Origin of the sequence: Mesorhizobium captivum (assembly GCF_033977165.1) — a bacterium.
In the GTDB taxonomy this organism is placed as follows: Bacteria; Pseudomonadota; Alphaproteobacteria; order Rhizobiales; family Rhizobiaceae; genus Mesorhizobium; species Mesorhizobium captivum.
This window is the reverse complement of record NZ_JAVIJB010000032.1, coordinates 1-56,389: the sequence shown is the minus strand read 5'-3', so window position 1 is coordinate 56,389 and position 56,389 is coordinate 1. Positions and strand designations below refer to the sequence as shown.

Genomic DNA, 56,389 nt, shown 5'->3' with positions numbered 1-56,389 from the left:
AGAGGTCGAGGTTATAGAGGATCACCGGCATCGAGACCGCAAAGCCAAGGCCGTGCATGCTTGCTCCAAAGCGGCCGATTCGTGTCACGGCCGGTGAGAAACTTTGTCCCCAACCGGCTTCGTTGCGCTGGTAATCATCCAGGCTTTGCGCAAGCTTTCTGTCGGCGAATACACGAAGACAGTTCGGGCTGATGAACAGGACGTCCGGCAGTTCCCCAACCATTGCCGAACGGAGCACGGTGGTGACGGCGGTCTCATCCTCTCGAATCGAGGTGTCTATGTTCAACGCAACGTCATGTCCCGCCTGATAGGCAGCTCCCAGCGCGGAATACATGTCGGCGAATATGGAGGGGAGCGCGACTACGCGCAGCGCATCCGAGGGCGCCGCGCGCGCGACAGACCCCGTGGTAAGGAAGATGGATGATGAACCGGCGAGAAAATGGCGCCGCGTGATTTCGAACATTGGTTGATCCTCATTGTATTTGTGAGCTGCGTTCATTTCACCGACCCACCAGTCATTCCCTCCACGAACCACTTCTGCGCGGCCAGGAATGCGATGAGCAAAGGGGCGACGACCAGTGTCGATGCGGCCATCAATGGGCCGTAGTCATTCCCGGCCTCCTCGTTCTTGAAGGCCATGATCCCGAGCGGCGCAGGCATCAGGTTGCCGTCGCGCACCGCAATCAGCGGCCAGAAAAGATCGTTCCAGTGAGCGACAACCGAGAAGATGGAAAACGCGATGACGGCAGGCAGCGCCATCGGCACCATGATTTTCCAGACGATGGCAAGTTCGCACAGGCCATCAAGCCGAGCCGCGTGGACAATGTCGTTCGGGATCTTCTTGAAGAATTGGCGCAAGAGAAAAATACCGAACGGTGAGACGACGTATGGAATAACCAGGGCCAGGTACGTGTTCAGGATGTCGAGCTTGTAGCAGAGGATGAACAAGGGAAGGGACAGCACCTGGTGCGGCAGAAGCAGCCCGACGAGAACCATGGCGAAAATGAAATCGCGACCCCAGAACTTGAGCTTGGCCAGAGCGTAAGCCGCCGGCGCGCACACGAGAATTTGTGCTGCCAGGATCAGAGCGCAGACAAGGAGGCCGTTGCCCATGTATCGCGGCAGAGGCACCGAAGTGATCGCCTTGGCGTAATTGTCGACACCATAAAATTGTGCCGGAAGGACCGAGAAGGTCGCCCGAAAAATCTCACCAGGCGATTTGAGCGACAGGCTGACCATCCAAACGAAGGGTACGAGAATGAATGCGGACGTGAGGACCAGCACGCCGTGGCGCAGGATGGCTGCCGCAGGAGAAAGGCGGATCGCGCTCATTGATAGTGTACCCGTTTGTCCATGCTACGCGCCTGGAGCAACGTCAGCGCCACGACGATTGCGAGAAAGACGATGGCGACCGCGGCGCCATAGCCCGCGCGCAAATATTCAAAACTTTCCCTGTAGATCGTGAAAAGCAGCATTTCCGAGGAGTGGCCCGGGCCGCCTTGGGTCAGGATCTGGATCGTGTCGAAGGTTTCGAAAGCTCTGAGCGCCACAACGATGACGACGAACATGGACACCGGTCCAAGCATTGGGATGGTGACGGTTCGCAGGCGATCGAGCCAGTGATCGGCCCCGTCAACATCGGCGGCGTCGTATAAATCGAGCGGGATGGACTTCAGCCCCGCCATGAAGAGCACCATGGCGTAACCGAGATTCTGCCAGATGCCGATAACGGCGAGGACAGGCAGGGCCGTCGTTTCGTCGCGCAGCCAGTTGGCGACAGGTAAACCAAGGGCCGCGAGGCTGTGGTTGACCAGGCCGATGGTGGGATGGAGCAAGGCCTCCCACGAGATCGCCATTGCAGTTGCCGTGGCCATGAAGGGCAAGAAATGAACTGCTCGATAAAGAGCGCGGCACGAATGGCTGCTCTCTATGAGCAGCGCGATCAAAAGTCCCGCAAGGACGGTTCCCGGAACAACCATCGCTACATAGACGACAGTGTTGATCAGCGACGCTCGAAAACCCTCGTCAAAGATGACTTCGCGGAAGTTTGCGAGGCCGACGAAGGAAAGCGAGCTGGCGCCGAACTGCCAGTCGCTAAACGCTATGACAAAGACGCCGACAACCGGCAGGAAGAACAGAACGACGAGAAAGATGAGAGCAGGCGCAATAAGTGTCCAACCCCACATTGCCTCATGCAACGAGTGTCTTCGTGGCAGCGAGACGCGCGACGATAGCTTCCCCGCGACCCCTTCCGCAGGCTGGGCAAGCCGACCGACAGCATTTAGGCTTGCGCTCATCAGGCCCATTCCCTGACTGGCGTGGACGAGTGAGCGCGCGAGACGTCTCGCGCACGAACCCGACGACCGTCGCTGTCGAAGACGAGCAGCTGGTCCGATCTGACCGAGACATGCAGCGTCTGTCCGGTGACAATATGGGGTGCGCGCTCGGCGGAAAGCCTGGCTATCAACGGTTGCTGGAGGCCGCACGGGTCGAAATAAACGAACAAATCGGAGCCCATATGCTCGACCATGCGTACCGAGCCGGTGATCACGCCCGGGCCGGAATGTTCAGCAAACTGGAAAGCCTCTGGGCGGATGCCGACAGTGACTTGGGAGCCCGGCGCTATCTCGCAAGCAACCGAAAGGGCCGAGCCTGCAAAATCGACCAAGCCAGGTTCGCGCATTGTTGCGTCCACCATGTTGATCTTTGGCGATCCGAGGAACTCAGCCACGCGTATGTCGTTCGGGTCGGCATAGATCTCCTGGGGCGGGGCAGCTTGCAACATCTCGCCGTCGCGCATCACAACGACACGATCGGACAGCGTCATCGCTTCCGCCTGGTCGTGCGTCACATAGACAAATGTCACCCCAAGGCGCCTGTGCAGGTCCTTGATCTCGGCACGCATTTGGACCCTCAGCTTGGCGTCGAGATTGCTGAGCGGCTCGTCCATCAAAAACACGGCAGGATGGCGCACCATGGCGCGACCGACCGCCACCCGCTGACGTTGTCCGCCGGACAGTTGTCCCGGTTTGCGATTGAGCAGATGCGCAATTCCCAGCGCTTCGGCGGTGCGAGAAACCTCCACCTCGATCCCGCTCATCACCGGCCCGGAGCCTGGTAGCCATCGGCCGATGAGCGGCAGGCGCTGCGCGCGGCTCAGTCGTCGCATTCGCAACGGCAGGGCGATGTTCGCGGCGACAGTCATATGCGGGTAAAGCGCATAGGATTGGAACACCATCGCCACGTCGCGACGCTTCGGGCGTACTCCATCCACCACACGACCGCCAATCTCGATGCTGCCTGTGTCCTGGACCTCGAGCCCGGCCAGTATGCGCAACAATGTCGATTTTCCGCATCCCGACGGGCCGAGAAGGGTCAGGAACTCGCCATCCGCAATCGAGAGCGAAACGTCATGCAGCACCCTTGTGGCCCCGAACGACTTGCGGATATTTGTTATGGTAATCCCACTCACGCGGCGGCCTCCTCATTCCTCACGCAAGCGACGACACGGCCAACTGACCTCGTCGCCGCGCACCGCGGATGGCAAAGGACACAGCGCTCAAGCGGTCTGATAGACCAGCTGTCAAACGTGCCCAACGCAAGACGATTGGGTAACCTGCGCCAGATTTGACGGCGACATGCAATGCGAGCTGTCGGCTCACGTTGCGCAAAGCAAAAAGTAAGAAAGCCGAGGCTATTGAGTGGAAATGTCATGCACCCATCCTGGGGCCGGAACTGATGGCTACGCGGTACCGCCGGGACACGACAGTCCGGTGACAAATATCGAATAATGTGATGGATGGTCCCAGTTTGGAGATGAATGGCCGTAAGGGATCAGCCCTCCAACTATTTTTCCGGAGCTACCGATGACGAGCGAAGAAGAAGCAGTGCCTTTGAACGCAATCCGCGCTTTCGTAACGATCGTGCGCGAAGGAAGCCTGACGCGGGCAGCTAACGCATTAGGCACGACGCAGAGCTCAGTCAGCCGCTACCTAGCCGTTCTGGAAGGATATCTCGGGACTGACTTGATGGAACGGCGGGGCAGGCGAAGCGAACTGACCGAGTTTGGAAGATTATTCGCCAACACTGTCTCGGAGCCGCTCGATACAGTGTGCTTCACCGCTCAAAGAATGCGGCGGCGGACTCGGCCGAATGCCAACCGGATTGTCGTGCGCACATCACTTTCGACTTTTGCCTATTCATTCTTGATCCCAAATCTTCAGGCATTCTCCACCGAAATGGGCGGCGTGATGGTTGACGTGATCAGTTCGCTTTCGCTGCCGGCATCCACCGACGATTTCGACATCTTGATTACACGCGACCTTTCGGTCGTCGAACCTGCCGATCATTGGGAAATCTACAACGAGCAACTCGTGTGTGTGGGCTCTCCAAATCACATAGCGGGCAAAAGTCTTTCGGTCGTTCGCTCGATGCCGATAATCAACGTCACATCTCGTCCCGACATACTCCCCACCTGGCTGAGAGGGATGAATCTGACATCAAGGGATATCAAGTCGGGCGCGCGATACGATCACAATTACCTTGCGCTGCCTGCCGTCATGACAGGAAAAAGCCTTCTTGTAGCGCCCGAGATCATCGTCAGTGACCTGGTGCGCACTGGCGCTTTGAATGTGGTGCCGGGATCGCTTACGCCAAGCGGGATGCAATACCGGGCCTATGCGGTCGATCGCTCTGACAATCCCGAACTCGCTCGCGCCTTTTGCCGGTGGTTGGCTCGACTGTGTAAGAAGGCGGCGATTTCGGAGGCTCGTTAACATCGCATTCGGCTATGGAAAGGTCTCAAAAATCGATCAATCCGTTTGATTGCCAACGACGTCGCTGAATACAGGTGGCAGTAATTCGATCATTCGTCGATTGCAGAGGCGCGCAAGATGCTGCAAAGTCCAAGCCCCAAGCACATCTCCGGAGCCTCCACGCTGACGAGCAGGGCATCTCTGCGAGCCCATATCTGCGCCGGCCATCTGGCCCACGTCATGGCGGCGCACAGTCCCTTGTCGGCAATCCTGGCCGAGGAGGCAGGCTTCGATGGCATCTGGGCCTCCGGTTTCGAACTTTCCGCTCTTTATGGACTGCCCGATGTAAGCCTTGTCTCCATGACGCGGCACCTCGACATGGTCCGTTCGATGGCCGAGCAATCATCGCTGCCGATCATAGCTGATATCGACACCGGCTTCGGCAACGCCATCAACGTGATCTACGCCATCGAGCAATACGAGCGTGCGGGCGCCGCCGCGGTGGTCATTGAAGACAAGGCTTTTCCAAAGGTGACGAGCCTCCTGGCAGATGGTCGCCAGGAACTCATCCGGACCGAGGAATTCGCGGGAAAAATTCGGGCGGCCGTTGCCACGCGCGCAGACGTGGACTTCCTCGTCATTGCGCGCACCGAAGCGCTGATCGCCGGACTGGGTGAAGCCGAGGCCCTGAAGCGGGCCAGGGCGTATGAAGAAGCTGGCGCGGACATGATCTTGATCCACTCCAAGCGCAAGACGCCCGACGAGGTGGAAAGTTTTGTACGAGCATGGCGCGGCGAAGTTCCGATAGTCATCGTGCCGACGGCCTACCCGGAAATGAACGAGTCGCGCATCCGCGCGCTCGGCAAGATTGCGATGGTGATCTATGGCAATCATGCCATTCGGGCAGCGGTCACCGCCATGAAGGACGTCTTTGCCCGCATCCGCGCCGACGGCGGTATTCACCGCATCGACCCCGAAATCGTGCCCGTGGAGGAAATCTTCCGACTGCAGAAAATGGACGCCGTCAAAGCGAACGAGGATAGGTTTCTGTGGTGACGTCACCAGGGCTACTTTCAAAACCCGGACCATCGAAAATAGGTCTGAGGATGACCTCCTGATGCAGCCAAGTTCTTACCGTTTCTGCATCTTCGGTGTCGGGTTCGAGGTGCCGAGCTCATTTCGGTTTTCAGTTCGCAATGCGGGCTCTGGGCTTCAGGCGCCCGCGTGTCTCTCGCGGCAACGGATTTTTCGATGCTATCGCGTGCGGCCGAGTTTTGTTGTCTTTCCATCCATGGAGCTCAGGCTGCTGCATGGTTCGGCGCCACCATCGTGCCAGCAGGCGCCGCTTGGCCAGCTACTTTTCGCGCGAGGTATGCCTCGCAAGGTGCCTTATGGCAAATGATGCAATGGAGGTTTCGCCGAATTGGAAATTTTCGAAAGGCTTGAAGCGTTGATCGATGCGCCGGGCGCCGAAACGGTCAATGAGGCACGCTCAATGCTGCGTCAGTTCGAGTCGGTCGTGACTGCCGACGCGATCCACCAATTCTTGCTGGATCTGATGACCTTGGTGTTTGTGGTGGACGCTGCTCCTCAAAATTATCACGCGCCGGTGCGCAAGCTCGTCAAGGTCCGGCTGGCAATGCTCAAGATGCTTGGCGAAGCCTCGGCGTGAGCGTCGGCCAAGCAAGCCTGTCGCGTGGCGCAAGCACTATCAGCCGGATGGCGAAACGGCTGAAAATCTGTCGCGGCTGCACGTTGAATGGCGCGTGCCGCGGATCCGGTGTCACCGCCTGTCGGTTCGAATTGGATGCTGAAGAGACTCGAATCGCTGTTCTCCCATCGTTGGAATGCCAGCCGGAAGGTGACGGACTGGCGATCGCGTAACGCTCCGTGCCGGCGAACTTGGCCATGTCACCTTGGCAAGCTGCCCGCCGGCTTCCGCGACTCCGAATGCCGCGCGGCGGAAGGGTCTGGGGACGACTAGGCATGCAATTTGTCTTCGAGACCTTCCTGGAGCAGCTTTCGGAAAGCGTCGATGAGACGGATTTCCGCGACGCGATGGCGCGTGCTGCCGCGGCATTCGATCTCGTCAAATTCGCCTATCTGTGCCTGCCGCCACGGGCGCCGGGAAAGCCAAGGCTGATCTCGAACTATCCGCCACGCTGGACCGCTCATTACCTGAGCAACCATTATCACGCCATCGATCCGGTGATCGCGCGGGCGCAGGGCGGCCAATGCCCGTTTCTGTGGGGGCTTCACTACAGCCGAACCGGGCTGTCGGATTTCGAGCAGAAGCTCTTCGACGAGGCGGCCGCATTCGGCATCCGCTGCGGTTTGACCATCCCGATCCTCGACAAGCGGGGCAACGTCGCCGCCATGAGCTTTGCCGCCGACGGGCTCAATCCAGCAGCCCTCCTGCGGGTGAGCGAGCGCTACCAAGAGGCATTTCGCTTCATGGCGACCTGCTTTCATATCTGCGTCCGCCGCAAGCTCTCGGCCGATCGGGTGGTCAACGGCGTGCAGCTGACGCCGCGCGAATATGAATGCCTGGAATGGGCCGCGCAGGGCAAATCCGCACGCGACATCGCCTCGATTGTTGGCATCAGGCGCCGCACCGCCTCCTTTCACCTGGAGAACGCCAGAAAGAAGCTTGGGCTGCGCACCCGCATGCAGGCCGTGGCGCAATTCTCAGCCGCCAGAACGGGTCTCGGCTGACAGGCACCTGTACCGCTGTACAGGCTGCTTCGGCCTGACGCCTGGCCTCCAATGGCAGGGTCAATCCCGCCAGGAGGCCGATAATCATGCTGCAGCTCATTGCTCCCCAATGGTACGGCGACTTCGCCGACGAGCTCCACGAAATGCACCGTCTGCGCCACCGTGTCTTCAAGCAGCGGCTGGACTGGGACGTCGACACCAGCGGCGGCTACGAGATCGATCGCTTCGACGCGCTGAAACCGCACTACCTGGTGCTGCGTGGTGCGGGCGGTGAAGTCTGCGGCTGCGTCCGCCTGCTTGCCTCGACAGGGCCGACCATGCTTGGCGACACCTTCCCGGCCCTGCTGGACGGACAGCCGACGCCGCAGGATCCAAGAATCTGGGAAAGCAGTCGTTTCGCGCTCGACCTGCCGCCGTCGGCCGCCAAGGGGGCAGGCGGCATCGCTGTCGGCACCTACGCGCTCTTCGCAGGCATGATCGAGTTCGGCCTGTGGCGAGGACTGAGTCGTATCGTCACCGTCACCGACCTGCGCATGGAGCGCATCCTGCGCCGGGCCGATTGGCCGCTCGAGCGGCTCGGCGAGCCGCGCGCGATCGGCCCCACCAAAGCCCTGGCCGGCTACCTCGAGGTCTCAAGCGAGCGCCTCGATGCCGTTCGCCGCAATGGCGGTCTTGCCGGTCCGGTGCTGTGGGCGCCGGTCAATCCACGGGGCCGCATGACGGCTTCGCTTCATGCTTCGGGCGGAGAGACCTGATGAGCCTGCCAGAACCTGAAGCCGACCGGCCGGACTGGCGCGATGAGCGGTCCTATGACTACACCCTCGAGCTGACGCGGCGCGGCTGGGCCTGGGAATTCCTGCGGCGCAATCCAGCCTTCCGGCATGATCTGTCCCACGCATTGGAACGGGCGAGGTCTGTCGATCAGCGGCCGTCGCTCGACGTCATTTTCTCCTCCGCCGACCTGTCGCGCTGGGGGCTTTTGTTTCGCGTCCTCGAGCCACCGTGACGCAGCCACGTTCTGGTGTCCGAACCGATGCGCTCAGGTGTTGCCGGTCGTCGCCGAACAGGTGTCCTCCTCGCCGGCGATGCCGGCGTTCGAACCGGCGCGTCTGCCCTGCCGTGCGAGTGTGCTCAGGCTGGTTGACGGCACCCAGCATCTCCTGCTGCACAGCGCCGGCCGGCAGCTTCAGCTCGCCGTTTCGGGGCCCAGTATCCTCGGCCCCGTTCGGCTGCGCGCCGATGCGGTCTGGCCGACCGGTGAGTGGCGGCAACGCCTCTGGGCGCTCAAATGCCTCAATAGTCTCGTTGCAGGGGGACGCCTGCCGAAAAGACTGTTTGCGCCGGAAGCGCGCGGTCGTCGCCTGCGCTTTGTTCTGCGGGCTCTTGACGGCTCAGTTGCGGGCGCCTCTTACCGAGACATCGCCGAAGCGCTGATTGGTCAGACGCGTGTGCGGGCCGACTGGACGGATCCTCGCGACCATCTGCGCGATCGCATCCGACGTGCCGTGGCACGGGCTCGCATGCTTATGAATGGCGGCTATCTCGACTTTCTTGCCTGACGTGTCTCGCGCCGTATAAATGCGTCAACTGGTGAACAGCTCCCTGTAGCCCGTCGTCACCATCCAGTTCGCCCGGTCGAGATGGCTGCGGGCCGCATTGCGGGCGCGTTCTGGTTCGCGCTCCGGATCGATCCCGAGGATCAGATCGGCCATCTCCTCGTAGCTGGCGTCATCGGCGGCGGCATCCAGCAAGCGCATATAGATGGTGAAGTGCGCCTTGTCGTAAGCCGTGAGGCTGTCCGACCATGGCGCTTCATCCGCTACCGGCACGGTCGATTGAGGCTGCAACATCGCTGATTCTATCTCCAAGAGCGGTCTCGCAAACCCGTCCGCGAGTGGATTGAGACGCTTGGTGTGGAATACATATTATAGTTGATAAACTCAAGGAGCCTGATCCGTTGACTTCTCACGCATGGACATGCGTCAGTTGGTCGGCCGGAATGTGATAAGGATCAGGCTGAAGAAAGGCCTGACGCAGGAACAGCTCGCCGACGTTTCCGGCTTCAGCCAGCAGTATATCAGCGGTCTGGAGAAGGGCCGCCGAAATCCGACGATCGTCACCATCTATGAACTGGCATTGGCGCTTGGCGTCAGCCACATGGATCTGGTTCGTCCCGACAAATAATCGGTCTGTGCGCGCACATTGCTGGGCGCCTGCGCGCCTGAAGGCGCGCATCGGGTGCTCGTGAACCGAGCCCGCTTGTCTTCGCGTCGCTCAGGCGGTCTCGGCCATTCGGCTTCGCCCCCTGGCGCGGGCAGCCCTTGCGGGCTGTGCCGGTCGCCGCCCCAGGGGCGGCGTTGTTTTTTGATTTGGCCTTCCCGGCGACGCGGTGTGGGCGGCTCTCCCTTCTAGGCCCGCCGCGGCGGCCCGCAACCCTTCGCTCGCGCTCCGGGTCCTCCACTTGCGTTCCGGTCCTTCGGATGCAGGCCACCTCTGACGGCGGGCCTTTCCGGTCGTTTTTCGCCGCCCACCCCGCTTTGCGGGGAAGAGCGCGGCGAGATTGGCGAGCGGAGATTTAGTTATGCGCAGGACCGGCAAACATAGCGCTAGCGGAGAAGTTGGCGGCAAGAAGGGCGAGCCGCTTAAGCGCAGCCTTTATTGCGAGATCACAGACCGCATCATCGCCGATCTGGAGCGGGGTTGCGTGCCTTGGGTGAAGCCTTGGGGCAGCGCCAAGGCCAGCCTTGGCCTGCCGAAGAATGCCGCCACGGGGCGCGGCTATTCCGGCATCAACATCCTGATCTTGTGGGGCGCGGTCATCGAGCACGGCTATGCAGGCCAGAACTGGCTCACCTTCCGGCAGGCGCTTTCCCTTGGCGGCAATGTCCGCAAAGGCGAGCACGGCACGACCATCGTGCATGCCGATCGCTTCATCCCGAAAAACGAGAAGGAACGCGCCAAGGCGGAAGATACCGAGCCGCAGGCGGTGCCGTTTCTCAAGCGCTTCACCGTCTTCAATGTCGCGCAGTGCGAGGGCCTGCCCGACGAGCTTTACAGCCAGCCCGAGCCGCTGCCCGAACGCCAGATCATCCCGCATGCAGAGGCGCTTGTCCGCCAAACCGGCGCCGATATCCGCATCGGCGGCGACCGCGCCTTTTACATGCCGTCTGCCGATTTTGTTCAACTGCCGCCGCAACCGGCGTTCTTCGAGCAGATCAACTATTACCGAACCTGCTTCCACGAGCTTGGCCACTGGACCGGGCACCCAACGCGGCTTGCCCGTGACCTCTCCGGCTCGTTCGGCACCAAGGCCTATGCCCGCGAGGAACTGGTGGCCGAGATCACGGCTGCCTTTACCTGCTCGAGCCTCGGCATCGAGCCGACCGTGCGTCACGCCGACTATATCGCCTCATGGCTCGAGGTGCTGCGCGAGGACAACCGCGCCATTTTCCGCGCTGCCAGCCTTGCCTCGAAAGCCGCCGATTTCCTGCTGGCCTTCCAGACGGATGCCGAAACCAAGATGCGGGAAGGGATCGCGGCATGAGCGCTCCCGATCCCGTTCCGCTGCAGAGCGAGCCGACACCAGAAGGCGAGCAGACGCTCGTTCCCGGTGTCCGGCCGGTCACCACGCGCGACCGGCTTGGGCTTTTGATGAGCGCACCGATGCGCCCGCGCGCGGCGCAAAAGCCGCTCGATATCGGCCTCTTCGATGACGTAGCGCGCAATCAACTCGACCTGTTTTGACGAGGAATTTTGCCATGATCCTGATCACCGACGAATTGCGCGCCCGCCTGCTCGCCAATGGTGCCGCCGAAATCGAAACCGACCATGTCCCGGTCGTCAAACTGTTCAATCCGGTCGGCGCCGCGACTTGGCTTCTGAGCGAACTCGACGCCGACGGCGACACGCTGTTCGGGCTTTGCGATCTCGGCTTCGGCTTCCCGGAGCTCGGCAGCGTCAGCCTCGCTGAACTGCAAGCCGTCAAGGGACCGCTTGGCCTCGGCATCGAGCGCGACCTGTATTTCAAGGCGCGATTTCCGCTGTCCGTCTATGCGGAAGCCGCGCGCCTCGCCGGCCACATTACCGAGGCCGAGCGGCTTTTGCGGCAGGCCGCCGGCGCTCTCGAAATCCCCACTCCCGAGCTTCCGCCAGACCGGGCGGAATGACCGCGCCTCCCAGGCGCACAACATCCCGCCGCTCGGCCTGCGGCCTCGCGGTGGGGCTTTTAAAAGCCCAGACAAAGGAGAAAGTTCCATGCAGCTTGCCCATATTTCCATCGACCAGTTGAGCGTTTCCGCCATCAACATGCGTCATTCAAGGCGCGCGCCAGACATATCCGACATCCTGCCGTCGGTCAGGGCGCGCGGCGTGCTCGTGCCGCTTCTGATCCGGCCCAATGGCACGCCGGACAGCTTCGAAATCGTCGCCGGGCGGCGGCGCTATTTCGCAGCCAAAACGGTCGCCGACGAGCGCGGCAAGGCCGAACCGCTGCCCTGCGCCATCATGGAAGAAGGCGACGACGCCGATGCGTTAGAGGCCTCGCTGATCGAAAACATCGCGCGTGACGACCCTGACGAAGTCTCGCAGTGGGAAACTTTTACGCGGCTCATCAAGGAGGGCCGCAGCGTTGCCGATATCGCCGCCACCTTTGGCCTCACCGAGCATCACGTGAAGCGCATTCTGGCGCTCGGCGACCTTCTGCCGAAGATACGCGGAGCCTATCGACGCGAGGAGATCGACACCGAAACGGTGCGTCATCTCACCATGGCTTCCAAGGCGCAGCAGAAGGACTGGCTGACGCTCTTTTGCGATCCCGACAGCCGAGCCCCGCGCGGCTGGCAATTGAAGCAATGGCTGTTCGGCGGCCAGTCGATTTCGACCAAGGTGGCGCTGTTTCCAATCGAGGACTATCGGGGCCTGATCGTCTCCGACCTGTTCGGCGAGGAAAGCTATTTCGCCGATGCCGATTTGTTCTGGCAGAAGCAGAACGAAGCAATCGCGGCGAAGCGCGACGCCTATCTTGAGGCATGTTGGCCCGAGGTGGTGGTGCTGGAACCCGGCCAGTATTTCCATTCGTGGGACTACGAAAAGACGCCGAAGAAGAAGGGCGGCAAGGTGATCATCACCGTCTCGCAGCGCGGCGAGGCGGAATGTCATGAGGGCTATCTGTCGCGCAAGGAAGCGCGCCGCGTCCGCGCAGAAGGCGAGTCTGGTGAGGAAGCCGAACCGCATGCCAAACCGTCGCGTCCCGAGTTGAGCGGGCCGATGCAGAACTATGTCGATCTGCACCGTCACGCCGCCGTGCGCACCGCCTTGCTCGATCATCCCGGCGTCGCCCTGCGCCTGATGGTGGCGCATGCCGTTGCCGGCTCGAGCCTGTGGACGATACGTCCCGAGCCGCAGCGCGCGGCCAACGAAACGGTGGCCGCCAGCATCGCCGCTTGTAAGGCCCAAGCCGTCTTCGGTGAGAAGCAACGCGAGGTTCTGACCCTGCTCGGTTCTGTCGATGAGGATGGTCCGGTGACCGGTGGCAATGGCGACGACTTTGCGCTGGCCAGCGTCTTCGCCCGTCTGCTGGCACTCCCACACGACGATGTCCTGCGCGTCCTAGCGCTGGTCATGGCCGAGACGCTTTGCGCCGGCAGCGCGATTGTCGAAGCGCTCGGCAATCATCTTAGCCTCGACATGCGCGGCTATTGGCAGGCCGACGATGCCTTCTTCGAGCTGTTGCGCGACAGGCAAGTCGCCACCGAAATCCTCGCCGATGTCGGCGGCAGGCTCGTCGCCGATGGCAATTCTTCGGAAAAGGTGAAGACGCAAAAGAAGATCATCCGCGACTTCCTTTGCGGCGAGAACGGCAGGCAAAAAGTCGACGGCTGGCTGCCGCGCTGGATGGCATTCCCGGTGTCGAGCTACACGAACCGTGGCGGTTTGCGCACCGCCGACCAGTGGGCGAAGGTCCAGACGCTGTTCGTGTCACAATGATCCTCGCATGGCGGACGGCGACGTTTTCTGGCGTCGCCGCTCGTGCGCCAACCGGGCAGCATTTATCGCTCGGCAAAGTCTCCTATAGACCGCAGCACCGGCCCGGTTTCAGCCGCGCACCGGCCGACGCAATTTCGAAAACACCCGGCCCGGTGGTGGCAATCTGGCGCTTTGTGCCTGGCACGATAGCGCTGGCCCGGCGCTGGAGCGTCCGCAAACCTGTCCTCGGCTAACTTCCGCCTGGCTACCGCGACCGCGTCTTCGCGACATCTCCTTTTGCTCGTGCGAGCACCATTCCCCTGCCGCTGGCTTGATGACCTATGGGCGGATCCGGCCCGCCCGAAACCCTCGGCCAGCAGCTTTTTTCCCCGCCGCCTGCGGCGGCTCCTCGCGCCCGCTTCGCTTCAAAAAAGCTGCCCGCTCGGGTCCTCCGCTGCCGCTGCGGCCCTCCGGGTTCAGCCGGCCCAGACGCGCCCATCACGGTCCGCCATCGCAGGGGAATGGTCCCCGGCGACAAGCAAAAGGAGACTTTCAAATGACCGCGATCGGATACGTTACCAAGCAGGAAAACGGCAGCTACAAGGGCCAGCTCAAGACGCTCAGCGTCCGCGCCGACATCGCCATCGTGCCCAACCAGTCGAAGAGCGCCGACACCCATCCCGACTTTAGGGTGCTCACGCAAGGCGTCGAGGTCGGTGCCGGCTGGATCAGGATCGGCGAGGCATCCGGCAAGGACTATGTGAGCCTGTCGATCGCAGCACCGGAGTTCGGCCCGAGAAAACTCTACGCCAATCTCGGCCGCGCCGCCGGCCAGGATGACGACGACACCTTCGCCATCATCTGGAACCCGGCCGACTGACCAAACAGGCCCCCGCGCCATCGGCGCGGGGGCTCTTTCAGCCGAACTGAGCCAGCCCGCAGGGGCGGCGAAAACTCGCCGTTGGCTCTTCGCCCGTCCCGCAAGCGCTTTTCCTTGCCGATCCTCCCCACCGTCTTCAGCCGACGAAACGAGGATCATCATGGACGACGAAAACGAACGCGCCGCCCGCGCCAAGAAGGGCAGTCCCTTCCTCAACACCGCGCAAGCCGCCTTCTATGTCGGGCTCTCTCAGCGGACTTTGGAAAAGATGCGGCTCAAGGGCGGCGGCCCACAATTTCGCAAGCACGGCCGCTTCGTGCGCTACCACATCGACGAGCTCGACGCCTGGTCGAAAGGCCAGTCGAAGGGCTCCGACGCCGATGACAATCGCGCAGGCCAGCCATGATCGCGCGGCCTTCTCTTCATCTGATCGGCAGCCATTTGCGGCGCGTTCGCGCGCGCAAGACGCTTGCCGCGGCAAGCATCGGCCTTGGCCTGATCGGCTTCACCGTTTTCGTCAAGCCGACGCCCGTACTGGTCTGGAATGCCTCGGCCAGCGCGCCAATCGGGCTCTATGGCCTTGGCCTTGGTGCCGCTCGCGCCGGCGATTTCGTGCTTGTCCGCTTGCCCAAAATGGCCGCTCACCTCGCCGACCAACGCGGCTATCTGCCTCGCAACGTGCCGCTGGTGAAGCGTATCGCCGCACTGCCGCACGAGCATGTCTGCGCCTTCAATGACGCCATCATCATCGGCGGCGAGATCGTGGCACGCCGCGTTCCGGTCGACGCGCAAGGCCGAACCTTGCCTTGGTGGAACGAATGCCGGGCACTCGCCGGCGACGAAGTTTTCCTGATCAATGGCGAGGCTCCCGGCTCCTTCGACAGCCGGTATTTCGGGCCGGTGCCGGCCGCCAATATCGTTGGGAGGCTCGTGCCGCTATGGACCGAGTGACCCTCCTGATTTTGGGCATGGTGTCGATTGCACCATGCGCCTGTTCCGCCGCTGAGCCGGCCGTCATCTCCCAAGGTCCGCAGCTGGCAAGATGGCAAGAGTTCGTTGCCGAGGCAAGCCTGCGCTTCAGTGTTCCACAGTCCTGGATTTATGCCGTCATGGATGCCGAAAGCCGTGGGCAGACCATGTTCAACGGTCGGCCGATCACTTCACGAGCCGGTGCGATTGGGCTGATGCAGGTGATGCCCGACACCTATGAGGAACTGCACGTCGAGCATGATCTCGGAGCCGATCCGCACGATCCGCGCGACAATATTCTGGCCGGTACAGCCTATCTGCGCGCCATGTATGATCGCTTCGGCTTTCCTGGGCTGTTCGCGGCCTACAACGCCGGGCCGGATCGATATGAGGCGCATCTGGAACGCGGGAAGCCGCTGCCGAGAGAGACAGTCTTGTATCTCGAACAGCTTAAGGCGGCGGGTGTTTCGGCGGTCGACATGGATCAGTTCAAGGGCAAATCTCGACCGCCAAAAGCGCCGAAAATCTCCTTATGGCGCGAATTGTTTTTCCTGAGGGATGGCGTTGCGGCGGGCGGTTCGAGTGGCGGAATTCTGGTGCCGCTCGGGTCTCAGCCAGGTGGGTCAGCGCGGCCGGACGGCAGATGAGCGCAAGGTGCTGCGGCGGGGCGGGGGCACGCTATTGCCCTCCCTTGAACGAGCGCCAGATGGGCACCAGCCGTTACACGGTTTGGGTGCATCCCACGTGACGATCGTCTCGCGGCGCTGCGCCGCCAGTGCGGGATCGCAGCCGTTGACGTGGTGGGAGGGCGCAGGACCGGCTGGTCGCCGGATACGGACACGGCCCCGGTCGGGGCCGTGGGTTATCTCTCTCTGACTGCCCATTGTGGCACCGCCTCTGCGGCGTCAAGGACGAGCGGTCCCCCAATTTTGCCGCCGGACGCTGAAGCGCCCGCCGACAAAATCGGCTCCCCCGCACGCCGCGTTGCGGTCGCTAAAGCGATCCTTGACCCCTCGATGCGCCGGTGCGGGCTCCTTCCGTCAGAGAACGAAAGGAGATTTCCATGACACATCGCAAAATCGTCAGCATCGACGGCGGCAGTGCAGAATATTGGCGGCAGCGCAAGCTGGGCTTCCTGCTCATCCATGAGGCCGAGTGGGCGCTTTCGCGCCTGAACCGGGCGCCGATGTACCTCCACGGCGGCTATGACGAGAACGGCGACGTCATCGCCATCGAAAACCTCCGGCCGTATGCCGACATGGAGGACGCGATCCGGGCGATCGAGGCGAACGAGACGGCCGTCAGCATCCTGGTCGCGCAACGCCGCACCAAGATCGGGGACTATGAGGTCAAGGCGGTGATCTGGGAGCTTAAGGATCGGGACCGCGACTAAAGTCGAGACGAGAGGCGGCATCCGCCGCCTCTCGTCCTATGTCGCCGCCGCGGAATTCCGATCGCGCGGCCGCATCTCGGCGGCGCGTTGCCCGCCGTTAGGCGCCGAGCTCGAAGTAGCGCATGGACCGCCGGAGGCAACAATCCGGCCGTGAGCTTGGCTTATGTACGACTGAAATGAATCGTGCCGTCTTTACTGCGATGGAGTTGGAATTAGCAATTGATGTTGATGAATTATTGCAGGTTTATGGGGGTCTAATTGGTAAGGCAAGATAAAGGTACCGCCTCCATGAGGCGGTAAAGTGTTTGTCTGCACATCGTTTTCCCAGGAGGCACCGTGCGGCGCCAAGAGGCTGCGGGGCGCAAGTCTGGTGATTTTGCTGCAGTATTTCGAGAGGCTTGCGTGACGGACGACGAGTTCAGGCCAAAACTTGGCAAAATCGGGTCGCGAGGCTCGAAGGCAGGCAAACGCTACGCTGGGCAGGTTCGGGCGGCGATCAACAGGGCCGGCGGCAAGTCCCGACGCGGCAACTATTTCACTGGAAGTCGGGTTGGGCGCGGAGGGGCGGCCGCCGCGCTGCTCAAGTCACGCGATCGCTACGCCGCCTTCCGGCAGCGACGGGTTGTGATCAAGGCGCGGGTGGTCAAGCTGGCCGGCAAGGGTGTTGACGGCGCGCGCGCGCACCTGCGCTACCTCCAGCGCGACGGCGTTACCCGAGAAGGCGAGCCTGGCCAACTCTATGGTGCCGAGAGCGACCGGGTCGATGGCAAGGACTTCATCGACCGTGCGGACGGCGACCGGCATCAGTTCCGTTTCATCATCGCCGCCGAAGACGGCATTGAGTACGACGATCTCAAGCCACTGACCCGGCGCCTTATGGCGCAGATGGAGGAAGATCTCGGCACCAAGCTCGATTGGGTTGCCGTCGATCATTTCAACACCGGCCATCCGCATACGCACGTCATCCTTCGCGGCAAGGACGACCGCGGCGAGAATCTGGTCATCGCGCGCGACTACATCTCCTCTGGTTTGCGAGAGCGCGCGGCTGAGCTGGTGAGCCTCGACCTCGGTCCACGCACCGACCGGGAGATCGAGCAGCGCCTGCGCCATGAGATGGAACAGGAGCGTTTCACCAGCATCGACCGGCAGCTGCAACGAATGCGCGACGAAGACGGAGTTGTTTCTCCGGTTGGCCGCGACGCGTTTCGCCAGACGTTGCATCAGGGTAGGCTGCGCAAGCTCGAGCGGATGGGGTTGGCCGAGGAGGTCGCACCGGGTCGCTGGCGCCTGGACGATGAGCTCGAAGCGACGCTGCGTCGGTTGGCCGAGCGCGGCGATATCATCAAGACCATGCATCGCGAACTGACCAGCAAGGGACTAGCGCGCAGCGCCGCCGATTGTGTGGTCTACGATGCGGAACAGAATGCCGAGCCCGTGGTAGGCCGCGTGGTCGCGCGTGGGTTGTCGGACGAGATGAACGACCGGCACTATCTTATCGTCGACGGTGTCGACGGCAAAAGCCATTACATTGACATCGGCAAAGGCGAGGCCACCGAACCGATGCCCGACGGATGCATCGTGCGTATCACGCCCCGGAACACCGAGCCCAGACAGGTGGATCGCACTATCGCCGACGTCGCCGCAGCGAATGGCGGGCGCTACAATGTCGATAGTCATCTGCGGCACGATCTGTCCGCAACCGAACGCTTTGCCGAAACCCATCTCCGGCGGCTGGAAGCGATCCGGCGGGTCACCGGCGGGGTGGAGCGAAGGCCGGACGGCACATGGATCATCGTGCCGGATCATCTCAAGCGCGTCGCGGATTACGAGCGCCAGCGAGCCAAGGCTGAGCCTGTTGTAGTCGACAAGCTCTCGCCAATGCCTCTGGAAAAGCAAGTCGGTTTCGACGGTTCCACCTGGATCGACCGGGAGCTGGTTTCCGACAAGCCTGAAGTCACACGGAACTCTGGCTTTGGGCATGATGTGAGGGAAGCACAATCTCGCCGGCGGCAGTGGCTGATCGCGCAGGGGCTGGCGCATGAGGAGAAGGATCGGATCGTCTACCGCGTCAACATGATTTCTATATTGCGCCAGCGTGAGCTCAATCGCGTCGCAGGCCAACTGTCAGTCGAACTTGGCCTGCCCTATGCCGAAGCTCAGTCTGGTGACCGAATAGATGGCACGCTTCGTCGATCCGTCGACCTTGCCGGCGGGAAGTATGCCGTCATTGAAAAGTCGCGCGAGTTCACCCTCGTACCGTGGCGGCCCGTGCTTGATCGTCATGTCGGAAAGGAGGTTTCCGGGATCATACGGAGAGAGGGGATTTCTTGGACCATCGGTCGACAAAGGAGCGGACCGAGTGTTTCGTGACACGCAAATCGTTGCTCAGTCGAGAGGAGGATGCACGTTGTCTGGCCACAGAGCTAAATGACTGATAAGGCAACATTATCATTCGTTTTGTATTGCCGACAAGCTGTGCGTTTTAGGGTGAAAATTGTGGTGCAAAGCGCACGCAACATTTACCCTCAAAATCATGATTCGCCTCGATCCAGCGACCGCCAATCTTGCTCCGCCGACCGTGCCGGGTTGGGCGCTCGAGACCGTTGGCGTTCCGCATGACGCGGACGCTGCCTTCCGGGCCGGTGCCGCGCTGGCTTCTCTCGACAGCCTCGCCCGCGCGCAGCCTGCCTGGGCCGGCGCCTGGCGCCAGCGGCTGGCGCTTAAATGTGCTGCCGCCAGCATGCGGCTCGCCGGCCGCGCCGAGAATGAAGCCGCCCTGCGTGACGCCTGGCAGCTTTGCCCGGCCGGCGCCGATCCCGGCCCCGCCGGCGCTATTTTTGGGGCCTGGCGCCAGCTGGCGCTGCAGCCGCCGGCAGTCAGCACCGATCGGCTGGCAAAAGTGACCGAGACGCTAGGGCTCGCCTGGGACGATGAGGCTTTCGCCGACCTCTGCAAAGAGATCGAGGAAGTGGCGGGCTCGCCGCGGCCGGCGCCGTTCGCCGCGGCGGCAATCGCTGCGCACGTCGTCGCCATACGCCCCGAGGCCGAGCTTTTGGCCTGGTGGTTGGCCGATTTGGTGCTGGCGCAAAGCCTGCGCTGGCCGCGATCGGTACCCCTGTTGATCGTCCAGGCGTTTGGCCCGGCCTTCCGCATCGAGGGTGGCGGCGGCAAACGCATCCGACCGGGCGAAAAAGGTTTTGAGCACGCGGTTTGCCTGGCGCTGGTGCAAGCGGCGGCGGAGGCCTGCCGGCTGGCGACCGAGCTTTCGCGCCGTTCCGAAAAACTCCTTGCGGTGACGCCAAAGCTGCGCGCCAAGGGCGCCGGCGACGTGATTTTTTTGCTGCTCAATGAAGATGCCGTCCCCGGATCGCTGACGACCAAAAACCTGTCGCGCTTCGCGGCGCGACGGCTGTTCGAGCGCCTGCAGCAGCTCGAGGCCGTGCGCGAGCTGTCGGGCCGCCCGACCTTCCGGCTGTTTGGGCTGTAGCGATGAGCCAAGCCTCCGTCCGCCGCAAGCCGAACGATCAGCCGGCGCTGCTTGACACCGAGCTCGAGCACCTGCCGCCGGAACTGCGCTGGCGCGAGTGGATGGGCCGCACCGAAGCGGTGATCTTTGCCGCCAGCGAGCCTGTGCCGCGCGAGGTGCTGGCGCGGGTTGTGGGAAGAAACTGCAACATCGATCTGATCGTCGACGACATTCGCGCCGAGCTCGCCGGCCGCCCCTACGAACTGGTCTCGGTCGCCGGCGGCTGGCAGCATCGGACCAGGAAAGTTTTTGGCGACGTCATCCACGCCGCCTTCGGCGCGCCGGCGGGGCAGGGCACAAAAGAGCTGACGCAGTCGGAAGCGCTCGTCTTGATGTGCATTGCCTACTTCCAGCCGATCACGCGGGGCGAGCTGTCTTCCTTCTTCGGCAAGGAAGTGTCGCGCGATCTGATCGGCGTGCTGCGCACGCAGGGCCTCATCGCCTCGGGGCCGCGCAGCCCGCTGCCGGGCGCGCCTTACACCTATGTGACGACGAAAAATTTCCTGTCGCAGTTCGGGCTCGACACGCTGCGCCAGCTGCCGGATTTCGAGGCGCTCGAGGACGCGGGCCTGCTGTCGAAGGAGAAGCTCCTGGCAGGAGACACCTCTCTGGGGTTCATAGGAGCACAGTCGGATAAGAGCGATATTTTTTCTGACGATTAGCGCCGATAACAAGATGCGCATGATAGCCATCGGCGCCATCTTTCATCGCGGACAGAACACCTATTGCAAAACGATCAGTATCGGGCAGTACTGAAGCGGGAAAGGGGAGTGCTTCGAGTGATTGCTTTTGAAAGGGTTCGACAAAAGAGAGTGCGGTCTGTGCCCAATAATCTCCCCCCGGCACTCCGAGAGATTATCGATTACCGCAAATCCGGGCTGAGCCTTAATCACATTGTAGGCTGTCCTTTGGATTGCGGCTACTGCGTCAGGCACATCTTCGCAAACTACGAGATGAAACGCCCTCACCTGATCGTGGACGATGAGGTGGCGGTTGAGCAACTGGTCGGTCATTGGGCGTTCGTGCCGCATCGAACGCCTCTGCAGATATTCAACCGGGCGACAGACCCATTTCTCCCCGGTGTCAAAGATCATCTCTTTGCCACTTTGAAGCAGATCGATGATCGTGGTCTTTCAAACCCGGTGCTCGTGATCACCAGATGGGAAATCGATGCCTCGGACGTGGCTTGGCTGGAGACGCTAAGGAATGTCAAGCTGACGATCCTGGTGACGTGGTCGGGGATCGACAACGACAGGATCGAACCGGTCTCGTCACGCATCGCGGAACGATCGCTCGAGGTCTTGCGGAGCGCGGCCAGCCGAACGAAAATCGTGCTGTATTGGCGGCCGTTGATAGCGGGATTGAACGATACGTGTGCCAATCTGCAGCGCGCGCGCACACTCGCGCAGTATGCCGATGCGACCGTTTTTACCGGTTTGTTTTTCAGGGAGGAAATCCGGGAACATTTCCGGGCTGCCGGCATCCCTGACCTTTACCAGGAAGTTGCTCGGCGCAAAATCCTTCCCAGCTCGGTCGAGCGGCGCGTGCTTCGCGCGTTTGAAGGTGTCCCGATATTTCGCAAGACCTCGTGTGGCGTTGCATATGCCCACGGAACGGCGGATTACAACGGTCATTTCGGGATCAGCGAGATCTGCGATATCTGTCCCAACGACCAACGAGCACTCTGCGGCAAAGCGCATCGCCGCCCAGATATTGATGAGGTGCGGAAACTGGCGGAAATGGTCAACCTACAAACCGACAACGCTCTAGTGACGGACCGGGCCGTAGAGGTGAGCGGCAGCACCGAGTATCAGCGCTACTTCATACAACACGCGTTGAACTACCAGGTGCACGATCGCGCACAACCTCATCGACCATATCGTCACGGCAGAGCGGAGGTCGGTTGGGAATGAGTTCGGACCGATATTGGGTCATAGATGTCGAAGGCAACGGCGCCTCCCCCCCGGAGATCGTGGAATTGGCCATGATAGAGCTCTCAGCGTTGGTGCCGACTGGAAAGCAATTCCATTGGCTGGTGAAGCCTTCGCAGCCGATCCAACCAGCGGTGACCAGGATCCATGGGCTTACAGATGATGACATCGCCGATGCGCCGGAGATTGCAGACATAGCCGATGAAATTCTGACCTGGACTCAAAATGGGAGGATCATCGGTCACAATGTCCGTGTCGAGTTGGAGACCATCCAGCGCCAGATTCCGGAGTGGAGACCGGTCGCCGCGATAGATACGCTCAAGCTGGCTCGGTCCTTGAAACCGGGCCTAGATTCCTATGGCTTGGAAAAGCTCGGTTCATTCTTCGGGCTTATCGATGAGGCCGCTCGGCGAACGAACCGCAAGCATCATTCCGCCCTCTTTGATGCGATGCTTACCGCGCTGATCTTTGCTGACCTATTGATGCCACTGGAGCAAAGCGCGCGCGTGGATTGCCTTCGCGACGCCGATGTCCTCTTTAGCCGACAGAGCAGCTTCTTATGACACGAACCGTCGTGAAAATCGGGCTAGCAGGAACACACTCGACCGGAAAGTCCACTTTCCTGGAGAGGCTAAAGTCTCGGCTGTCTGATGGTGGGTACAAGACCGGACAAATCGAAGATCTTGCAGCGCGCGCCCGCGCCCGGGGCTTTCCGATTCTGACCCAACACACGTTCGAAAGTACACTCTGGATCATGGCAGAGGGTATGAGGCTGGAAGCTGAAGCCTCTCTCAATGAAGATGTTATCTTGATCGATAGGCCGGTCTTCGACGCTCTGGGCTATCTTCAAGCTGCGTTGCAGATTTCCGGCCGATCGCTTCCTCCTCGGCGAGTCGAAGAGCTCCAGACTATCGCCGCCGCTCACGCTGGCGACTACGACATCATTCTCCTTACGGAACTCGATCCAAGCATTCCCCTCGGCGAGGGGCGAGATGAAAATCAAGCATTTCGTATTGCGGCTGGCGAGCACATCGCAGCGATCGCCGATAGATTTGGATTGCAGCCACTTCGTCTCACCTCTGGAAATGCAGATGAGCTCCTGAAGACTGTCTACGACATGATCATCAAAAGTCTCCCGCAGGCACAGATCTCCTGCCATTGCTGCACAGAGTGACAGCATCAACGCTGCCACATCCATTTTTTAGTAGGTCCTTGTCACTTCTGGCGCCGGCCAAACATTTAATCTGAAATCATGCCGCTCAGGGCGAGCCGTCAGTAGCGCTTCTGAGTATTGCGTTCGGGCAATTGAATAGCCGGCGGCGTCAATCCATTCGATGCCGTCGTCGCGGACTACAGGGCGCACATCATAGGACCCGCGCCGACCGTCCGTTGCCGTGAGCCGGGCTGCGCTTCCCCGTACGGCCTCTGCAGCATCTCCTTGCCTCACGAGCGTCCTTTGCCATTCAAGGAACCGTTGCGGATCGATCAGCGTCTCAGCGCCACGATCGTAGCCTTCTTGTGCTAGCCATGCTTCGAATGCCAAACGTCTCGCCGCCGCCTCCTCGCGGGTCTGCGCTAGCCCTTGTGCGAGAGCGAATGCGACGAAGGGATCGAGCGTGCCCCAGCGCAGAAGTTCGCGGAACCAAAAACCTACCCACGGCAAGCGGGTCGTCGCCCGCCATGTATCGAGAGTGGGTGTTTCTAGACCGGCCGCATTCTCGCCCCAGGCTCGTGCCACCGCTGCACCAACTGCAACTCCCAGCTTGAACTCGATGTTGTCAGCGACAAAGCGTTGCCAGGAGCGTAAGCGCTCGGCCTCCGGGGCTTGAGAGCTGGGTAGCTGCATCCACCAGCCCATGATGCCGCGCCAATTCGCAAGCGAAGCTTGGTCGTTGACGGTGTCTCGCACGCGGAAGCCAATCCCGGGCTCTGCCCGGACGCGCTCTCCGAGACGGATGAAAAGTGCGAATTTTTGTTCTGTTGGCCACGCGCCATACTCGACTGCTCCTTGCAGCTCGGCGATCAGCTGAGGTGCCACAAGTTCGAAGCGCCGTCCGATGTAAGGCGTGAACCCGTACTGGTACAGCCGTTGACGCTGCTCCGTGTTTGGGTAGAGCCGCTCAACAAAGGCCCGTCCCCGCCTCACGAAGCTTCGTTCCAACCAAGCCTCTTCGGCAGCGGCAACGCGGGCGAATGTTCGTTGCCACAGGTCCTGCAACAGCGCCTCGGTTCGCGCCCCATCCAAAACCTGCTGGTCCGCCCGAGCGAGTTCTTCGATCGCGCTGAGCAGGAACCCGTCCAGCTCGTCAAGACTGTCGCCGAGCTGATCCGCCGGAATGCGCGATGCGACACCGAGATTGGCGCCGGCGCCTTCAGGCAGTGTCGCTTCCAGCCAGGAGAGAAACTGTTCTTCCGTTCGAAGTCCGGATTGCGCCGCAGCCTTTTGCCAGATGGAGCGCAGGAGTACGACAAGCGGACTGTGCACAGGACCGGCCGCTTGCTCCGCCTGAAGTCGGCCGAGCAGATTGTTATAGTCGGCCTCTGCTCGCCGGATTTGACGCGATTGCTCTCTGCGCTGGCCGCGCGCGGTGGTCGAGACAGCTTCCGGGAGCGCCACCAGCGTCATGCCCTCGATCGACTCCGCTGCGCCCGGCCGACCCGCACGGCCCGCCAAGTTGCGGAACTCAGCAGTCGACATCGGCACTACGATCGGCTGACGAGCTTGGGCGTCGTAGCTGCGACGCTCCAGGCTGGTCAGGAATATGATGTCGAATGGCAGATTTACGCCTTCCGTCAGCGTTGCCGTGGCGATCGTGACCGGACAGATCCTGCGATCGATAAGGTCGGTCATCAGCCGCCGCAGGCGCTGTGGCATCTGACCATGACTCGTCGCGATGCCGCGATCGAGCAGGCGGAGTTCGAACGACTGCTGGCCACAATAATCGATGCAAGCTGCACGGGCTTCCTGAAAGCGCGCCTGCCCCTCGGCGTCGGTCGGCGGGACGAAGGGCGGAACATTTTGCCATCCGGGAAGGTCAAACGCCTCGACATAGCGTTTCATCAAGCGCTCCGGCGATTGAGCGACTGAAATCAAAACGCGCCGGTTTCCCTCAAGCAGGTGCAGCGCCGTCCACAAAACATACAACTCGTTGTAGTGCGGCAAGCTGTTCCGAATGCCGGCTGCAGGAAGCGGCATGGCTGGGAGGCGTAGCGGAAGGTAGACTGGCGCGTCTCGTCCTCGGACATACAGCGGCTGACCATTCACGATATCGAGGACGGCTTCAGGCGCGCGTCGTGGATTTACCCGCAGGCCGCCAATCAGCTGCCGGCTGCTGCGATAACCCAAGCCAACCGGCATGGCGTCTGCACGCCCCTCTATCCATCGAGCAACGGGACCCGCCGCGCCGCCAGCGACCGCGGTCAAGGCTATTCGCGCCATTCCCGGCTTCACCGAGAATAGTCGCGATACCATTGCCTCCAACCGCATCGCTCGGCTGGTGTGGGCGGCGAGCGCCTCCTGCGCGTTAGCGTCATTCTCGCTGACGACCTGATGTGCCTCGTCAAGGATGAGCAGTCGCAGCCGCTGGACCAGCAGGTGACCCACATAGCGCATCAGCGCCTCGGCCTTCTCGACCGTGGCGATCAGTACCACTGGACGGTCAGCGGTGAGCCAGTAGTCGGTGATCCCCCAGTCGGCACCGCCGTAGAGCCCTGTCACAATCAGGTCGCTACCCAACTCTGCCGTCAGCTTTGCTTCCACCTCGCTCGCCAGCGCACGTGAGGGAACTAGGTACAGCGCAAGTGGTGCGGCCCCTGGTTGTGTGTCAACCAAAAGGAGTTCCTTCACGAGGGCCAGATTGGCAACCAGAGTCTTGCCTGAACCGGTCGGAGTGCAGAGTGCAAAGCTGTTGCTCGTGATGAGGCGTTCGAGACCTTGAACCTGCGACGTCCACAACACACCTCGACCGCGAGCATACTGCTCACGCGCGAACCTCCACATCCGCGCTTGCAGTCCCGGTACGTTTGCCGCCAGTCGCGAGACGCGGCCATGAAGGCTGTCGTCGGAATACCGCTTTGCGGTCGCCTCGATCAGATTGATCAGTATCCATAGTTCGTCGCTGGCGAGGCGTGTCGCCAACGTGCTCAGACCCGACAGTTTGTCCACCGCCTGCTCGATCCGGGAACTATTGCCTCTGCGGAGACTGTCGCCAATCAGACCGACAGCGCGCACCAATTCGACCACGACATACCAGCCAATCTTGCTCGCGGGAGGCGCGGGTGCGCCCTCGTCCCGATCGTCTGGCGCGCGAGCAACCTCGACGCCGTTCTCGGCCGGTTCGTCGCTCTCAATGTCCGCCTCGTCCTCCGCTGCAAGTAGCGGGCCCGAGCCGTCCCGCCCCGTAAGCGCGGGGTTGTCTCTCCAGAAGGCGGCAGAACGCTCGAGCAGACGGTCAAAGTCGGTACTCAAAAACGCAGCAAAGATTTCTGCAACACCCCGACCGTACCCCCCCTGACGCAGCAGACTTGTCGCCATCGCGGGCAGGCCAGCCAACTGATAGGCGCCGGCAGCAAGCAACCCGACGGGCACGTCGCGGGTGACTGAGTCAGAGGATCGTGCCAGCCATTCGAGTAACTCGGCGGCACGTCGGTAGCATCCGAGCGCGTCCACTGAGCCTTGTCCATCTATCTCCCGGAAGATCGCTGCGGCATGTAGCAGCCGACGAGCATCGTCGAACTGCTCATGTGACTCGCTCTGGGCCCACCCGATAGGTGGCACGTGCCAAGAGTTCTGCAGACTTCGAACGAACAGACGCGCCTGTGCCGGCGTCAGCTCGTTTTCGGCGGCCCGGCCAAGGCGGATATTCATCGCCAGTTCGCGACGCTGTTCGTCGAGCCGAGCCATCAGCGATTATTCCATAGAGACCGATAGATTTGCTCGATGAGCTCGACGCCGCCCTCAAGCACCAGCTCGACGACCTGCAGTGGCCGCCCAGCGGTATATTCCGGCGGCGGCGCCGCCACCGGAAGATAGGCTTGGCCCGCGCCTCTCCGCGCTGCCCGATTGCCGGCGACGAAGACCAGATCGGTTCGAGGAAGAGGTGCTGCCCCGATCAGCAGGGCCCGATCGAGAGACACGATCGCTTCTGCATACTCATCGCGCGCCTTTTCGCAAAGCAGTCGGTGCATTTGCTCAAGGCCCTGTGGCGCTGGAAGGCCGCGGTTCATTTCATTCCAAACGCCGTCGTTGCTTCGCACTCTCGCCCCTGCCGGGCCAGTCCAGCTGCCAAGCATCATGTCGTTCATGGCACTCGGCGTGAGCGCCGCGCGCCACTTCGCCTCCCCGGCAATGAACCGTACGACCTCACCACTGACCGGATCAATTCCAAGCGCAATGAAGTCATTCCCATGACGTCCGGAAACCTCACGAACGCGAGCCGGGTCGCGAGCCAGATCAAATATGTAGGCCTCCACTTCGGCATGGTACCGGAACAGGAAGATAGGAATCGTCCATTGGTGGCCGCCGATGAACCGATAAGCCTGGGTCATCAGACCGGCCATTACCTCACCGAACAGTCCTTTTTTCGCGGTCGCTGGGAGGCAGTTCGGATACTGTGCATCCGCGCCTGGGCTATCCGCGTCTGGATGGAGGTCGATTCTGGCGGCACGATGAAAGACTTCCCGGGCATCGAGGTGAGCGGACTCGAAATACGGGCGCAACTCCTCGACGACAGTGTTGTCATTTGCGACCGCCTGTTCGAACAGCAGGTGTCCATAGTTTCCGTTCATCTGCGCGGCCCCTCGGAGCCAGCGATTAAGAAGAGGCATTGGCGGCGGGTAATTATGCAGCATCGGATATTCGCCCGCCCAGCCCGATCGTCGTCATCTCGATCCGCCCCAAATCAAGCACTTCACTGACGGTCACGGCTGCACCTGATACCGGCCATCTCGTATGCGCTCGATGGCATCCCTAAGATCATTCCCTCCAGTCAGGCGCAGGATCTCGGCGACATAGTCTTTTGTCAGCAGGGTTTCGACGCCGGCCTTGACGGCATCATCGAGGTAAGAGATGCCGTCGGTCCCATCGCTCAGCCCTCTGGCGCTGGCCACGGCCATCTCGGCAAGGCTAGTCGCTGTCGGATCGAGAATGGTCGCGCCGATTCGGGTATAGAGCACCGTCGCGATGCCTTCGAAATTCGTTAGGCTCTCGATGATGATCCTGTTGGGCGTCGGCTGCTTTGGTGGCGCATAGCTTTTGGTCGATCCAACTTCGTGTAGTTCCCGTCGGTAAAGGCGGTCGGCCGCCTCTTTGGCGTCGAGCTCGACCACGAGTATCTCGGCTTTTACCGGGCAGCCGAGTTCGCTAGGGACCAGCGTTGGCGCCCCTTTTCTTGTTCGACTCTGCCGCGCGAACTCCACGGGAAATGGCGTTTGACTGGCAATGCGCGATGTGATGAAAGGCTCGATTTCGTCACCAGGATCGCCGATCAGCGATCCATACGCCAATATGCCGACCGTCCCGAGCATGCTTTCAGTACCTCTGACCGCCCGCCGTCCTTGATCAACGGCAATCTGCCGTCTATATTTATGGCAAGTTGCCATTTGCAGCAAGGAGGCTGTCATGTCGATCGCTATCGTCGAGGAAGTCGCACGAAAGCTCGGCGGCCAGAGCGTGCTTGGCCGGGTCGTGCGTTCGCAAGCCGACCTGGCCTTGGCCGTGCGCAATAGGCTACCGCTCTCTGCCCTTCGGGGGCTTAGCCAGGCCGGAATGTCCGAGCAGGAAATTGAGACATTTGTGATCCCGCAGCGCACTCGCCGTCACCGCGCGGACAAGCAGCAGCCACTGACCGTGGATGAGTCGGATCGTGCTGTCCGGCTCTTGCGAGTCCAATCTCTGGCCGAGCAGACCTTCGGTGATCAGGAGAAGGCGAACCGCTGGCTTCGTCGACCGCTCCTCGAACTCGGCGGTGAGACGCCGCTCGTGGTGGCGCAAACCGAAGCCGGCGCGCGTGTAATCGAGACCATCCTCGGCAAGATCGCTTGGGGCGCCGCTGCCTGATGTTCCTCTGGCGTCTGTCGGGCAAACAGTATGCTCAGGCACTCGACGGCGGCTATGGTCTTCATTTTGACGGACGCTGGAACACTGTCGGCCATGCGGTCACGTACTGCGCGACCTCTCCTGCGCTCTGCGTTCTCGAGAAGCTCGTCCATGTCGAGGACCCGGCGCTCCTGCCGGAACTTGTCATGGTCACGTATGAGCTGCCAGATTCGGTAGCGATAAAGGACATTGGACTCCCGGATTTGCCGCCGGACTGGCGTCGTCACGAGGCCTGGAGTCAGGACAGGGGAGACGAATGGCATGAAGGACGCTCCACCCTGTTGTTACGCGTACCTTCGGCCATTGTGCCGGTCGCCAATTCACCGGACGTAAATGTGTTAATAAATCACGGCCATCCGGCTGCGGCCGACATCCGAATCGTTGGCCAGGAACCCTTCTCACTCGATCCCCGACTGTTTTGAAGGCATTGACGCACAAGACACGACTTGATCCTCCCATTTGCGGGCCTTCGTCGTGATAGTGATGGAAATCGGCGCGAACTTCTTGTTTTTCTCCCTCATCTGAGGCAGAAAAAGCGGAACTTGGGCGATTCGAGGATTCGATGACGACACCTTCTCCGCTAGTTCTGTCGCAGCCCGATCAGGTGATTGGGCGTCTTCAGGGGCTCGGCCTGACGGAAGAAAACCTACTGCACGCTGCGCGCCGCTGGCATGTAGCCTGGAGTGGATTCACGGCGAACCACCCGCCGTTCGGAATCGGCATCGCAGCTTGGATGGAGGCGGTGGCGGCATTGCGCGAGACGACTATGCCCTTGGGCTGGGTGCGATCAGATGAGCGCAACTATGCACTTGTGATCAGCCCCGACGGCGCGATGGCAATCAGTGTTGCCACCGGCGACGCCGGAACTGGCCGGCCTGATACCAGCCCGAGCAACAAGGCCCCCAAAGGCGTCAGCACAGCTGATGCGATCTCGGTCAATCAAATCCAGTTGGAACTCGATTTGCCGGTGCCGGAACTTCCGTCATCGGAAGACGATGGACCGCTGACCTGGTTCTTACTCCTCCACCGTGCACACGACGAAATTCGCTGCGAATTGTCCTTGCCTCTCGAGATGTCGCCCGATGGCAGGATCAGTCGCTGGAAGGAGCGGTTGATCCTGTCCTCAATCCCGCTCGATGGAGATATTGTCGAGGTTGTCGCACCGGAGGGGCCCGATCTGGATATCGACGTGAAGCGAAAGGCATGAGCACCATCGAGATTTTTAACTCGTCTCGATTGACATGGGCGCGGCGCCGCCGTGGCTTAACGAAAACGAAGCTCGCCGTCTCACTGGGCGTCGATCTGCGGTCAGTCTCCGCGTATGAGACCGGGGAATTCGCTCCGGAAGCGGACAAGCTGACCCGAATCGCGCGCGTGCTTCGGTTTCCCGAGAACTTCTTTTTCGGCGACGATCTCGAGGAGCCGGCATTCGATACCGCCAGCTTCCGATCGATGTCGAAGATGACCGCCTCACAGCGGGACACAGCGCTCGGGAGCGGCGCGATCGCGTTGCTACTCAATGAATGGATCGAAGGGCGTTTCGATCTTCCTCACGCCGATGTTCCCGATCTTGGGCGTGACGGCAGTCCCGAGGGCGCCGCAGAAGCTGTGCGGCGAGCTTGGGGCCTCGGCGAACTGCCGATCAAGAACATGGTCCACCTTTTGGAAGCGAAGGGCGTGCGGGTCTACTCGCTCGCCATCGACGCCGTTGAGGTCGATGCATTTTCTATGTGGCGGCAGGATCGTCCTTTCGTGTTCCTCAACACTTTGAAGTCCGCTGAGCATGGGCGTTTCGATGCGGCGCATGAGCTTGGACATCTCGTGCTGCACCGCCATGCCGCGCCGAATGGTCAAGAGGCGGAGCAGGACGCCAACTCCTTCGCCTCGGCATTCCTAATGCCGGCAGCGAGCGTTCGTGCACACGCGCCTCGTTTCCCGACCATCGACAATCTTATCCGACTGAAGAAAATCTGGGGCGTTTCGCTCGCTGCCATCACATATCGTCTGCACAAGCTTGGTTTGCTGACAGATTGGCATTACCGCAAACTCTACATTGAGATCGCATCGCGCGGATATCGCAAGACCGAGCCTGCCGGCGGGCCGCGGGAGGTCTCGCAAATCCTTCAAAAGGTCTTCGCAGCGTTGCGGGAAGACGGAATCGGGAAGCACGATATTGCTTGCGCCCTGAATGTGCATGCCGAGGACGTCGATGAGCTCGTCTTCGGTCTCGCCCTTACCGGTCTCAACGGATCCGGCCGTCCTCCCACGCCGAAACGTCGGCCGGAGTTAACGGTCGTATCTTCGCGGGAGTAAGTCGATGCTGGGCTTTCCTGAGGCGCAGGCCGTCGAAGATCTTGCAGACCTCCTCTATGACTTCTTGCCGGGAAGCGGAAACAATCGCACGGCGTTTCCACTGGCAGCCGCGCAGGCCGGCGTCGGCGACTTGTGGGTTCCCGGCAGCAAGCGTCCGGCGATCGTTCAACTTCTCACCGCTACTCTGGAGCGACGCCGTCACCTGTTCACGAAGCTGATCATGTCGATTGTACGCCAAGCGATGACCTATCGCCGTGGCAAAGGCAATCCGTTGACCCGTGCCGAGGTCGAACGGCTGAATAGCCTGCTCCCGGGCGTCTCGTTCAAAATTCCCGAACTGCTTGATCGCGCGTTCCTTGAGAGTCTGAGCGGCACATCAGAGGTACGGCGCGAACCGCAATCGGGCCCCCTCAGCGTAGAGCGGAGCAAGGTGCTCGCTTCACTCCTAATCGAAATCGGTCGTCTAAATCCCCAAGAGCGCGGCCTGCGTTTCGAGGGCTTCCTTAGTGAACTCTTCTGCGCCTTCGAGTTGGCGCCGCGCGGCTCGTTCCGGCTCGTTGGCGAGCAAATTGACGGGAGTTTTCGACTGGATGGGCAAACCTACCTTGTCGAGGCAAAGTGGCACGGACCGCAGATCGGCTTCGCCGATCTGATGACATTCTCTGGCAAGGTTGGAGGAAAAGCATCCTGGTCGCGCGGCCTGTTTGTGAGCAATTCCGGTTTTACCGCGGAGGGGCTCGAAGCGTTTGCGCGCGGCCGCCAGACCAATCTGATCTGCGTTGATGGCCTCGATCTTTATGAAGTGCTGGATGGCCGCGTGAGCCTAACCGACGTATTGCGCCACAAGGACCGGCGTGCAGCAGAAACCAACCGGGCCTTCGTGCCGGTGCGCGACCTGAACCTAAGGCGAGCCTAGATGAGAAGGGCGAAAGGCTCCGCTCGTCACATGTTCCCTTCATCGAGACCTCATCATCATTGGCATTTTTCCGGGTAGGTGCCCTATATTGAGGGGTAGTTGGCGTGGTCGGACGGTCAGCCGGCCACCGAACAAGAATACCTGCACCGAGGATATTCGGAGCAGCCCAGAAATTCGCCGAACCTGCCCCTCTTTCTAACGAGGTGGCCGCGACAGCTTTCTGTCGGGCATGAATGCTTGGCGCCTTGCTGCGATATTTCTGTTTCTTGAATTCCCAAGGATGGATGTTGTCCTTGAAGGCCCATATGCCTCGCTTTGCGCGTCGGGCCTCTTCGAGGGCATCGAGGTAACGCTGATCGGGTCCGTATCGCTCCAGAACCCAAGCCCAGCCATTCACGACCATCTCTAGCTCGATGTTTCTCGTCACGCGGAAGGGCGCCCCAAACGTTGTTATGACATGAGGGCATGACGACGGTGTTCTGAACTCGCCGGCGGCGTAATCCAGCGTCAGATAGGGGACGCAGACGACACGGCCGTACGTGTCTACTGACCGCCCGGTATTCATCTTCATCAAGATGGCAAGTTCGACCCACTTGCCGCCGATCAGGGCGGTGAGGAAATCCTTGGCTTCGCGGCCGCCGGGCTGTTCAATCTCCGGAGCATCGATGAATCCGAATCTCGCGGTTACCTCGATCTCGGCTTGATCCTTAGGGTTTCCTGTCACCTCGGAAACCCTGACCCGAGTTAGAAACCCATCACCGTCGAACACCTTCAGCACCGGAACCCTGACTGTGTCCGTTTGTGGATCCTCAGGCACAATGATCATGGGATCTACTTCTTGAGCCATTGTATCGGCGGCAAAGGGAAACGGGACTATACCGTCCCTGTTCTTCCTTTCGGAAGTGCTAAATTAAGACAACATTCTGGATCCGGAGCACGCGTTCTCGTCACCCTGGAGGCTCATCGAGCATTGTGGGGTCAGAAGGGCCTATTCGAACTGCACCGGTCGGGCCGATAGCCAAGAGCGTGGTGAGCGATACTGCGTGGATCCGACCAGACCCCATTCCAACTGCTAATCCGTCTCGACGCTTTCGGCCGCGTTGGACGTTTGGCTAGGTCGCTTCGCCCGGCCTACGGAAGTTCGATCTCGCCATCCACCACGTGGTTGAGGCCGGTGCCTTCCGCCGTCAGCGTCATGCGGACGTTCAACTTCTTCTCGCCGCCGATTTGCCCTGCGCGCACCGTTTCCTCAATCTTGCGCTGGGAGGTTACACCGACTTCCTTCAGGAACTTGCGGATCGACATGTTGAAGGCGTCTTCGCTCATGGCGGAACTCCTCTGTATCCAGAACGGATTGTAAGGGAAGGCAAGGGATCAAGGAAGTAGGACGGTGACGCTCGGTCCCATAGAAACAGTTCCCGAGCCGGGAGGATGCGTCGGGTCCTTAAACTTCATCGGCCCTTGGAAGGAGGAAGAGCGCTGCCAAACCGCTACCGTGAATCGGTGTCCTAATAATGCACAGGGGCCGTCTTTGTGCGGGCAGCAATTTTCCCGAGAGCACGGCTGGGGAAGCGTCAGACAATCCGCCGCGCCGCGCGTCCCAGCTGCCGTTCCGCGTCGTTGTAGTAGCAGCGCGAAGCTTGCTGGACGGATCGGTGCTGCGACTGCTGCATGGCTTCGACGAGGGAGATGCCACGGCGGGCGGTTTCGGTGAGGTAGCCGGCGCGCAGTCCGTGCGCGGAAAACAGGTGCGCATCGATGGCATGTTGACATAAAGATGTCTTTATGTGATCACTGGCTTGGGCGGTCGTTACAAGGACAAAGAATGTCGCGAAGTCCGTCCTCACTGGACGATTTGTTTGGTGCGGCCAGCAAGAAGCGAGACGGGTCGGAAGTCCTGGCTACGCTTCAAGCTACTGCGCGCGAACGCATCCTGATCCTCGACGGTGCCATGGGCACCCAGATCCAGGGTCTCGGCTTCGACGAAGACCATTTCCGCGGCGACAGGTTCGTCGGTTGCGCCTGTCACCAGAAGGGCAACAACGATCTTTTGATCCTGAGCCAGCCCAAGGCGATCGAGGACATTCATTATCAGTACGCTATTGCCGGCGCGGACATCATCGAGACCAACACCTTCTCATCAACCTCCATAGCGCAGGCCGATTACGGCATGGAGAATGCCGTCTACGACCTCAATCGCGACGGCGCTCGGCTTGTCCGCCGTGCTTTGATCCGGGCACAACAGGAAGACGGCAAGCGGCGGTTTGTCGCCGGCGCTCTCGGGCCGACCAACCGCACCGCCTCGATGTCGCCGGATGTCAACAATCCCGGTTACCGCGCCGTGACTTTCGACAAATTGCGCTATGCCTATGGCGAGCAGCTGCGCGGGCTGATCGATGGCGGCGCCGACCTCATCCTGATCGAGACCATCTTCGACACGCTGAACGCCAAGGCGGCGATCTTCGCCTGCAACGAGATCTTTGTCGAAAAGGGCGTGCATCTGCCGGTCATGATCTCCGGCACGATCACCGACCTGTCCGGCCGCACGCTCTCCGGCCAGACGCCGACGGCTTTCTGGCATTCGGTCCGTCACGCCAGCCCGTTCACGATCGGCCTCAATTGCGCGCTCGGCGCCAACGCCATGCGCGCGCATCTGGATGAGCTTTCGGGCGTCGCCGGCACCTTTGTCTGCGCCTATCCGAATGCCGGCCTGCCCAATGAATTCGGCCGGTATGACGAGAGCCCGGAATTCATGGCTGAACAGATCGAGGGTTTTGCGCGCGACGGATTGGTCAATGTCGTCGGCGGCTGCTGCGGTTCGACGCCGGACCATATCCGCGCCATCGCGGCGGCGGTGAAGAAATATCCGCCGCGCGCCATCCCGAAGATCGAGCCGAAGATGCGCCTGTCGGGCCTCGATCCGTTCACGCTGACCGACGAGATTCCGTTCGTCAATGTCGGCGAGCGCACCAATGTCACGGGCTCCGCCAGGTTCAGGAAGCTGATCACGGCGGGCGACTATGTCGCCGCGCTCGATGTCGCGCGCGACCAGGTTGCCAACGGCGCCCAGATCATCGACATCAACATGGACGAGGGCCTGATCGATTCGAAGAAGGCGATGGTCGATTATCTCAACCTGATCGCGGCCGAGCCGGACATTGCCCGCGTTCCCGTGATGATCGACAGTTCCAAGTGGGAGATCATCGAGGCCGGCCTGAAATGCGTGCAAGGCAAGCCGCTGGTCAACTCCATCTCCATGAAGGAAGGCGAGGAAGCGTTCCTGCATCATGCCAGGCTGGTGCGCGCCTATGGCGCTGCGCTGGTCGTCATGGCCTTCGACGAGGACGGTCAGGCCGACACCAGGGCGCGCAAGAACGAGATCTGTACCCGCGCCTACAAGCTGTTGACCGAGCAGGCCGGCTTCCCGCCCGAGGATATCGTCTTCGATCCGAACGTGTTCGCCATCGCCACCGGCATCGATGAACACAACAATTACGGTGTCGACTTCATCGAAGCCGCTAGGCAGATCACCGCGACGCTTCCTCATGTCCATATTTCGGGCGGCGTGTCGAACCTCTCCTTTTCGTTCCGCGGCAACGAACCGGTGCGCGAGGCCATGCATGCCGTGTTCCTCTACCACGCCATTCAGGCGGGCATGGACATGGGCATCGTCAATGCCGGGCAGCTTGCCGTCTACGACAACATTGACCCGGAACTGCGCGAAGCCTGCGAGGACGTCATCAACAACCGCCAGCCGAAGGGTGGCGGTACGGCGACCGAACGCATGCTGGAACTCGCCGAACGCTTCAAGGGCACAGCGGGCAAGGAGGCGCAGGAACGCGATCTCGCCTGGCGCGACTGGCCGGTCGAGCAGCGCATTTCGCATGCTTTGGTCAACGGCATCACCGAATTCATCGACGCGGACACGGACGAGGCGCGGCGCGCCGCCGAGCGACCGCTGCATGTCATCGAGGGCCCGCTGATGGCGGGCATGAACGTCGTCGGCGACCTGTTCGGCGCCGGCAAGATGTTCCTGCCACAAGTGGTGAAGTCGGCCCGCGTGATGAAGCAGGCGGTGGCCGGCCTGCTGCCGCACATGGAGGCCGAGAAGCTGGCGAACGCCGCTAGCGGGATCGACAATGGCGAGCGCCAGACCGCCGGCAAGATCCTGATGGCGACGGTAAAGGGCGATGTCCATGACATCGGCAAGAACATCGTCGGCGTGGTCCTTGCCTGCAACAATTATGAGATCATCGATCTTGGCGTCATGGTGCCTGCGGCGAAGATCCTGCAGACGGCGCGTGAGCTAAAGGTCGACGTCATAGGCCTGTCCGGCCTGATTACGCCGTCGCTCGACGAGATGGCACATATGGCGGCCGAGATGGAACGTGAAGGCTTCGACATTCCGCTGCTGATCGGCGGCGCGACGACCAGCCGCGTGCATACGGCGGTAAAGATCCATCCGCGCTATGCGAAAGGCCAGACGGTGTATGTCGCCGATGCCAGCCGCGCCGTCGGCGTGGTGTCGGCACTGCTGTCGAACGAGGCCAAGGCCGGCTATGTCGAGAACGTTCGCGCGGAGTACAAGAAGGTTGCCGACGCGCATGCGCGCAGCGAAGCCGACAAGCAGCGGCTGCCGCTCGCCAGGGCGCGGGCCAATGCCCACAAGATCGACTGGGCGGGCTACGAGCCGCCAAAACCGTCCTTCCTTGGCCTGAAGGTCTTCGAAGGCTGGGATCTGGCCGAGCTTGCCCGTTATATCGACTGGACGCCATTCTTCCAAACCTGGGAGTTGAAGGGCCGCTATCCCAAAATCCTCGACGACGAGGACCAGGGGCCGGCGGCACGTCAGCTCTTTGAGGACGCCCAGGCGATGCTGGCGAAGATCATCGCGGAAAAATGGCTTGCGCCCAAGGGCGTGATCGGCTTCTGGCCGGCCAATGCCGCCGGCGACGATATCAGACTGTTCACGGATGAGGCCCGCTCGCACGAACTGGCGACATTCTTCACGCTGCGCCAGCAGCTGGCCAAGCGCGACGGCAAGGCCAATGTCGCACTGTCGGATTTCGTCGCGCCTGCGGACAGCGGCAAGGCTGACTATGTTGGCGGCTTCATAGTCACCGCGGGCATCGAGGAAGTGGCGATCGCCGAGCGCTTCGTGCGGGCCAACGACGACTATTCCTCGATCATGGTCAAGGCGCTGGCCGACCGTTTCGCCGAAGCCTTCGCCGAGCGCATGCACGAGAAAGTGCGCAAGGAATTCTGGGGTTACGCGCCCGATGAGATCCTAGTCCCGGACGACCTGATCGGCGAGCCCTATCGCGGCATCCGCCCCGCGCCCGGCTATCCGGCGCAACCCGACCACACCGAAAAGGCGACGCTGTTTCGCCTGCTCGACGGCGAACGCAATGCGGGCGTGAGCCTAACCGAAAGCTTCGCCATGTGGCCTGGCTCCTCCGTCTCCGGCATCTACCTGTCGCATCCCGAAAGCTACTATTTCGGCGTCGCTAAGATCGAGCGCGATCAGGTCGAGGACTATGCGCGACGCAAGGCCATGCCGCTGGCCGAGGTCGAGCGCTGGCTTGGGCCGATCCTCAACTATGTGCCGGCGCGCTACGCCGAAGCGGCGGAGTAAGTCCCCATTACCAGCCTGTCGTTCTTGCCCCCTGACCGATCTCGCATTCCTGTGGACCGGTTTGGGTGATCGATGATTTGATCAGGGTGCTTAAGGTGCCTACTCGTTTCACTATGGGTGAAGAGTGACTAGCCGACGCCGGTTCGGCGACCTGTAGTCGACGACAACCTTCCACCATTGCGGCAGTTCGCGCGCATCCTGAAGGCTAACGGAGATCGAGCCGTGCTGGTCGGATGGCTTACTTGCGGCGCAAAGCGGACAGTCGAATACTGTACAAAGAAAAAGTGGTCATGACCTATGACCAACCTCTCGCAGCGGCCGCGCCGCGTGTCTTAGAGACGTGCAGCTATCGATGCATCGGTAGCAACAATCGCTTGCGAAAGCTTGCGCGCATACTCTGCGCGGCGGTTTTTCGGCTGCCGCAACGCGTAAGAGGGATGATGGAGAAAATAGACCGGTGTATCGGACGATCGTTCTGCAGCGAGAGCAGCGAATGCGCGTTTGGCTTCCGCGCCAAACGCAACAATCGCCGCTAGCGTATCATCTCTCCAGAGCCAATGGTCACGCAGCCAGGGTAACAGTTCTGCCCACGTCGGATTGCGCTCCACGCCATTCTGTCCAAATACTGGGCCGGGTATGATGTTGTCACGCGCGATGGCAATTTCGCCTAGCGGCAATTCTGCCAACAAAGAGGCTAGGAAACTGCCCGAGCGGGATGTGGGAGCGAGCGGCGCATGCAATCCGCCGTCGGCGTTCTTTTTGGCGCACAGTCCGAGAAACAAAATCTTCTGTTCGATCATCTCGCATTTTGTAACGCCATAATGGTGTATAAGTTCTTTCGAACCTGGTCCACGGGAACTTCCCCGAACTGAATCCCAGTCGAGAAATTGAACTCGTCGCGACCCGCAACGGCCTGAATTCCGGGGGACTCGGGTGAGCTATAGGCCAGCATTGCAGACGGCGAGTAACCTGCGCGAAGGAGGCGGAGCCAGTCCGGGGTGCCAGGATAAGGTCTGTATTCAAAAGCACTGCAACGAAAACGCCCTGGAAGGGCGTCTGTTACCGACCAAAGGGTCTCGATCAGATCCAACGTTGCGCGATGTTCTTCGCGTGTTTCGGTTGGCAAGCCTAGGATGAAATAGCCCTTCACCGAAATGCCAGCGCTGCAGAGGCGGGTGACCACTCTGATGGTCTGCGCCACGGAAATTTTCTTGTCGATGTGCTTGAGCAGCCGGTCGCTGCCAGCCTCTATACCGAGAGCAACTTCGCGGCAACCGGACGCCACCATAAGGTCGATAGTGTCGTTCGGAACCTTGTCGAGGACGTTGATCCGGCCGGTCGCGTCCCAACGAAGCGAAAGATTGGCTCGGACAAAGGCGTCGAGCGTTCTGACAATTATCTTGGAGTTGGCGAGAAAGAGGTCGTCGACAAATCGTATGCGGGTAACGCCGTATCGATCGCGTAGCGTGGCCATCTCGGCGATAAGATTGTCTGGACTTCGCATGCGGATGCTCACGTCAGGATTCGCGCTCACCGCGGCGCCGCAGAACGAACAATCGAAGGGGCATCCCCGTGAAGCGACCATGGCTGATTCCAGTTCGCCGGCGTCGAGGTAAGGGTCTTGCACCAGATACTTGCGATCCAGAAACGGCATAGCATCGATGTTCGGTGCCAGGAGGGCCTTGTCACCGCGCATCTGCGGCATGGTGAGACCGTCACCGTTCCGCCAGCCGATTGAGGGCAGGCTGCTGCGTGACTCGATATCGGCCAAGAGAAGCGGCACCCGGGTTTCCGCTTCGCCGACAACAAGTGCGTCGATACGGGGAATGCAATGATCCTCCAGAATTTCCCGGGGCATTGCTTTCGCCTGATGACCGCCTAGCATCACAGAAATGCCCGGATCCAGGCCGGCAAGGATTGCGCGGCTATGGGCGTAGGTTGGCGCGAGCAGGTTGAATCCCGCCCAACCTGGCTGTGCGTCGTTGATAATGCCGACCGTCTCTGAGAGCCCAAGCCCAAGCGCTTCGCTGTCGAGCAGTCCGACGCTAAAACCGGTTGCCGCGGCTACAGTAGCGATGTAGCCGAGCCCAAGGGTCGGCAGAGTGAAGTCGTTGACGCGGCGCGCGTGGCCGTAGTCCTTCAGCGGCGAATTAACGAGCAGCAGGTCAAGGCGGCCGTCCGCGCCTAGAATGCGCGGATCATTCATGACATTGGCCACAAGCAGTGATTAGATTCACAGCGTTCATCGCGGTGTCTTCGATGGTTCCTCCCGCATCCAAGGTGATAACGACGTGGCCTTTGGATCGAAGGAACTCCGCACGCTCGGCGAAAAGCGATATTTCTGTTTCGATATCCAATCGGTCCTTAAAGAAATCCGATCGCATCGGTCCACGTGATCGCCTGCGTTTGCCAAGCTCGATAGCGGTGATCTCGAGAGCAACTGTTGTAACCCCTTCAAGCAAGGGCGCGTTGCTTGCGTAGACGAAATCCTGGTCGACCCCGGAAATGGGTTGATAGACAAGGCCGGACAGCACGAATCTGTCGAGCAGAAGGTTGCCCATGTTACTTTCGATAAGTTCTGCGCGAGCTGTGGAAAGCGCCAAGCTGAGAGTCAAACCGGGTGTTGCGGAGCTAGCGAGCTTGCGTATCAGCGTGTTGAGGGAGGAAGACTCCACATTGCTGAACAGCTCGTACTGCTGTCCTCGATCAGCCAATAGGGAGATGACCTGCGGCAGCAAGCTTGACTTGCCGACGCCGCTGGGGCCGTCGAAAGCTACAATCGTGCGACCCATCTCGCTTGCACCCAAGCATGCGTTGCGGAAGAATCAATAGAGAATCATTATTATACGCGCACATTATTAACTGAGGAAACTTGAGAAAAATAGAAGATCAGAGCTAGTCGGCTTCACTCTGAAGTGGAACTGGCACATACGGATCCGTTGGCGAATGAAGGAACATTTGCTCAATCCGATGCCCTGCCGCTTCAACCAAAACCCTGGCCATCGCGGGAAGTTCGGTTCTTGCTCGGCGGTGGTCGTCTAGGGCTATAGGCGAAGGGGCTTCGGGCGCATCGATCCGCATCACATTGTCCTTGCCAACCAGCAGATATGCTTGTCCGAGGGCATTTAGTGATTGGGCCCGCATAGCGCCAAAGTAGATGTCGCGCCATTGTAGGATCCCACCTTTGGACTTGGTAGCGTCGACCGTGAAAGCAGTCTCTCCACAGCCGAGGCTCAGAATCTGGATATTGGCACGGTCGATTTCGAAACACGTCAGCGTATCGACAAGGGCGTTCATCGTCGGGTTGTTTGCCCATAGGCCACCGTCGACCATCATGTAGCCATTGTTGGGAAGAGCCTGAAAGAACGTCGGCGCCGCCGCCGTCGCAAGCCCGACCCGGACCATCCGCTCAAACCGGTCCTTTTTGTAATCGGGATGGTGAGGGGTCTTGTACAACCACGGCTCGCCATAGCGCCCCTCAAAGCTTGGGATCACAAGGCGGTTGCGGGCCATCCCGAACGGGGTGTCGTCGAAAATGCGCAGCAGCTCGCTTTCGAGGTTATCGCGATCATAGGCATAGCGGCCGAAGCGCCGCACCCTGCGCAACACGCGCTGAAGGGGATTGGGCGGCGGGAAGATCAAGCCGCCGCGTTCGACGTAGATTTCACGGATCTCGCGTGCGGTTTTGCCGTGCGAAAGCCCCAGCGCGATAATGCCGCCGGTGGAGGTCCCGGCAATCATATCAAAGCAACCCGCCACCGATTTGCCGCCCAGGAACCGCTGCTCGAGCTCGGCGAGGACAGCTGCCGGCAGGATGCCGCAGATACCCCCACCATCTATCGACAAGATGCGGAAGGGCCGGCCCTTCGGCCAAGGGCGTTGCAGGCGGCGTTTCTGGGCGGTGCCGTCCGAGCGGCGAGGTGGGAGGTAGGTCATCTATTCACTGCACTGCCAAGCGCGGCTCGCGGCTGTTCGATATGTTTACCGGTGCCGGTCCACGTTCCCGTGGCGCGCCAGCCTTCATAGGAGGTCAGCCAGTCAATCGCCCACGGCACGGTGGTTTCGGCAACCGACATGAAGGGCGACCATTCATCCGAATCCGGATCGAACATGCACAGCACCACATCGAGCGGGCCGCAGCCGATGTAATAGACGTGCGGCAGCTGGCCTTCCGGGTCGCCGCGCCGGGGCCGCAGCTGCGGGGTCAGGATTTTCACCCGCGGCTGCATGCGGCGATTGTTGAGCTTTTCGATAGTGGAAGGGGCCCGGAACGTGATCTCAACCTGGAAGGTCTGCAGCAGCGGCCGCAACGGCCCCCGCCATGTCGCGGAGGCGCCTTCACGGGTGGCTAGTACTAACTGCGGCCAACGGTCGGCCATGGCCGCAATCTGACGTTCTATTGTGAAAACCTCGCTGCTCACCGCCGTTCTCCCATATTCGTGTGGGAGCGCGCGGCCACTGGCGACGCAACGGCAATCGAACCGACAACGGCCGGTACTGCCGGCACGAACAGACCGCCCTTGCGGGTATAGCTTTGATCCAGGGAACGGATCGCCCGGCCGGTGCGGTCGTTGAAGGTCTTCAGCGTGTTCGACACAACCCGATCGCCGAACCGATTACGCAACCAGTCCTGCAAATCCTCCAGCTGCACGTTGCCCTGCTTGATTGCTTCCAGTCCGTCGGCCAGATCACGCAGGGCGGCGGCGAATGCATCCTGCTGCATCTTGTTCTCCGGCCAGCGGTCGGTGAACCGGTCTTCGTCCCACTCCGGATTGCGGACATCGAGGAGCTGCCCCTGGCGTGACGCTTCCTCGATAGCGCGTTCCGTCCACCGCGCCTGCCGGATCACCATGTCGGAGAGCAGCATGCCCGGCAGGGCCGCCTTGCCGGCATGACACGACAGCATCACCGATGGCGGGATCCGGCCTGTGGTGGAAGCGTAAAGGACGTTGCGGAACCGCTTGATCAACTGCAGCGCCACTGTGGCGGTGTTCTTCACGATGAGGGGGGTCTGTGCCGGCACTAGGTGCACATCCGCATCGGCGGCGAACTCGATGCCGTCGGCTTCATAGAGCCGCTTGTTGTAGGCCAGCGCGAACCGCTCCTCCATCGGCGTCCGCGCATTGTACCAGCGACCGAACGCCCAAGCGTTCATCATGACCGGCCTGTGAAGATGGGTCGGGTCGCCGTGCTTGGCATGGAAGATCACGCTTTCGCGGTCTTTGAGGGTTGCCAGGCGGCGGGACGGCGTCAAGTCGACGTGCATGTTGTCGGCGTAGCGCAGCGTGATGCAGCGGCTCTGGCGCTCGACCGCCTGCACGGGGTAATCGGCGACGGCGCTTTCCAGAAGGTCAAGGACCTCCTCAGGCGACGTGTCCTCCGACACGTCGAGCTCGACCACGACGTCAAGATCGTATTCGTTGTCGGTTCCCCGCGTCGAAATGGTTGCGTCGATTGCCATGGAACCCTGCGGGTAAAAGCACAAGACCCGCCCGTAGAGCGGACTGCCAGGGCACTCGATGTGCTTGCGAATGGCTTCGTAGCGGTCGCCGGTCCTGGCGTGCAGGCCGGCAGGCAACTGAACGCTGATGGCCAGGTCGGCCAGAATTGCATCCAGTGGATTGAGGAAGGGCTCGACGGGCCCTAGGACCCCAGGAAAGCGCGGCTTATCGTTCATTGCAGGGGTCCTTTCAGGGTTTAGCCTTTCGGCGGATACGGATCGTTGCCGTAGGAATTGGAATCGCGGATCTGGCCATTCGGCCGGTGGATGACGACTTCACTATGCTGGTTGATGGCGATCTCACGCGCGGCTGAAATCGCATCGGCCTGCGTGGAATGCACCGAAGTGGCGCGGCTATTACCGGCACCTTGCACAGCCCACTGGCCGTTGTGAGGTACGACATGTTGATTCTTGCCCATAAAAAGCTCCATTAGTTGAGTTGCTAGACACTATCGTAAAGATAAATCTTACGGCGGCTTGCGTCAAGTCCCATATTATGGTCTTGTAAGCTGTGATCAGACGGCGCGGACGCAGAAGCGACCGCGTCGATATGACTCGTGGAAAGGACTTGTATGGTGGAGTTGGCTGTAAAATTGAAACAGCTGCGAATGCGAAGCGGAAAGTCGCTGCAGGAAGTGGCCGATGCGGTAGGGGCCTCGAAGGCTCATGTGTGGGATCTCGAACGCGGCGCGAGTAAAAACCCATCGTTGACCCTTATTAGGAGCCTGGCAGACTTCTACAGGGTAGGGGTAGCGGATCTGGTGGGTGAAAATCCCCGGGCACCGGAGGAAGATGCCGAACTGGTGGCGATGTACCGCAATCTTAGCGAGCTTTCGCCCGGTGACCGCGAAACCATCGCGCTACTGATGGAGCGGTTGAAAGCCAGTCGGAAACCATGACGGTCAGCCGAATCGATCTGGCCGATGCGGCCACTCCGGAAAAACTTGTTCTGGAGATTCTCAAGAACGAGCCCGGCCTCGCGATTCCTGTGCCGATCGAGGCTCTTGCCCGGCAGCTCGACATTGTCGATATCCTTCCGCTTGAAACAGACGGCTATGAGGGCGGGCTGATTACGCCCGTCGACAAGTTCAACGGGTCGATCCTGTTCAACCAGGCTAGCCCGCGGCGACGGCGCCGCTTCACGATCGCCCATGAGCTCGGCCATTTCCTCATGCCGTCCCACGTCCCGTCGGCTGAGGGACGGTTTTTGTGCCGGTTGCAGGATATGCTGGCGTTGAAGGCCAACGAGGCAGACCGCCGCATGAAGATGGAAGTCGAAGCGAACCGCTTCGCGGCAAATATTTTGATGCCGGCCCCACTTTTCCGAAAAGATGCGGCGGCGGGCAAGGATCCCGATCTTAGCCATCTGGTCAAGCTTGCCGACAAATACGATGTCAGCAAGGAAGCGGCCAGCCGCTCGTATGTGCGCTACCGGGAGGAGCCGGTGGCGGTGGTGATTGCCCGTCACGGCAAAGTCCTTCGGGTCTACGGTGACTATGCCAAGTTCCCGGGTCTTTCGGCTGAACGGGCCCGGCCGGTCTCTCCCTATTCGCTGCTGCGCAGACGAACCCATCAGGAGGGTGTACCGAGCGACATCGATGAGACCGATGCGGGGGTATGGATAGACGTCCAGCGGGGCCGCAAACCGCCCGCCCTCTACGAGCAGGTGCTGCTCCAGCGTGACGGTTTCGCGATGATCATGCTTTCGATGAACCCGCCTGATGAGGATGAGGAAGACCCGGAAGATGACTTGACCTCGGCTCAGCGCCTCAGGCGAAGGGTGGATCGCTGATAGACCGAGTATCGGCTCGCTGGCGCAGAATTGCTGCCCAAGCTGGCAATGGCAACACCGACCTTCGCGTATTACAAAGTTTATTCTTTATTTACCAATGGCGATTACGCTCTTGGTATGAGCAAAAAAATCATCTCGTTTCGTCTCGCCGAAGACGACTTGGCCATACTCGATGAGACCGCGCAACGATTCAATATGAGCCGGTCAGACGCCCTTAGCGCTGCCCTTCGCGCGTTCAACAATGATTACGTCAACGAGAACGGTACATTCGTGCGGCGCACTCCTTGGTGGCTTCAGACGCTCGGGGACGACACCAAGTGACAAAACTGGACGTCAACAGGCTGGTCTTGGTTACTGCGCTGATCTTGCTGGTGGTGATTGCCGCTGGATCTGGGTATCGGCTGGAGATCGGACCCTATGGCCTAACTTTCGAACGGGGCAACAACGCGAACACCGATCAGGCTAGTTTGCCCGACACTCGCACCCCACAGTCGGAGCCAAAATCACTTGGCATGGTGACCGGGTCAGCTAAAGCGAAGTGAACCTAAGGTCGCTTGTTTCAAATTATCTGCTTCAGCCATCTGGCGAAGGCGATCACGTTTCAACTCTGAGTAATTTTCAGAGCGCAGAATACTATGATCAGGCTTGATGCCGCCGAGCTGAATTCGGGTAGGGATGGGAGGGGAATGCTCATGGATTGGGAACACTTGCTCAGCAGCGAACGTTTGGGAGACACTGGTTACCAGGCGAAGCCAAATCGTTCCATCTTTGTGCAGGACTACGATCGGATCATATTCTCTGCACCGTTTAGGCGGCTTGCAAATAAGACGCAGGTGCAACCGCTATACGAGCACGATCACGTGCACCACAGGCTTATCCACTCCGTCGAGGTTGCGAGCGTTGGCCGCTCGCTGGCGATGGCGATTGGAAACTGGCTCGAGTAGGAGAACGAGATTGAGGCCGGAGAGGCGCATAGTCTCGCGAATATTGTGCAGGCGGCATGTGTCGCTCACGACATCGGGAACCCTCCATTCGGCCACTCTGGCGAGGAGGCCATGGGGGACTGGTTTGCCGATCAATTCTCTAGTTCAAATGACCTGATCAGTGAGGTCCCAAGCGATAGGCAGCTGGCCTTCAAGAACTTTGAAGGGAATGCACAGGGGTTCCGAATCTTGTGCCGGTTGGAGATGTATCGGAATGATGGTGGGATGCGGCTTTCCAAGGCCACATTGGGGGCGTTCACGAAATATCCTGTCACGGCATCCACGCGTGAGTCCGCGGCATCGGGAACGGCCGCGGGATACGTGGGCCTCAAGAAGTTCGGTATCTTCGACAGTGAACTTGAATCGTTCCGCGGCGCCGCCAGCACTCTGGGTCTGGTGGTGGAGAATCAGGGCGATAAAACGTGGTGGCGACGTCATCCGCTGGTGTTCGTTGTCGAGGCGGCTGACGACATCTGTTACAACATAGTAGACCTTGAGGATGCTTTTACGACTGGCGAAGTGGGGTACGACGTCGTGAGAGATATACTGTACGAAGCAGCTGGTAAGCCGAACCGAGATGTTTCCACATATACCGAGGCTGAAAACATCGCGATGCTGCGTGCTATCAGCATCGGAAAGGCGGTAGAGAGTTGCGTGGAAGCATTCAAGGAAAACTACGCCGCCATCATGAGCGGGAGTTTCTCATGGTCACTCGCGGACATCTGCAGCATGAAATCACTGTTCGAACGGATGAAGAAAGTTTCAAAAGATGAGGTCTTTACAGCTCGCCGGAAGACTGAGCTCGAAATCTCTGGACGCAAGATCATATGGAATGTGATGACGGGCATATTGCCAGTCTATGAAGATCTTAGGCGATCCGGCTGGAAGGAGGCAGGATTGACGGCCCATTTTCTATGAAATCCAGCGGGTCCACACTTTCCATCATTGCCCTCGCGAGCGACAGGCGCTCTTCCAGGCGCTGCCGCCGCTCGTCGTCTGTACTCTTCAGGCGCTCTTCCGCGTCCGCGAAAAAGCGCTCTACGGTCATCGCTCTTCCCCACCTGTCGATAATTTCCGCAAGTTGTTCACGGCTGTCTGCAAGAGCCTGAGCTGTTTTCCGGGCATCCTCTTGCCTTAGGTAGCGCTCCCACTCCTCCTCTCGCTCCTTTTTTCTCTTCGCCTCGGCCTCATCTGCAGCGGTCATAAGGCGTTGGAGGTTATCCTTGACCCCTTTCACGGTCTCGACGATTCTTGGGATAAGCTTGCCGAGTGTCTCCTGCTCCGTATCCTGCCAGCTAACGGACCAATCGACGCCCCCTTTCGGCGAATAGACAACGACCCGAAAGCGTCCCGACGGCATGTCCTGGTCTGTCGTCCAGGAATGCGTCAGCTGCCAGGGCTTGGCTGACCGGATGAGCCTGCTGTCTTCGCGATGATACTCACCATTGAGGTATCGCATCGACACTCGTTCGGTCATCTCGGTGAGAGCGAGCCCGATTGGCACCGTGTCGATATAGAAGACGGTCGGCCGGTCCGGAGCCCAGATGCTTCCGGAGTGATAGCGCCCGTATTTGCGATCCTTTCGCTCCACCTCCTGTTCCTTGATGTGGATGCGATGGAGGTCATCGGCGGCTTGTGCGATGTGAACCCGGTACCCTTGTTTATGCAGCGCGAGATAGAGGTCATTGGCGATCGAGAGTGCGCGCAACAGCGCAGCTTCAGAAGAAATCAGATCCGGCAGGATCCTTTTGTAGGGTCTGAGGAACTCGCCGTCTTTGACGTCCCGCGTTTTTCGAAAATGCTCTTCGACACCGAACAATAGCGGATGATGTGCTGGCCGATCAGGTTTCGCGGCGCGCCTGGCTTTGCGTGCTGCGATTTCTTCCGGCGTCCTCTTGCGCCGTGGCTTTGGGGCTGACGGCGTAATCTCGATGGTTTCATCCGATGCCTCCGCAAGCGTCGGCAGCTCTGCCGCAAGGCCGAGGGACTTGCGGGTCCAGTAGCCCGATCCAGGGTAAGGGACCCCATATTGCTTGCATGGCGGCCAGCACTGTGCCGGAAATTCCGAGCTCCGGGGCGACTTTGCTCAGCGGCCTGTCACAGACGCGCTTATAAAGCTCCAGACGTGTCAGTTGCATTAGCGATAGGTCTCAGTTCAATCGCGACCGATATCGTTCTGCCGGATAACGGCAGGCGCTGGATCTCGCCGCTTGTCCCCGACTTATCAGCGGTTTGGATAATTTTTGCGACGGCGGCGCTGGTCAGGCCACCCTTTTCGATGTTCGTCTTTTGTGCTTCGAAAGTCGCATAAAAGGCAGTCTGGAATTTGCAGAAATTTCCAGAAAACCGCCACCCTCTTCACGGTCTCAGATCGCGTCGAACCTGCCGGCATCGCCAAAATCCGCGGACGACTTTCCTTGGATCGGGGTTGCGCGGTGTCAGAGTCGCTTCGGCATCCAGGCTATGCATTGTTCCAGGCGTTCCAACCTAGCCTTTTGCGAACGAAGCTGGTGACCTACGTTAAGCAGATTGGATTTGCCTTTGGAACCAGCCGCATTGATCAATTCGGATTCGAGCAAAGCTATCCGATCGCGCATCTGCTGAGCCTCCGTCAATCGTATTTCTCTAATCCAGCCTAGGCCGCGCATATTCAACGATCACCATCCATGCAGCGTGGATTAGCATCCGAAAACTAACGCCAGCAGATCCGAAAAACTCGCATTTTAAGCGTTGCTAAAATTCGCCGCGCTGTCCTACGTTTGCACGCGTTCCCGACCGCAGATGACAGCACCTCTTTTCTCGCCCTTCTAGTTTCAGAATAATCTTAATTGACTTGGTAACGGCTCTTTCAGAGCCTCTAGCTAAAGAAACAGTGCCAATCTCCAAAGAAACAACATGACGCCTCGCGCCAAGCGTATTCTAGGCAAATCAATAGTCGTGACGATAATTGCAATCGTCGCGACCTTTGCTCTGTCGTTCACGGCAAGACTCGCCTTGCACATGCCGATCGATTGGCTGAGCTGGGTGGAATGCACCCTCATTCCCATCCTGATTGGAATGCCCGTCGGCGCCTACATCTTCGCCCAGTCGGAAACCATCCAAGACACCTGTGACAAGTTGGAGAAGTCGTATGCAGCCCTGAGAGAGACCCACGACAGGCTGGCGTTCGTGACTAGCCACGACCCGATGACGGGGCTTCTTAGCCGCGGCGGATTCATGGCAAGGATGGACAGGAAGCGCGATGAGGGTGAATACGACACGCTTCTCGTTATCGACCCCGATCACTTCGCCTTGTTCAATGACAAGCACGGACATTCCAAAGGTGACGAGGCCTTGGTTCGAATCGCAAAAGCGCTTGTCTATCTGACGCGCCCTGGCGATTCAATTGGGCGCCTTGGGGGCGAAGAGTTCGGGGTCCTGCTGCGAGGGGTCCGCAAAGAGCAGGCAATGACCATGGCGGAGAACATCCGCCGTCTTATCGAAGGGATGCCCTGGATCAAAGGACAACAGGACGATCTAAAGGTGACTGTCAGCATCGGGGGTGCGGAAATCCCTCCCAATGCAGATAGTCAGGATATCCTTCGCACAGCAGAACGATGCATTTTTGAAGCGAAACAGCGTGGCCGGAACCGCGTTTCGTTCGACTACGAAGCAACCAGATTCCGAGTCGTGACTTCATAGCCGACCTCGCTTCGGGCGGGTTCCTTCGGGTGCGGCGCTACTCAGTAAATCAACCATCGTGAGTTCAAAACGAGAGCCACACGCCGCAACAAATTGCCTTAAACGGAGCGCATCAAATTCCTGATGCCGTGCCAATCGGAAGCTATAGTCTTCGATTTGTACCAGGCTGCCTCAACGCGAAGGCGGTTGTCGGTTGCGATGATCCGCCGCTGTCCCCCAGCAAAGGCGGCACTCTACGAAATCCATGATTTCCCTCGGGCGCGACGCGGCTCCTTCCCATCAAGCCGTCATCGCCGTGACAACACATGCTGCGATAGTCGCAACCGACCTCGATCAGTGGCCTCTTACACAGACAAGCCGTTCAGCAGGTCGGAGGAAATGAAATGAACGCCGAAGTTTTCAGCAGCCCCATCTTCGTGAGGCGTGCCACGGTTATCGTGCAAGAGATTGCCGGCCTTGCGGACGCAATCGATTTTCTCGATGAATGGCCGGAAGATCGCAGAGACTTGATCCATCAAACCGCCCTTCGGGCGTGCTTTGACGCCCACGACGGGCACAAGCCTATAGGCGCGGCCCACAATGCCTTTCTCGGCTTTGCGAAACGGGCCGGGATTTTGGAAGACCCAAACTCCGCGATGCAATGGGTCGCTGCCTGCAAATCGGGAAGCGGAAAGGTGCAGGTGTAGACTGGCGCTTGGGTGAGATTGGTCGAAAGAAGGCAGCGCCGAGCCTTGGAAGCCGGCGCAACACAAATTCGCCAGTTCCATTGTGGCGCAGCCGGCGCGCCACTCGCCTTGCCGATGGCCGAGTTCATCGCCTTGAAGCAGAGCGGATGCGACTGGCGAGGCAGGTCAGGCGATCTTAATATCCGCTGCTCGGGAGCTCGCTGAATGGCGTCCTTCGTGACCTTTCGACGGCAGGGACGGCCAGACGGGGTAGGACCTTAGCCGAATCCCGACCTGACCCAAATCAATTCGCGCAGAATGGTTCGATCCAATCGCCACTTGCTCTGGACGCAGGCTGTCGACAGCACAGGTCGGCGATCCCGTTACGCGAGACGCGATGTCTCTTCGAAATACGCGCCGATGATGGAGGCGACACTCTTGCGGGCAACCGGCGGGCTGAACAGGAACCCTTGCAACTCGCCGCATTTTTCGGCGCGCAATGCCTCCAATTGCACGACCGTCTCCGCCCCTCGGCCGTGGTATCGATGCCGAGGTTGGTGCCGAGGCCGATGACGGCACGGACGATGGCGAGCGACTCTGGACACCGGCCGATCTCGCGGACAAACGACCGGTCGATCTTGAGGCGGTTGAATGGAACCTGCCTGAGGTAGCTCAGGCTGGAGTAGCCAGTGCCAAAATCGTCGAGCGCAATGCGCACGCCGAGCGATCGAAGTTGCTTGAGAATGGCGAGGTTGGTGCTGCTCTCGGCCAGCAGCACCGACTCCGTGATCTCAATCTCCAACTGGTGCGCCTCCAGCCCGCTGCCGGCCAGGGCCAGTCCTCCTCCGACGAGATTCCCTTTGCGGAACTGCACCGGCGAGACGTTGACGGACAGCACCAGATCGCGCGGCCAGGTTGCCGCCTCCCGGCATGCCATCGCAAATACCCAGCGGCCGAGTTCGTCGAGTTTGCCGGTTTCCTCTGCGATCGGGATGAAATCCGCGGGCGACACCATGCCGCGGCGCGGATTTTGCCAGCGCAGCAGGGCCTCGAACCCGCGGAGCTTTCCGGTTTGCGTCCGGATGATTGGCTGGCAATGCAACTCGAACTCGCGTTCGATCTCGGCGCCGCGCAGCTCTATCTCCAGCGCACGCCGCTCGCGCTGGCGCATGTCCATCCCGGCTTCGAACCAGCGGAAGGTACCCTTGTCCGATTGCTTCGCTCGACAGAGGGCGAGATCGGCGCATTTCAGTAGGCTGTCGATGTCGGCGGCGCCGTCCGGGACCAGCGCAGCGCCGATACTCGCGCCGATCACTATCTCGGCGCCGTCGACCTGAAGCGGCGGAGTGATCGGGATGTCAAAGCCAGTTTATCTTGCAGCTGGAGCCGTCCGCCGCCGACCGGGCTAGGCAACCCTGACCATCTCCATCCGGTCGGCGGCTTGCGTCTTCGTACTTTGCAAATATTGTAACTTGCGAACGAAGTAATAATCGCATTTATAAGTTGGCTACTTTGTCCAACTTTAAATAGCTTTGACAAAAATGTAGCCAATCACTTGTTCAGTTTCGGGAGACCCGAATGTCGTTTTGCCTACCTGACGGCCCCAATGTCGCCGTATAGGGCACGCCGTCAATGGTGAAATTCGTCTGCGGCCGAGACGAGCTCGGCAACACTTCCTTGTAGTGCATTCCGCGCATCAGGTCCATTGACGCCCGTTGATTGCCGTGTTGCCAGCCCGAGACGTAGATGTTTAGCTCTGGCACTGGAGGCGGCGCGTAAGGCATGTATGGTGCCCCAAAGATCGACGCTGCGGCGCCTTGCTCCCACGATGGGCCTGGCTGATTGACGCTGGGCGCCGGTGAAGGCGCACCCTGCCAAAAACTCGACGAGTTGGCCCCCCAATTCTGGGGCGGCGCCTGGTTCCATTGATCGACGCCCGCCCAAACCTCCGCCGAATTGTGACTGGGCGGTGGAGAGGCGCCGCGCCACCCTGCCTCCGTCGCATCATACGAGTCCCAAAGGTGGTCTTGATTGTAACTCGACACCCGCGACGGGGACGATTCGTGCTCTGGCTGATTGACGCTGGGCGCCGGCGAAGGCGCACCCTGCCAAAAACTCGACGAGTTGGCCCCCCAATTCTGGGGCGGCGCCTGGTTCCATTGATCGACGCCCGCCCAAACCTCCGCCGAATTGTGACTGGGCGGTGGAGAGGCGCCGCGCCACCCTCCCTCCGCCGCATCATACGAGTCCCAAAGCTGGTCTTGATTGTAACTCGACACCCGCGGCGGGGACGACTCGTGCTCTGGCTGTCTAGCGCTACCCTCCGCAGCCCCCGACGTACCCTCCCCAAGAGTCTGACGGTAGTTCTCAATCATGCGCAGCCCTGCCGCGACCCGCTTGTCACCCCCACAAAGTTCCTGGGCATAATTCTTGAGCGCCTCGCCGCTGACTCCACAGAGAGACAAGCCGTAAACGCTGTGAAGCCTGTCAGATAGCTTCCGGAGCCCGGAACCATATTCGACCACGGTATGACCCGCTATAGTGTTACCAGCCCGAGCGAAATCACCCGCCCTCTGGATGAGGTCATCGTCTCCAGGAGCGAACTGATACCGCCTCCCAGTGCCCGCCTGCGACGAACCCTCCCCGGAAGTCCCACGGTACCGCTTAAGCATGTTCAGCCCCTTCACGACTTGGCTTTCACCTGCGCACAGTGTGCGAGCATAGCTCTTTAGCGACTCGCAGCTGAGGCCAGAGAGAGACAACCCATAAACGTCGTGAAGCCTTTCAGATAGTTTCCGAAGGCCTGAACGGAACTGATCTACGGCCGCACGCCCAGATCTCTGCAACTCCATATTACCCGCGCTCTGGATGAGGTCCTCGTCTCCAGGGGCGGCCCTATACCTCCTCCCATGATCCGGAACGTTCGGCTGGGCCGCCCCTTCGAGGTGCTGCTCAAAGTGGCCTTGCGCAGCCTCCTCAGGTTGTTCCGCCTGCCCCGCCTGCTGCTGCGCCGCCAAGGCGAAGTACGCGTTCGGATCGAATCCAAATAGATTGAAGTTGCTCGGGTCCATCATAGTCTCCTAAGGTGCATGCATCACGTATGCATGGGCCCCAGACGCTACTCTGGTTAACTGTCCAAGAACTGACGAACGCCTACGGTCCTTCAGAAAACTGGACCAGTCCTTTTTGTCTGGTTCTTACTGCGCGCAATTAGCTCTAAGAATTCATATCGGTAGCACTCTCCGGTATCGAGTGCTAAAAAATTCGTGCCGCCCTCTGGAAATGCGTGTTTCAGATGATATGGGGCGAGCGGCGAGGGTGTGGCATCCTTCGGCGCTCCAAGATCATCCAGCAGAAGGAGCGTCCCCATGTCGCAATCTTTTGACGCGAGCCGGTCCCTTACCGCTCTTGAACAAGATAACACGATCGTCGCCGTCATCGAAATGAGCAAGGCGAAGTGGCTGGTCGCCGCGCTGGTTCCGGGCTTCAAGCGCCAGCCGCTCAAGAAGCTCGATGCCGATGCGCCAGCTCTGTTGAAACTGCTGCAGCGCTGGCGCGACGAAGCCGGCCAGGCCGGGCACCCGATCAAGCGCATCGCCGTCGCCTATGAGGCGGCTGGCGACGGCTTCTGGTTGGCGCGCTGGCTGCGGGGACAAGCCATCGAGGCCTACACCATCCACCCCGCCAGCGTTGCAGTGTCGCGCGAGCACCGCCGCGCCAAGACCGATCGCCTCGACACTGAGCTATTGATGCGTGCCTTTCTTGGCTGGCTGCGCGGCGAAAAGCGCCATTGCACCATGGCGGCGATCCCGACCATGGAAGAGGAGGACTCGCGGCGACCGAGCCGCGAGCGCGAGCGCCTGGTCGGCGAGCAGACGCGGCTCGTCAACCGCATCAAGGCGATCCTCGCCCGCTTCGGCATCCGCCACTTGCGGTTGAGCCTGCGCCAGGCTGCGGACAGGCTCGAGGCCATCCGTACAGCTGAGGGGACGGCGCTGCCGCATAACACCCGCGCCGAGCTCCACCGTTTCCTCGAGCGGCTCAGCCTGGTGCGCCAGCAGATCCGCGCCATCGAACAGGAACGGGAGCGCAAGCTCGCCACCGGCCCGGCGGCGGAAAACGACCCGCACGCGATGGTTCGCCTTATCGCACGCATCATCGGCATCGGCGTCGAGACGGCGGACATGTTGGTCCACGAGATCCTGTCACGCGGCTTGCGCGACCGCCGCGCCGTAGCGCGCTATGCCGGGCTCACCGGGTCGCCGGACGAGAGCGGCCAGCGCCGCCGTGAGAGGGGGCTGGCACGTGCCGGCAACGCCCGCGTGCGGCGCGGCATGATCCAACTGGCGTGGCGGTTTCTGAGCTTCCAGAAGGACAGCAACCTCGCCCAATGGTTCCAGGCGCGCACGAGCGACGGCCGCAAAACCACACGTAAGACGATGATCGTGGCACTCGCCCGCAAGCTTTTGATCGCCCTGTGGCGTCTCGTCACCACCGGCGAGGTGCCGAACGGCGTCGTCTTGCGTTTGGCATCATGAGGGCACGTGGAAAAGGAGAACAACGCATACCCCAATTGGCGGGCCTTTAGCAGGGTTTGCTGATGACGATCCGAGGTGGCGGCAACCCGAGGAATTACATGGTCTTTGAGCCGCGTTTCAGAATGGGCCCGCCGCCCGGAGCTTCGCCACCGATGCGCATGCTGCATCATGGTCGGATCATCGGGATCCACCGCATACAAGTCTGCCGCGCGACCTCCGCGCCTGCTCATGGCGAGCTCGCCTCGGAATCCATCAATGGGTCCCGCAGGAAGGCCCCACCCCGTGGCTAGGCAGCCTGCCGCCGTGCTCGTGACCGTCAAAGACAAGTCGCTTCGCGATGGCCTGCAGCCATCCTTGACCGTCACTGCGCGCGGCGGTCAGTCAGAAGGCCCAAAGGCCCGGGAGGAGGAGATGGTCGCCAATCGGGCCGAGAAGGAGATGAGGAAAACGAACCAGGATCAAGCTTGACAAATCATAGCCCCATACAGGTAATTCCCGGACAGCCTTTTCGCTAAATCTAGCACAGCGGTGGCGGACGCGGCATTATGACTCGGGCGTGTCGGGTTGAGGTGGGTGGCGGTTTGGCGTGCGGCATGATTCCATCAGACCATGTCGGAGCCACCCGATTCTCGAACGCTGACCCCTGCGGGCCTGCTCGACGTGATCGTGGCAGTTGCGGGCGGAGGTCGCCGGGCTTCGCGCCGCTAATGCGGTTCTGAGGGATGAGATACGGCGTCTGAAAGGTCTACCGCCGCGCCGACGCTGAAGCCGAGCGGGATGGAGCAGTCGTCCAAGCGGAGCTCGCCTGCGGCAACGGGTCCGAAGCGGGTGGTCCGCTATGGTTTTGCCCCGGTTACTCCCAGCCGACGACAGATAATTCTGGGCTCGGGCCCTCACGGCAACAGATAATTCCGGACGTTACATCACAGAACAGTTTCCAGCCGCCAGGGCGGCTTGAGCTGCTCGGAACAGGCAAGGGAGATACGATGGGTCCCTTTAGCAATATCAATCGGTCCCACGTCTCAGATTTCGCCCGCACAGACGATGCAGGCTCGCAACAGCAGCAGACCAACCAGGCGCGTTTTCAGGAGCATCTGAACGCGTTGCAGCCGGGCCAGCATCGGCAAGCTGTTCCAAA

At 60.5% G+C, this 56,389-nt stretch carries 56 protein-coding genes and 2 pseudogenes (1 of these 58 cut by a window edge); 37 read left to right on the top strand and 21 right to left on the bottom strand.

Translation table 11 applies throughout. From position 1 onward, the window contains the following. The 4 genes from RFM40_RS24130 to RFM40_RS24115 form a co-directional block, all read right to left on the bottom strand. Positions 1–463: the 5' end (the start) of an extracellular solute-binding protein gene (locus RFM40_RS24130; RefSeq protein WP_320278366.1), read on the bottom strand. 806 nt of this gene lie to the left of the window's left edge; 463 of the gene's 1,269 nt are visible here — the first part of the coding sequence; the start codon lies at positions 461–463; the stop codon falls past the left edge of the window. Positions 464–495: 32 nt separating this feature from the next. Further along, positions 496–1,332, bottom strand: coding sequence for a carbohydrate ABC transporter permease (locus RFM40_RS24125; protein ID WP_320222804.1), 837 nt, complete (start codon positions 1,330–1,332; stop codon positions 496–498). Beyond that, the gene (locus RFM40_RS24120) at positions 1,329–2,186 is read right to left on the bottom strand and encodes a carbohydrate ABC transporter permease (RefSeq protein ID WP_320278379.1); all 858 of its coding nucleotides are present in this window, start codon (positions 2,184–2,186) and stop codon (positions 1,329–1,331) included. Before RFM40_RS24120 ends, RFM40_RS24125 begins: the two co-directional genes overlap by 4 nt. Before the next feature lie 110 nt (positions 2,187–2,296). Next, positions 2,297–3,472 carry an ABC transporter ATP-binding protein gene (locus RFM40_RS24115; protein ID WP_320278365.1) on the bottom strand — a complete coding sequence of 392 codons (1,176 nt, stop codon included), beginning with the start codon at positions 3,470–3,472 and terminating at the stop codon, positions 2,297–2,299. A gap of 394 nt (positions 3,473–3,866) precedes the next feature. Here RFM40_RS24115 and RFM40_RS24110 point away from each other — a divergent pair, with 394 nt between their 5' ends. The 7 genes from RFM40_RS24110 to RFM40_RS24080 all read left to right on the top strand — a co-directional run bounded on the left by RFM40_RS24110 (position 3,867) and on the right by RFM40_RS24080 (position 9,028). Then, the gene (locus RFM40_RS24110) at positions 3,867–4,775 is read left to right on the top strand and encodes a LysR family transcriptional regulator (RefSeq protein ID WP_320278364.1); all 909 of its coding nucleotides are present in this window, start codon (positions 3,867–3,869) and stop codon (positions 4,773–4,775) included. Positions 4,776–4,892: 117 nt separating this feature from the next. Next, a complete protein-coding gene (locus tag RFM40_RS24105; RefSeq protein WP_320278363.1) occupies positions 4,893–5,810 on the top strand; it encodes a phosphonopyruvate hydrolase in 918 nt (305 codons plus the stop codon). Between the two features lie 367 nt (positions 5,811–6,177). Further along, complete coding sequence (locus RFM40_RS24100) at positions 6,178–6,426, top strand: hypothetical protein (RefSeq protein ID WP_320256353.1); 249 nt, start codon at positions 6,178–6,180, stop codon at positions 6,424–6,426. Positions 6,427–6,740: 314 nt separating this feature from the next. Next, positions 6,741–7,469 carry a LuxR family transcriptional regulator gene (locus RFM40_RS24095; RefSeq protein ID WP_320278362.1) on the top strand — a complete coding sequence of 243 codons (729 nt, stop codon included), beginning with the start codon at positions 6,741–6,743 and terminating at the stop codon, positions 7,467–7,469. A gap of 86 nt (positions 7,470–7,555) precedes the next feature. Next, positions 7,556–8,224, top strand: a complete 669-nt coding sequence (locus RFM40_RS24090) for an acyl-homoserine-lactone synthase (protein ID WP_320278361.1) — start codon at positions 7,556–7,558, stop codon at positions 8,222–8,224. Further along, positions 8,224–8,475 carry a transcriptional regulator domain-containing protein gene (locus RFM40_RS24085; protein ID WP_320278360.1) on the top strand — a complete coding sequence of 84 codons (252 nt, stop codon included), beginning with the start codon at positions 8,224–8,226 and terminating at the stop codon, positions 8,473–8,475. Before RFM40_RS24090 ends, RFM40_RS24085 begins: the two co-directional genes overlap by 1 nt. Positions 8,476–8,512: 37 nt before the next feature. After that, positions 8,513–9,028 carry a DNA -binding domain-containing protein gene (locus RFM40_RS24080; protein WP_320278359.1) on the top strand — a complete coding sequence of 172 codons (516 nt, stop codon included), beginning with the start codon at positions 8,513–8,515 and terminating at the stop codon, positions 9,026–9,028. Positions 9,029–9,052: 24 nt separating this feature from the next. Here RFM40_RS24080 and RFM40_RS24075 read toward each other — a convergent pair whose 3' ends face one another. Then, positions 9,053–9,319 carry a DNA -binding domain-containing protein gene (locus RFM40_RS24075; RefSeq protein ID WP_320278358.1) on the bottom strand — a complete coding sequence of 89 codons (267 nt, stop codon included), beginning with the start codon at positions 9,317–9,319 and terminating at the stop codon, positions 9,053–9,055. Between the two features lie 121 nt (positions 9,320–9,440). Here RFM40_RS24075 and RFM40_RS24070 point away from each other — a divergent pair, with 121 nt between their 5' ends. From RFM40_RS24070 to RFM40_RS23995, 16 genes are all read left to right on the top strand, one after another. Further along, entirely contained in the window at positions 9,441–9,653 is a 213-nt protein-coding gene (locus tag RFM40_RS24070) for a helix-turn-helix transcriptional regulator (RefSeq protein WP_320278357.1), read from the top strand. A gap of 397 nt (positions 9,654–10,050) precedes the next feature. Then, positions 10,051–11,013: an ArdC family protein gene (locus RFM40_RS24065; protein ID WP_320278356.1), complete on the top strand. Its 963-nt coding sequence runs from the start codon at positions 10,051–10,053 to the stop codon at positions 11,011–11,013. Beyond that, the gene (locus tag RFM40_RS24060; protein WP_320278355.1) at positions 11,010–11,213 is read left to right on the top strand and encodes a hypothetical protein; all 204 of its coding nucleotides are present in this window, start codon (positions 11,010–11,012) and stop codon (positions 11,211–11,213) included. The genes RFM40_RS24065 and RFM40_RS24060 overlap by 4 nt, the downstream gene beginning before the upstream one ends. A 14-nt stretch (positions 11,214–11,227) precedes the next feature. After that, positions 11,228–11,635: a DUF2958 domain-containing protein gene (locus RFM40_RS24055; RefSeq protein ID WP_320278354.1), complete on the top strand. Its 408-nt coding sequence runs from the start codon at positions 11,228–11,230 to the stop codon at positions 11,633–11,635. Positions 11,636–11,723: 88 nt separating this feature from the next. Then, the gene (locus tag RFM40_RS24050; protein WP_320278353.1) at positions 11,724–13,454 is read left to right on the top strand and encodes a ParB/RepB/Spo0J family partition protein; all 1,731 of its coding nucleotides are present in this window, start codon (positions 11,724–11,726) and stop codon (positions 13,452–13,454) included. 535 nt (positions 13,455–13,989) lie between these two features. After that, positions 13,990–14,313 (top strand): DUF736 domain-containing protein, encoded by a 324-nt coding sequence (locus tag RFM40_RS24045; RefSeq protein WP_320278352.1) that lies wholly within the window; start codon positions 13,990–13,992, stop codon positions 14,311–14,313. Positions 14,314–14,473: 160 nt separating this feature from the next. Continuing rightward, the gene (locus RFM40_RS24040) at positions 14,474–14,719 is read left to right on the top strand and encodes a helix-turn-helix transcriptional regulator (protein ID WP_320278351.1); all 246 of its coding nucleotides are present in this window, start codon (positions 14,474–14,476) and stop codon (positions 14,717–14,719) included. After that, complete coding sequence (locus RFM40_RS24035; RefSeq protein WP_320278350.1) at positions 14,716–15,264, top strand: S26 family signal peptidase; 549 nt, start codon at positions 14,716–14,718, stop codon at positions 15,262–15,264. Before RFM40_RS24040 ends, RFM40_RS24035 begins: the two co-directional genes overlap by 4 nt. Further along, a complete protein-coding gene (locus RFM40_RS24030; RefSeq protein WP_320278349.1) occupies positions 15,252–15,929 on the top strand; it encodes a lytic transglycosylase domain-containing protein in 678 nt (225 codons plus the stop codon). The genes RFM40_RS24035 and RFM40_RS24030 overlap by 13 nt, the downstream gene beginning before the upstream one ends. 416 nt (positions 15,930–16,345) lie before the next feature. Continuing rightward, positions 16,346–16,675, top strand: coding sequence for a hypothetical protein (locus tag RFM40_RS24025; RefSeq protein WP_320278348.1), 330 nt, complete (start codon positions 16,346–16,348; stop codon positions 16,673–16,675). Positions 16,676–17,077: 402 nt separating this feature from the next. Then, positions 17,078–19,045 carry a relaxase/mobilization nuclease RlxS gene (rlxS, locus tag RFM40_RS24020; protein WP_320278347.1) on the top strand — a complete coding sequence of 656 codons (1,968 nt, stop codon included), beginning with the start codon at positions 17,078–17,080 and terminating at the stop codon, positions 19,043–19,045. A gap of 163 nt (positions 19,046–19,208) precedes the next feature. Next, positions 19,209–20,162 (top strand): DUF1403 family protein, encoded by a 954-nt coding sequence (locus tag RFM40_RS24015; RefSeq protein ID WP_320252983.1) that lies wholly within the window; start codon positions 19,209–19,211, stop codon positions 20,160–20,162. 2 nt (positions 20,163–20,164) lie between these two features. Next, a complete protein-coding gene (scpB, locus tag RFM40_RS24010; protein ID WP_320252982.1) occupies positions 20,165–20,863 on the top strand; it encodes an SMC-Scp complex subunit ScpB in 699 nt (232 codons plus the stop codon). 117 nt (positions 20,864–20,980) lie between these two features. Next, complete coding sequence (locus tag RFM40_RS24005) at positions 20,981–22,114, top strand: radical SAM protein (RefSeq protein WP_320252981.1); 1,134 nt, start codon at positions 20,981–20,983, stop codon at positions 22,112–22,114. After that, a complete protein-coding gene (locus RFM40_RS24000) occupies positions 22,111–22,695 on the top strand; it encodes a 3'-5' exonuclease (protein WP_320252980.1) in 585 nt (194 codons plus the stop codon). Before RFM40_RS24005 ends, RFM40_RS24000 begins: the two co-directional genes overlap by 4 nt. Next, positions 22,692–23,306 (top strand): AAA family ATPase, encoded by a 615-nt coding sequence (locus RFM40_RS23995; RefSeq protein WP_320252979.1) that lies wholly within the window; start codon positions 22,692–22,694, stop codon positions 23,304–23,306. The genes RFM40_RS24000 and RFM40_RS23995 overlap by 4 nt, the downstream gene beginning before the upstream one ends. Before the next feature lie 27 nt (positions 23,307–23,333). Here the strand turns inward: RFM40_RS23995 and RFM40_RS23990 are convergent, their stop codons facing one another. From RFM40_RS23990 to RFM40_RS23980, 3 genes are all read right to left on the bottom strand, one after another. Continuing rightward, the gene (locus tag RFM40_RS23990; RefSeq protein ID WP_320252978.1) at positions 23,334–27,035 is read right to left on the bottom strand and encodes a DEAD/DEAH box helicase; all 3,702 of its coding nucleotides are present in this window, start codon (positions 27,033–27,035) and stop codon (positions 23,334–23,336) included. Beyond that, positions 27,035–27,919 carry an aminotransferase gene (locus RFM40_RS23985; protein WP_320252977.1) on the bottom strand — a complete coding sequence of 295 codons (885 nt, stop codon included), beginning with the start codon at positions 27,917–27,919 and terminating at the stop codon, positions 27,035–27,037. The genes RFM40_RS23990 and RFM40_RS23985 overlap by 1 nt, the downstream gene beginning before the upstream one ends. Before the next feature lie 132 nt (positions 27,920–28,051). Continuing rightward, entirely contained in the window at positions 28,052–28,753 is a 702-nt protein-coding gene (locus tag RFM40_RS23980) for a hypothetical protein (protein WP_320252976.1), read from the bottom strand. Between RFM40_RS23980 and parS the strand changes: the two genes are divergently transcribed. The 5 genes from parS to RFM40_RS23955 all read left to right on the top strand — a co-directional run bounded on the left by parS (position 28,752) and on the right by RFM40_RS23955 (position 32,457). Beyond that, the gene (parS, locus tag RFM40_RS23975) at positions 28,752–29,189 is read left to right on the top strand and encodes a type II RES/Xre toxin-antitoxin system antitoxin (protein WP_135909132.1); all 438 of its coding nucleotides are present in this window, start codon (positions 28,752–28,754) and stop codon (positions 29,187–29,189) included. The two genes, RFM40_RS23980 and parS, sit on opposite strands and share 2 nt — an antisense overlap. Further along, a complete protein-coding gene (locus RFM40_RS23970; RefSeq protein ID WP_320252975.1) occupies positions 29,189–29,650 on the top strand; it encodes an RES family NAD+ phosphorylase in 462 nt (153 codons plus the stop codon). Before parS ends, RFM40_RS23970 begins: the two co-directional genes overlap by 1 nt. Before the next feature lie 140 nt (positions 29,651–29,790). Beyond that, entirely contained in the window at positions 29,791–30,435 is a 645-nt protein-coding gene (locus tag RFM40_RS23965) for a hypothetical protein (RefSeq protein WP_320252974.1), read from the top strand. After that, positions 30,432–31,541: a helix-turn-helix domain-containing protein gene (locus RFM40_RS23960; RefSeq protein WP_128346524.1), complete on the top strand. Its 1,110-nt coding sequence runs from the start codon at positions 30,432–30,434 to the stop codon at positions 31,539–31,541. The genes RFM40_RS23965 and RFM40_RS23960 overlap by 4 nt, the downstream gene beginning before the upstream one ends. Before the next feature lie 4 nt (positions 31,542–31,545). Then, positions 31,546–32,457 carry a restriction endonuclease gene (locus tag RFM40_RS23955; protein ID WP_320252973.1) on the top strand — a complete coding sequence of 304 codons (912 nt, stop codon included), beginning with the start codon at positions 31,546–31,548 and terminating at the stop codon, positions 32,455–32,457. Between the two features lie 116 nt (positions 32,458–32,573). Here the strand turns inward: RFM40_RS23955 and RFM40_RS33755 are convergent, their stop codons facing one another. The 4 genes and pseudogenes from RFM40_RS33755 to RFM40_RS23945 all read right to left on the bottom strand — a co-directional run. Further along, the gene (locus tag RFM40_RS33755; RefSeq protein WP_430691576.1) at positions 32,574–32,762 is read right to left on the bottom strand and encodes a topoisomerase DNA-binding C4 zinc finger domain-containing protein; all 189 of its coding nucleotides are present in this window, start codon (positions 32,760–32,762) and stop codon (positions 32,574–32,576) included. 5 nt (positions 32,763–32,767) lie between these two features. Next, positions 32,768–33,283, bottom strand: a pseudogene (locus tag RFM40_RS33750) (thermonuclease family protein); the annotation flags it as partial. A gap of 305 nt (positions 33,284–33,588) precedes the next feature. Then, positions 33,589–33,783, bottom strand: coding sequence for a DUF6494 family protein (locus RFM40_RS23950; RefSeq protein WP_320252972.1), 195 nt, complete (start codon positions 33,781–33,783; stop codon positions 33,589–33,591). Positions 33,784–34,031: 248 nt separating this feature from the next. Continuing rightward, a pseudogene (locus RFM40_RS23945) lies at positions 34,032–34,208 on the bottom strand (integrase); the annotation flags it as partial. 74 nt (positions 34,209–34,282) lie between these two features. Here RFM40_RS23945 and metH point away from each other — a divergent pair. Next, entirely contained in the window at positions 34,283–38,092 is a 3,810-nt protein-coding gene (metH, locus tag RFM40_RS23940; RefSeq protein WP_320252971.1) for a methionine synthase, read from the top strand. Positions 38,093–38,424: 332 nt separating this feature from the next. Here metH and RFM40_RS23935 read toward each other — a convergent pair whose 3' ends face one another. The 7 genes from RFM40_RS23935 to RFM40_RS23905 form a co-directional block, all read right to left on the bottom strand. After that, a complete protein-coding gene (locus tag RFM40_RS23935) occupies positions 38,425–38,892 on the bottom strand; it encodes a uracil-DNA glycosylase family protein (RefSeq protein WP_320252970.1) in 468 nt (155 codons plus the stop codon). Continuing rightward, positions 38,889–40,298, bottom strand: coding sequence for a B12-binding domain-containing radical SAM protein (locus RFM40_RS23930; RefSeq protein WP_135909128.1), 1,410 nt, complete (start codon positions 40,296–40,298; stop codon positions 38,889–38,891). Before RFM40_RS23930 ends, RFM40_RS23935 begins: the two co-directional genes overlap by 4 nt. Beyond that, positions 40,291–40,884 (bottom strand): nucleoside/nucleotide kinase family protein, encoded by a 594-nt coding sequence (locus RFM40_RS23925; RefSeq protein ID WP_320252969.1) that lies wholly within the window; start codon positions 40,882–40,884, stop codon positions 40,291–40,293. Before RFM40_RS23925 ends, RFM40_RS23930 begins: the two co-directional genes overlap by 8 nt. Before the next feature lie 103 nt (positions 40,885–40,987). Then, positions 40,988–42,028, bottom strand: a complete 1,041-nt coding sequence (locus tag RFM40_RS23920) for a CBASS cGAMP-activated phospholipase (RefSeq protein WP_320252968.1) — start codon at positions 42,026–42,028, stop codon at positions 40,988–40,990. Further along, positions 42,025–42,513: a type II CBASS E2 protein gene (locus tag RFM40_RS23915; RefSeq protein WP_320278346.1), complete on the bottom strand. Its 489-nt coding sequence runs from the start codon at positions 42,511–42,513 to the stop codon at positions 42,025–42,027. The genes RFM40_RS23920 and RFM40_RS23915 overlap by 4 nt, the downstream gene beginning before the upstream one ends. After that, the gene (locus tag RFM40_RS23910; protein WP_320252966.1) at positions 42,510–43,769 is read right to left on the bottom strand and encodes a nucleotidyltransferase domain-containing protein; all 1,260 of its coding nucleotides are present in this window, start codon (positions 43,767–43,769) and stop codon (positions 42,510–42,512) included. The genes RFM40_RS23915 and RFM40_RS23910 overlap by 4 nt, the downstream gene beginning before the upstream one ends. Positions 43,770–43,789: 20 nt before the next feature. Further along, positions 43,790–44,011 (bottom strand): DUF2188 domain-containing protein, encoded by a 222-nt coding sequence (locus tag RFM40_RS23905; protein WP_320252965.1) that lies wholly within the window; start codon positions 44,009–44,011, stop codon positions 43,790–43,792. A 153-nt stretch (positions 44,012–44,164) separates the two neighbouring features. Here RFM40_RS23905 and RFM40_RS23900 point away from each other — a divergent pair, with 153 nt between their 5' ends. The 5 genes from RFM40_RS23900 (at position 44,165) to dgt (ending at position 47,285) form a co-directional block, all read left to right on the top strand. Further along, the gene (locus RFM40_RS23900; RefSeq protein ID WP_320252964.1) at positions 44,165–44,491 is read left to right on the top strand and encodes a helix-turn-helix domain-containing protein; all 327 of its coding nucleotides are present in this window, start codon (positions 44,165–44,167) and stop codon (positions 44,489–44,491) included. Beyond that, positions 44,488–45,384 carry an ImmA/IrrE family metallo-endopeptidase gene (locus RFM40_RS23895; RefSeq protein WP_320252963.1) on the top strand — a complete coding sequence of 299 codons (897 nt, stop codon included), beginning with the start codon at positions 44,488–44,490 and terminating at the stop codon, positions 45,382–45,384. Before RFM40_RS23900 ends, RFM40_RS23895 begins: the two co-directional genes overlap by 4 nt. Before the next feature lie 30 nt (positions 45,385–45,414). Continuing rightward, positions 45,415–45,705, top strand: a complete 291-nt coding sequence (locus tag RFM40_RS23890) for a ribbon-helix-helix domain-containing protein (RefSeq protein WP_320252962.1) — start codon at positions 45,415–45,417, stop codon at positions 45,703–45,705. Then, positions 45,702–45,926, top strand: coding sequence for a hypothetical protein (locus RFM40_RS23885; protein WP_320252961.1), 225 nt, complete (start codon positions 45,702–45,704; stop codon positions 45,924–45,926). The genes RFM40_RS23890 and RFM40_RS23885 overlap by 4 nt, the downstream gene beginning before the upstream one ends. Before the next feature lie 411 nt (positions 45,927–46,337). Continuing rightward, the gene (gene dgt / locus RFM40_RS23880; protein WP_320253017.1) at positions 46,338–47,285 is read left to right on the top strand and encodes a dGTP triphosphohydrolase; all 948 of its coding nucleotides are present in this window, start codon (positions 46,338–46,340) and stop codon (positions 47,283–47,285) included. Here dgt and RFM40_RS23875 read toward each other — a convergent pair. After that, entirely contained in the window at positions 47,236–48,186 is a 951-nt protein-coding gene (locus tag RFM40_RS23875; RefSeq protein WP_320252960.1) for a hypothetical protein, read from the bottom strand. The two genes, dgt and RFM40_RS23875, sit on opposite strands and share 50 nt — an antisense overlap. Positions 48,187–49,262: 1,076 nt before the next feature. On the opposite strand from RFM40_RS23875, the gene RFM40_RS23870 reads away from it, so the two are divergent. Further along, positions 49,263–50,048, top strand: a complete 786-nt coding sequence (locus RFM40_RS23870; protein ID WP_320212922.1) for a GGDEF domain-containing protein — start codon at positions 49,263–49,265, stop codon at positions 50,046–50,048. Positions 50,049–50,431: 383 nt separating this feature from the next. Continuing rightward, the gene (locus tag RFM40_RS23865; RefSeq protein WP_320212921.1) at positions 50,432–50,734 is read left to right on the top strand and encodes a DUF982 domain-containing protein; all 303 of its coding nucleotides are present in this window, start codon (positions 50,432–50,434) and stop codon (positions 50,732–50,734) included. A 283-nt stretch (positions 50,735–51,017) separates the two neighbouring features. Here RFM40_RS23865 and RFM40_RS23860 read toward each other — a convergent pair whose 3' ends face one another. Then, positions 51,018–52,028, bottom strand: a complete 1,011-nt coding sequence (locus RFM40_RS23860; RefSeq protein WP_320252959.1) for a putative bifunctional diguanylate cyclase/phosphodiesterase — start codon at positions 52,026–52,028, stop codon at positions 51,018–51,020. A gap of 2,053 nt (positions 52,029–54,081) precedes the next feature. Here RFM40_RS23860 and RFM40_RS23855 point away from each other — a divergent pair. Continuing rightward, positions 54,082–55,251 (top strand): IS110 family RNA-guided transposase, encoded by a 1,170-nt coding sequence (locus RFM40_RS23855; protein WP_320251625.1) that lies wholly within the window; start codon positions 54,082–54,084, stop codon positions 55,249–55,251. Positions 55,252–56,389 lie beyond the last annotated feature (1,138 nt).

Coding starts and splice junctions, on each gene's coding strand:
- RFM40_RS24125 (WP_320222804.1), bottom strand. CDS start 1,332: ATGAGCGCGATCCGCCTTTCTCCTGCGGCAGCCATCCTGCGCCACGGC.
- RFM40_RS24120 (WP_320278379.1), bottom strand. CDS start 2,186: ATGTGGGGTTGGACACTTATTGCGCCTGCTCTCATCTTTCTCGTCGTT.
- RFM40_RS24110 (WP_320278364.1), top strand. CDS start 3,867: ATGACGAGCGAAGAAGAAGCAGTGCCTTTGAACGCAATCCGCGCTTTC.
- RFM40_RS24105 (WP_320278363.1), top strand. CDS start 4,893: ATGCTGCAAAGTCCAAGCCCCAAGCACATCTCCGGAGCCTCCACGCTG.
- RFM40_RS24095 (WP_320278362.1), top strand. CDS start 6,741: ATGCAATTTGTCTTCGAGACCTTCCTGGAGCAGCTTTCGGAAAGCGTC.
- RFM40_RS24090 (WP_320278361.1), top strand. CDS start 7,556: ATGCTGCAGCTCATTGCTCCCCAATGGTACGGCGACTTCGCCGACGAG.
- RFM40_RS24085 (WP_320278360.1), top strand. CDS start 8,224: ATGAGCCTGCCAGAACCTGAAGCCGACCGGCCGGACTGGCGCGATGAG.
- RFM40_RS24075 (WP_320278358.1), bottom strand. CDS start 9,319: ATGTTGCAGCCTCAATCGACCGTGCCGGTAGCGGATGAAGCGCCATGG.
- RFM40_RS24070 (WP_320278357.1), top strand. CDS start 9,441: ATGGACATGCGTCAGTTGGTCGGCCGGAATGTGATAAGGATCAGGCTG.
- RFM40_RS24065 (WP_320278356.1), top strand. CDS start 10,051: ATGCGCAGGACCGGCAAACATAGCGCTAGCGGAGAAGTTGGCGGCAAG.
- RFM40_RS24060 (WP_320278355.1), top strand. CDS start 11,010: ATGAGCGCTCCCGATCCCGTTCCGCTGCAGAGCGAGCCGACACCAGAA.
- RFM40_RS24055 (WP_320278354.1), top strand. CDS start 11,228: ATGATCCTGATCACCGACGAATTGCGCGCCCGCCTGCTCGCCAATGGT.
- RFM40_RS24050 (WP_320278353.1), top strand. CDS start 11,724: ATGCAGCTTGCCCATATTTCCATCGACCAGTTGAGCGTTTCCGCCATC.
- RFM40_RS24045 (WP_320278352.1), top strand. CDS start 13,990: ATGACCGCGATCGGATACGTTACCAAGCAGGAAAACGGCAGCTACAAG.
- RFM40_RS24040 (WP_320278351.1), top strand. CDS start 14,474: ATGGACGACGAAAACGAACGCGCCGCCCGCGCCAAGAAGGGCAGTCCC.
- RFM40_RS24035 (WP_320278350.1), top strand. CDS start 14,716: ATGATCGCGCGGCCTTCTCTTCATCTGATCGGCAGCCATTTGCGGCGC.
- RFM40_RS24030 (WP_320278349.1), top strand. CDS start 15,252: ATGGACCGAGTGACCCTCCTGATTTTGGGCATGGTGTCGATTGCACCA.
- RFM40_RS24025 (WP_320278348.1), top strand. CDS start 16,346: ATGACACATCGCAAAATCGTCAGCATCGACGGCGGCAGTGCAGAATAT.
- RFM40_RS24015 (WP_320252983.1), top strand. CDS start 19,209: ATGATTCGCCTCGATCCAGCGACCGCCAATCTTGCTCCGCCGACCGTG.
- scpB (WP_320252982.1), top strand. CDS start 20,165: ATGAGCCAAGCCTCCGTCCGCCGCAAGCCGAACGATCAGCCGGCGCTG.
- RFM40_RS24000 (WP_320252980.1), top strand. CDS start 22,111: ATGAGTTCGGACCGATATTGGGTCATAGATGTCGAAGGCAACGGCGCC.
- RFM40_RS23995 (WP_320252979.1), top strand. CDS start 22,692: ATGACACGAACCGTCGTGAAAATCGGGCTAGCAGGAACACACTCGACC.
- RFM40_RS23990 (WP_320252978.1), bottom strand. CDS start 27,035: ATGGCTCGGCTCGACGAACAGCGTCGCGAACTGGCGATGAATATCCGC.
- RFM40_RS23985 (WP_320252977.1), bottom strand. CDS start 27,919: ATGAACGGAAACTATGGACACCTGCTGTTCGAACAGGCGGTCGCAAAT.
- parS (WP_135909132.1), top strand. CDS start 28,752: ATGTCGATCGCTATCGTCGAGGAAGTCGCACGAAAGCTCGGCGGCCAG.
- RFM40_RS23980 (WP_320252976.1), bottom strand. CDS start 28,753: ATGACAGCCTCCTTGCTGCAAATGGCAACTTGCCATAAATATAGACGG.
- RFM40_RS23970 (WP_320252975.1), top strand. CDS start 29,189: ATGTTCCTCTGGCGTCTGTCGGGCAAACAGTATGCTCAGGCACTCGAC.
- RFM40_RS23965 (WP_320252974.1), top strand. CDS start 29,791: ATGACGACACCTTCTCCGCTAGTTCTGTCGCAGCCCGATCAGGTGATT.
- RFM40_RS23960 (WP_128346524.1), top strand. CDS start 30,432: ATGAGCACCATCGAGATTTTTAACTCGTCTCGATTGACATGGGCGCGG.
- RFM40_RS23955 (WP_320252973.1), top strand. CDS start 31,546: ATGCTGGGCTTTCCTGAGGCGCAGGCCGTCGAAGATCTTGCAGACCTC.
- RFM40_RS33755 (WP_430691576.1), bottom strand. CDS start 32,762: ATGGGCCTTCAAGGACAACATCCATCCTTGGGAATTCAAGAAACAGAA.
- RFM40_RS23950 (WP_320252972.1), bottom strand. CDS start 33,783: ATGAGCGAAGACGCCTTCAACATGTCGATCCGCAAGTTCCTGAAGGAA.
- metH (WP_320252971.1), top strand. CDS start 34,283: ATGTCGCGAAGTCCGTCCTCACTGGACGATTTGTTTGGTGCGGCCAGC.
- RFM40_RS23935 (WP_320252970.1), bottom strand. CDS start 38,892: ATGATCGAACAGAAGATTTTGTTTCTCGGACTGTGCGCCAAAAAGAAC.
- RFM40_RS23930 (WP_135909128.1), bottom strand. CDS start 40,298: ATGAATGATCCGCGCATTCTAGGCGCGGACGGCCGCCTTGACCTGCTG.
- RFM40_RS23925 (WP_320252969.1), bottom strand. CDS start 40,884: ATGGGTCGCACGATTGTAGCTTTCGACGGCCCCAGCGGCGTCGGCAAG.
- RFM40_RS23920 (WP_320252968.1), bottom strand. CDS start 42,028: ATGACCTACCTCCCACCTCGCCGCTCGGACGGCACCGCCCAGAAACGC.
- RFM40_RS23910 (WP_320252966.1), bottom strand. CDS start 43,769: ATGAACGATAAGCCGCGCTTTCCTGGGGTCCTAGGGCCCGTCGAGCCC.
- RFM40_RS23905 (WP_320252965.1), bottom strand. CDS start 44,011: ATGGGCAAGAATCAACATGTCGTACCTCACAACGGCCAGTGGGCTGTG.
- RFM40_RS23900 (WP_320252964.1), top strand. CDS start 44,165: ATGGTGGAGTTGGCTGTAAAATTGAAACAGCTGCGAATGCGAAGCGGA.
- RFM40_RS23895 (WP_320252963.1), top strand. CDS start 44,488: ATGACGGTCAGCCGAATCGATCTGGCCGATGCGGCCACTCCGGAAAAA.
- RFM40_RS23870 (WP_320212922.1), top strand. CDS start 49,263: ATGACGCCTCGCGCCAAGCGTATTCTAGGCAAATCAATAGTCGTGACG.
- RFM40_RS23865 (WP_320212921.1), top strand. CDS start 50,432: ATGAACGCCGAAGTTTTCAGCAGCCCCATCTTCGTGAGGCGTGCCACG.
- RFM40_RS23855 (WP_320251625.1), top strand. CDS start 54,082: ATGTCGCAATCTTTTGACGCGAGCCGGTCCCTTACCGCTCTTGAACAA.